Source organism: Allobosea sp. GW821-FHT12C12 (assembly GCF_058807355.1).
The window spans coordinates 1-54,604 of record NZ_JBXAQP010000002.1 but is presented as its reverse complement, the minus strand read 5'-3'; the positions used below and the strand labels follow the sequence as shown (position 1 = coordinate 54,604).

Genomic DNA, 54,604 nt, shown 5'->3' with positions numbered 1-54,604 from the left:
TTCAGGCTCGCCGGCAAGGACGGGCCGCGCCTGAAGAACCTCGCCAACGGCATCGACGCGCGCCGTGTCACGCCCGAGCGCGAGACCAAGAGCGTCTCCAGCGAAACGACGCTCGACGTCGATCTGTCCAGCTTCGAGGCGCTGGAGCCGGTGCTGTGGCGACTCTGTGAGAAGACCTCGAAACGCCTGAAAGCCCAGCGGCTTGCGGGCCGGACCATCACCCTGAAACTGAAGACGGCGGAGTTCCATTCGATCACCCGCGCCGCGCGCCTGCCGGAGCCGACGCAGCTCGCCGCCAGGCTGTTCGCGGCCGGGCGGGACCTGCTGAGGCGAGAATGCACCGGCACGCGCTACCGGCTGATCGGAATCGGCGCGAGCGACTTCAGTCCGCCGGAGGACGCCGACCATGGCGACCTCGCCGATGTCGCCACGCCGCGCCTCAAGGCGATGGAAGGCGCTCTCGACAAGCTCCGCGCCCGCTTCGGCGACGACGCGATCGGCAAGGGCCTGAGCCTGCGCCAGCCGGAGCGGCGCGGCGGTTCGACGCCTACTTCGCGCAATCCTGAGCGGGAAGAAGATCGAGACGGGTGAGCGTGCCGCGCAGCGCGAAGGCGCCGTAATCGAGCTTCACCGCGCCGGTGACCCCGTTCTCGTAGAGCTCGAACGAGATCGTGTAGGTCGGCGTCGATTCGCCGGAACCGACCTTGAAATAGGAGATCGTCACCGGCCAGCGCGCGATCGTCTCGAACTCCGGCCGCTGCAGCGGCGTCTCGCTCGGCTTCGCCTCGATCCGCTTCCCGATGACGGAAAGCGTGTCGTAGACCTCCTTGCCGCTGTTGGCGCCGTCATAGAGCCTGACGTTCAGCGTGGTCTGTCCGGCCCGGGCGGCGGCGATCACCGCCTTCATCTGGGCGTTGGGAAAGAGCGCGTCGGCGGTTTCGCGATACGTCTCGGGCTTGGGCGCGCGCAGCTTGACCTCGTAGCCGCCATTGCCCTTCTCGGCCGTGCCGTCGACCACTTCGGCCGGTCCCTCTCCGCTGGAACTCTCGGTCTTGAAGCGGTAGCTCGCGCCGTCGCCGGCCTCGAAGCTGGTGGTGCGGGCGTCGATGACGCGCGGCCCGCTCTCGCTGGTGAGCTGCGTTACCTGCCGGAAGGACAGCGCATAGCCCTCGCAGGCGTCGCCGGTGAAATCGAAAGCGATGCGTCCCCTCGCCGCCTCGATGCTTTTGGACGGCTTGCTGGTGTCGAGCACGAGATCGTAGACCGCCTTGTGCGGCGTCAGCTTGACCGGGCCGCCGGACGAGGGCGCCTGCGCCGAAGCGGAAGAGGCGACGGTGAGGACCGCCAGGCTCCAGCTCGCGGCGAAGGCCGATGCGATTGATTTCATGTGCCGGCTGCTCCGCTGCGGGACTGATCGAATCTAGGTGCATCGCGGCAATGGCGCAAACATGGCGGCGCGACGGCCAGCCCGCGCGAAGGACGCAGGGCGCTCCTGCCGCGCGCGCCTTGCCGCCGCCCCGGCCATCGGCCATGAAAGCGGCAATCCTCTCGCCGCGGAGCTCAAGACCATGAACGCGATCGACACCAGACTTGCCGAACTCGGCATCGCCCTGCCCGCGCCCGCCGCCCCGATCGCGAACTACGTGCCCTATGTGATCACCGGCAACCTGCTGGTGATCTCGGGCCAGATCTGCTTCGGGCCCGACGGCAAGCTCTCCGACAGCCACAAGGGCAAGCTCGGGGGCGAAATCTTCAACGAGGCCGGGCTGGAGGCGGCCAGGCTCTGCGCGATCAACGTGCTGGCGCAGGCCAAGGCCGCGCTCGGCGGCGATCTTGGCCGGATCACGCGCTGCGTCAGGCTTGGCGGCTTCATCAACGCGACGCCGCATTTCGCCGCCCTGCCGGCGATCATGAACGGCGCGTCCGACCTGATGGTGCAGGTGCTCGGCGACAAGGGCCGCCATGCCCGCTCGACAGTCGGCGTCGCGGAGCTTCCGGCGGACGCCGCCGTCGAGGTCGAAGCGATCTTCGAGATCGCCTGATGGCGCACGAGGCGAAACCCGATCTCGGCTGGCTCGTCGCCCGCCCGATCGCCCATCGCGGCCTGCACGATCCGGCGGCTGGCGTCATCGAGAACAGCATGGCGGCGGCCGGGGCCGCGATCGCCGGCGGTTTCGGCATCGAATGCGACCTCCAGCTCAGCGCCGACGGCGAGGCGATGGTGTTTCACGACTTCGTGCTCGACCGGCTGACGGGCGAGACCGGCGCGGTCGCCGAGCGCAAGGCGCTGGCGCTGGCGGCGATTCCGCTCAAGGGCTGCAGCGACACGATCCCGACGCTGGAAACCTTTCTCGACCGGATCGCCGGGCGCGTGCCGCTGGTGATCGAGATCAAGAGCCGCTTCGACGGCGATCTGGCGCTGACGCGGCGCGCCGCCGAGATCGTCTTGCGCCGTCCCGGCCAGCCGATCGTGTTCAAGTCGTTCGATCCCGCGATCGTGACGGCGCTGCGCGAGATCGCGCCCGCGATCCCGCGCGGCGTCGTCGCGATGCTGGCCTATGATTACGGCGATTACGTCCATCTCGACGCCGGCCGGAAGCACGCGCTGGCGAACCTCCTGCATTTCGGCGAGAGCCGTCCGGATTTTCTGTCCTGGAAGGTCGCCGACCTGCCGTCCGCCGCGCCCTATCTCTGCCGCGAGGCGCTGGGCATGCCGGTGATGAGCTGGACGGTCCGGACGCCCGAGGATCGGAAGAAGGCGGACAGGCATGCCGACCAGATGGTCTTCGAGGGTTTCGTTCCTTGAGCGCTGAGCGGGACGGCGACCTCAGGGTGCGCGTCTCGACCTCGCTCAAGGCGATCCCCGCCGCCGACTGGAACGCCTGCGCCAATCCGCGCGCGCTTCGCGCCGCGACCTTGGCCGTCGCCGCGCCCGAGGCGGCGATCCCCGACGATCCGCTCTCGGCGCGCGACGAGGACAACCCCTTCGTCAGCCATGAATTCCTCGCCGCGCTCGAAGACAGCGGCTGCACCGGCGGGCGCAGCGGCTGGTCGCCGGCCTATCTCATGGTCGAGGATGCGGGCGGCCGGCTGCTCGCCTGCGCGCCGAGCTTCCTGAAGAGCCACAGCCAGGGCGAATACGTCTTCGACCATTCCTGGGCCGACGCATACCAGCGCGCCGGCGGGCGCTACTATCCAAAACTCCAGGTCGCCGCGCCGTTCACGCCGGCGACCGGCCCGCGCGTTCTGGTCGCGGAAGGCCCGCGCGAGGCGGAGGCGCGCGCGGCGCTGATCGCCGGGCTGGAGGCGCTCCGCGGCCAGACGCAGGCCTCCTCCGTCCATGTCACTTTCGCGCAGGAGCCGGATCTCGCGGCCCTGCTCGAAGCGGGATACCTCGAACGCAACGACCTGCAGTTCCATTGGCGCAACGACGGCTTCGCCAGCTATGACGACTTCCTGGCAATGCTCGCCTCGCGCAAGCGCAAGGCGCTGAAGCGCGAGCGGCGCGAGGCGCTGTCGGCCGGGATCACGGTCGAGGTGCTCAGCGGCTCCGACCTCACGGAGAGCGTCTGGGACGCCTTCCATTCCTTCTACGAGGACACTGGCTCACGGAAATGGGGCCGGCCCTATCTCAACCGCGCCTTCTTCTCGAAGGTTGGCGCGGCCATGGCCGAGCGCATCGTGCTGGTGATGGCCAAACGCGGGGGGCGCCATATCGCCGGCGCGATCAATTTTCGCGGCGCGAACACGCTCTATGGCCGCAACTGGGGTTGCGTCGAGGACCACCCCTTCCTGCATTTCGAGCTCTGCTACCATCGGGCGATCGACTATGCGATCGCGCACGGGCTTTCCCGCGTCGAGGCCGGCGCGCAGGGCGAGCACAAGCTCGCGCGCGGCTATCGCCCCGTGATCACCCGCTCGGCGCATCACCTCGCCGACCCCGGGCTCAGGCGCGCTGTCGCGGCCTATCTCGGGCAGGAACGGCGGGAGATTGCGCATGCTCAGGCCGCGCTCGCGGCCGAGAGCCCGTTCCGCAAGCGCGGCGGCGACCATGCCTGACGCCTTGGAGGCGCCTGTCTTCTGCGACGATGCGATGCTGGGCTACCGGCGCAGCCGCACCGCGTTCGAGCCCGGCGCGGCGCTTTCGCTCGACGAGACCTACCGGCTGGCGCATCTGCCGCTGGTCGCACCGGACCATCCGGGCGTGATTGCGAGACGCGAGGGCAAGGGTTACGAGTTCGGCCGGCACGCACGCATCTTCTCGCTCGTTTTGCCGGTCGACGATGCGGCCCTGCGCGGCGCGCCAACGTTCCGGATGCTGGAAGACGAACTCCGGGCCTCACCCTTCGCCCACAAGATCGCCTGGGACCTGCTGCCGCGTCGCGCCGACCGGCTGCACGCGACGATCTGCGGCTCGCTCGGCATCGGCGAAGCCCCTGCGATCACGGCGGAGCAGCGCCGGGCGCTGGCGGCGATCGGGCCCGTCGCGGTACAATTGCGCGGCCTGTTCTCGGGCAACATCAATCGCGGCCGGCTTTATTTGCGCGCCTATCCGCAGTTGCGCGACAGACAGAACCTGTTCCATGCGATCCAGGCGGCGATGGGCCGGCCGACGACCGATCTCTATCTCGTCGGGCTCTACAACCTGATCGACGATCTCAATGCGGCGGAGACAGCGGCGCTGGCGGAGTTGATCGAGCGGCACTGGGATACGCCGCTGCTTACCTGCGAGGCAGACGCGCTCCGGCTGCTGGGCTCCTGCGACGATCTCGTGCTCGATGCCGCTGTCGCCGGGACGCTGCCGTTGCATGCCGGGAGCGCCGGCCGCCCCTCCGAAAGCCAGCTTGACGACAGCGGCCGCCGCGCCACAGGCTGACGCCGCGCTTTGCCAAGCCACCGGATGACCCATGACAGCCCAGGCGCCCGCCTACGATTCCGCCAATGTCTTTGCGAAAATCCTGCGCGGCGAACTGCCGTCGCAGACCGTCTACGAGGATGACGAGACGCTGGCGATCATGGACATCATGCCGCGCGCGGACGGGCACGTGCTGGTGATCCCCAAGGCCGCCTGCCGCAACGTGCTCGACGCGCCGCCGGACGCGCTGAAGGCGGTCGCGCTGACGAGTCAGCGGCTGGCGCGGGCGGTGACGGCCGCTTTCAACGCAGACGGCGTCACCATCCAGCAGTTCAACGAGGCGGCGGGCGGGCAGGTCGTGTTCCACCTGCACGTCCATGTCATGCCGCGTCATGACGGCGTCAGCCTGCGGCCCCATACCGGCGCGATGGAGACGCCCGAGGTCCTTGCCGCCAACGCGACGAAGATCAGGATGGCGCTGGCCGGCGGCTGAGCGCTCAGTTCAGCAGCCAGATGCCGCCCATCAGCGCAGCCTCGCCGGCCAGCACGGCGAGCACGATGCGCCGCCGCCAGATCAGGATGGTCGTCAGCGTCACGCCAAGCGCGCCGACCCGCAGCCAGAGCGGCGCGACGGACAGCACGCCCGGCGGCGCGATGATCAGCTTGGCGACCACGCCGGCGAGCAGCGCCGTCGCGACCGCCCTGACCCAGTCGAGAACGGCTGAATCCGGGTCGATCCGGCGCGACAGCGCGACCGCGAGCCAGCGCCAGATCTCGGTCGGCAGGAAGGCGAACAGGATCAGGGCGGGATAGGGCCAGAGCGGGCCGTCGAGCCAGGCGATCGGCTGCGTCATGGCTGCACCATCAGGCTCGCACCGTCCGCCGCCGGCCGATCGCGAAGGCGATGCTGCCGCCGACGAGACCCGAGACGATCAGGTCGAAGCCGCCGCCGATGAAACGGTCCGCCACTGGCGCGAAGGCGAGGCCGAGCGCGATCGCGACGCCGTCGCGGCGATCGCGGCTGCCCGCGACCAGCGAGGTCAGGAAGAAGATCGGCGTCAGACACAAAAGCCCGGCGGCGAGCGCGACCGGCAGCGCCCCCAGCAGGTAATAGCCCGCGAAGGTGCCGATCGCGCTGACCGTCATGCAGGTCTGGCAGAAGGCGATGAAATAGACCACGCGCTGCGCCGGCGGCACATGCGGCAGCCGGCGCAGGCCCTCGGCCCAGCTGGTCACCGCGACGTAATGGGCCAGCACCAGTTGCATGCCGATGCCCTGCCCCGGCTGGCGCAGCAGCGGCAGGAGCGCGACGGTCATCGGCAGGAAGCGCAGCGAGGCGAAGGCGATGCCGATCGCGATCGCGCTCCAGGCCGCGCCGGCCGCGATGGAGGCGAAGAAGATCACCTGCGACGGGCCGGCCCAGACCAGGATGGTGGAGAGCACGGCGACATCGACGGGATAGCCCACGTCGCGCGCCAGCGAGCCGATGCCGACGAGGCCGAAGCCAACCATCCAGGCGGGAAAGGACAGCGCGTCGCGCATGCCGGCCAGCGCCACGCGCTGCCAGCCCCAATCCGCCCGCACCGTCATGAAGGATCTTGCATGCCTGTCAGCTCGCCAGCGAAAGCGGCCACGCGCGTCATGCGCCCGGCCACCCTGCTTCTAGCAAGCCAGTGGGCCTGAGCCGAGACGCGCGGCCGCTCGGGAGCCCTGCGCCGGCCGCAGGCACGAGCGCAGCCTAGCGGCCACCCTTCAGCACGATGCCGACGATCTCGGTGCCGAAATCGACGATCTCCTTGGGCACGCCGCCGACGGCCTTGATCCCGAGATAGACCAGATAGAGCAGCGCCGGCACGAAAATCCAGCCGAGGATCTCCTCGAACAGCTTGCGCCGGCGGCGGCGGCGGTCGCGCTTCTCCAACCAGCTCAGCCTGGTCTTGGGCGCGGGAGCGGCCGTTTCCGGCTGCGGCGCCTGCGACCACTGGGCCCGGGCTTTTCGTTTGAACCACACGGTCGATCAGGCTTTCGTCAGCGGAACCTTCGGGACCGACCGCAGCGACTTCGGCGGCTCGGCCGGTCCGCTCGCGACGGGCCTGCCGTCGCTGGTCGCGCCGCGCCGCGGCGGTCCCTTGGCCGCCTTCGCGCCCTCGGCGGCCCTGGCGCGGGGCTTGCGCTTCGCAGCCGCGGCGACGACGTCCTTCTCCGGCCTGGGCCGGACCGGCCCGTCGGGGAATTCGAGGCCGAGCACCTTGATGCCGGTCTCGCTCTGCACGACCACGACCTTGACCGTGCCGCCGCTCTTGAGCCGGCCGAACAGCACCTCGTCGGCGAGCGGCGTCTTGATCGTCTGCTGGATCAGGCGCGACATCGGCCTTGCGCCCATCGCCTCGTCATAGCCGTTCTCGACCAGCCATTCTCGGGCCTCGTCGGAGAGCTCGATCGTGACGTTGCGGTCGGCGAGCTGGGCTTCGAGCTGGAGCACGAACTTGTCGACGACGCGGGCCACCACCGTCCTGGGCAGATGGCCGAACGAGACCACCGCGTCGAGCCGGTTGCGGAATTCCGGCGCGAACAGCTTGTTGATCGCCTCGGTGTCGTCGCCCTCGCGCTTCTGGCGCGTGAAGCCATAGGCATTGCGGGCCATGTCGGCCGCGCCGGCATTGGTCGTCATGATCAGGATCGTGTTCCTGAAATCGACCTGCTTGCCGTTGTTGTCGGTCAGCTTGCCGTGGTCCATGACCTGCAGCAGGATGTTGAACAGGTCGGGATGGGCCTTCTCGATCTCGTCGAGGAGCAGCACCGAATGGGGGTGCTGGTCGACCTTGTCGGTCAAAAGCCCGCCCTGGTCGAAGCCGACATAGCCCGGAGGCGCGCCGATCAGCCGGGAGACGGTGTGGCGCTCCATGTATTCCGACATGTCGAAGCGGATCAGCTCGACGCCGAGCGACGAGGCGAGCTGGCGCGCGACCTCGGTCTTGCCGACGCCGGTCGGGCCGGCGAAGAGATAGCAGCCGATCGGCTTCTCGCCGTCGCGCAGGCCGGCGCGCGCCAGCTTGATCGAGGAGGACAGCGCCTCGATCGCCTTCTCCTGGCCGTAGACGCTGCGCTTCAGCGTGGTCTCGAGATTGCGCAGGACCTCGGCGTCGTCCTTGGAGACGGTCTTGGCCGGAATCCGCGCCATCGTCGCGATCGCGGCCTCGATCTCCTTGACGCCGATCGTCTTCTTGCGCCTGGCCTCGACCACCAGCATCTGCGAGGCGCCGGTCTCGTCGATCACGTCGATCGCCTTGTCGGGCAGCTTGCGGTCGTGGATGTAGCGCGCCGAGAGCTCGACCGCCGCCTTGATCGCGTCGTTGGTGTAGCGGAGCTTGTGGAATTCCTCGAAATAGGGCTTCAGCCCTTTCAGGATCTCGATCGTGTCGGGGATCGAGGGCTCGTTGACGTCGATCTTCTGGAAGCGCCGGACCAGCGCCCGGTCCTTCTCGAAATACTGCCGGTATTCCTTGTAGGTGGTCGAGCCGATGCAGCGCAGCCCGCCCGAGGCGAGCGCGGGCTTGAGCAGGTTCGAGGCGTCCATCGCGCCGCCCGAGGTCGCGCCCGCGCCGATCACCGTGTGGATCTCGTCGATGAACATGATCGCCTTGGGGTGGGCCTCGATCTCCTTCATCACCTGCTTCAGGCGTTCCTCGAAATCGCCGCGATAGCGCGTGCCGGCCAGCAGCGTGCCCATGTCGAGCGAGAAGACGGTCGCGTCCTCCAGCACCTCGGGCACCTCGCCGCGGATGATCTTCAGCGCCAGCCCCTCGGCGATCGCGGTCTTGCCGACGCCGGGATCGCCGACCAGCAGCGGGTTGTTCTTCTGGCGGCGGCAGAGGATCTGGATCGTGCGCTGGACCTCTGCCTCGCGGCCGATCAGCGGGTCGATGCGTCCGTCGCGGGCCTTGCGGTTGAGATTGACGCAATAAGCGTCGAGCGCGCTTTCCTTCTTCTTCTTGTCCTTGTCGGCGTCGTTGCCGCCCTGGTCGGCGGCGCGCTGGTCCCGGCTCTGCTCGGGCTCCTCCTCCTGCCCGCGCACGGGCCGCGATTCGCCCGCGCCCGGGCGCTTGGCGATGCCGTGGCTGATGTAGTTGACCGCGTCGTAGCGGGTCATGTCCTGCTCCTGCAGGAAGTAGGCGGCGTGGCTCTCGCGCTCGGCGAACATCGCGACGAGCACGTTGGCCCCCGTCACCTCCTCGCGGCCCGACGACTGGACATGGATCACGGCGCGCTGGATCACGCGCTGGAAACCGGCGGTGGGCTTGGAATCGCCGTGGCCGTCGGTGACGAGGTTGGTCAGCTCTGCGTCGATATAGTCGACGAGGTTGCGCCGGAGCGTGTCGAGATCGACGCTGCAGGCGCGCATCACGGCGGCGGCGTCCTGATCGTCGACCAGCGCCAGCAGCAGATGCTCCAGCGTGGCGTATTCGTGGTGGCGTTCGTTGGCGAGGGCGAGAGCCCGGTGAAGCGCCTGTTCGAGACTGCGCGAGAAACTCGGCACTGATTGCGCTCCTATAGTTCCTGAGAGGCCGTTCCAGCGGCCGAATCCGGGATCGTGATCCGCGACGCTACTTCTTTTCCATCACGCATTGCAGCGGATGCATGTGCTTGCGCGCAAGATCCATGACGAGCGTCACCTTGGTCTCGGCGACCTCGTAGGTGAAGACTCCGCACTCGCCGACGCCGTTCTGATGCACATGCATCATGATCTCGGTCGCTTGCGCGCGGTCCTTGTTGAAGAAGCGTTCCAGCACGTGAACGACGAACTCCATCGGGGTATAATCGTCGTTCAGCAGCAGGACGCGGTAGAGGTTGGGCTTGCGGGTCCGGGTGCGGGTCAGGACGGCGGTGCCCGCGCCCGCCCCGCCGTCGCCGGGTCGCTTGGGGCGATCGGCCATGCCGGTCGCGGGCCGGCGCGACAGCCGGTTCCGGCCGTGTGCGCCGGGTCCCGTCCGGTCCGTCGTCGCTGCTGAAGGTCTCAAGCTGAAGTCCCTGTCCGAACGACCGAGATAATGCGCCGCCGACGAATTTACAGACCTCTCGCCCGCTTCGCCAGTGCGTTTGACGGGTGATGCGACGCAAAGGCGGCCACATTCGGGCCAGCGTGCTTGACCCTGACCGTCCCCCGGACTTAAGCCCGACGGCCCCGTCCCCCGGACCCGAGCTCATGACCGCCATCGCCATCGTCACCATCGGCGCCGACCTCGCAAGACCCGTGCGCTTCGGCAACGGCCTGCCGCTGTCGCTCATCGCCGGGCCCTGCCAGATGGAAAGCCGCGACCATGCGCTCGAGATCGCGCTGTCGCTCCGCGAGACGGCCGACCGGCTCGGCATCGGGCTCGTCTTCAAGGCCTCCTTCGACAAGGCCAACCGGACCAGCGCCAAGGGCCAGCGCGGCATGGGGCTATCGGCCGCCCTGCCCGTCTTCGCCGAGATCCGCGAGCGCGCCGGACTGCCGGTGCTGACCGACGTGCACGACGCGGCCCAATGCGCGCCGGTGGCGGAAGTGGTCGACGTGCTGCAGATCCCGGCCTTTCTCTGCCGCCAGACCGACCTGCTCGTCGCGGCCGCGAAGACCGGCCGCGTCGTCAACGTCAAGAAGGGCCAGTTCCTGGCGCCATGGGACATGGTCAACGTCGCCGCCAAGGTCATCGAAAGCGGCAACCCCAACCTCATGCTGACCGAGCGCGGCGTCTCCTTCGGCTACAACACGCTGGTGTCCGACATGCGGGCGCTGCCGATCATGGCGGAGATCGGCGCGCCGGTGATCTTCGACGCCACCCATTCGGTGCAGCAGCCCGGCGGCAAGGGCGCGTCGACCGGCGGACAGCGCGAATTCGTCGCGGTGCTGGCGCGCGCCGCGGTCGCGGTCGGCGTCGCCGGCGTCTTCGTCGAGACCCATCCCGACCCTGACAACGCGCCCTCCGACGGCCCCAACATGGTGCCGCTGCGAGACCTCCCCGCGCTGATCGCGGAACTGCAAGGCTTCGATCGGCTTGCCAAGGCGCGCCCCGCGCCTACGCTGGCCTATGTCTGAGAGCCCGCCGGCAATCGTCCTGTCCGAGCCGCCGCCGCCGAAATCGCTTCGCCCGCTGATCCTGGTGCTCGGGGCCTGCGGCTTCGCCTCGACCTTCACCATGCGCATCGTCGACCCGCTGGTGCCGACGCTGGCGGCCGAGTTCGGCCGCACGATCGCTCAGGTCGCGGCGATGGCGACGGCCTTCTCCTTCGCCTACGCCATCGGCCAACCCTTTCTCGGGCCGATCGCCGATTCGGTCGGCAAGATCAGGACGATCGCGGCGAGCCTCACTTTGCTCGCCCTGCTTTCGGTCGCCGCCGCCTTCTCGGCGGGCTTCGACATGCTGACCGCGATCCGCGCCGCGACCGGGATCGTCGCCGGCGGCGTCATCCCCGTCGCCATGGCCGCGATCGGCGACCGCGCGCCGATGGCCGAGCGCCAGATCCTGCTCGGACGCTTCCTCGTGCTGATGATCGTCGGCCAGATGGCGGGCGCGGCCTGCTCAGGGCTGATCGCCGAGAATTTCGGCTGGCGCGGCGTCTTCGCGGCGGCCGGCGCGCTCTCGGGCTTTGCGGCGCTGCTGGTCATGCTGGTGCTCAAGCCGCGCCGGATCGCGGCGCGCGCGCCGCTCAGCTTCGGAGGGGCGCTGGCGAGCTATGCCGCCGTCTTCGCCAACCCGAGGACGAAGGTCCTTTACGCTTTGGTGATCGCCGAAGGCAGCCTGATCTTCGGCATGCCGCCTTATGTCGCGGCGATCCTGCGGGAGCGCGCCGGCATCGGGCCGTCCCTCGCCGGTCTCGTCATCGCCGGCAGCGGTCTCGGCGGCATCGTCTACGGCGTGCTGACGCGCATCCTGGTCGAGCGGATCGGGCCGTCGCGGATGACGGTCGGCGGCGGACTGCTGATGGCGTTCGGCTACGTGCTGTTCGCCCTGCCCTTCCTGCCCTGGTGGAGCGCGATCGGGCTCTTCGTCATGAACGGCTTCGGCTTCTTCCTGATGCACGGCACCTTCCAGGCGCAGGCGACGGAGCTCGCGCCCGGCGCGCGCGGCTCGGCGGTGGCGCTGTTCGCCTGCGCGCTCTTCGCCGGTCACGCCATCGGCCCGGTCGTGATGGGGCTGGCGCTGCATCTGCTCGGCACGACCGGCGCGATCCTGCTGTTCGGCGCAGGGATCGGCCTGCTCGGAGTGATGACGCCGCGCATCCTGCCGCTGGCGGGCTCGCGCACCTGAGGGCTCAGCGTCCGCGATAGGGCGCGACGCCCTGATCGGGCAGCCACAGACCCTTCGGCGGCTCCCCCGTCTGCCAGAAGACGTCGATCGGGATGCCGCCGCGCGGGTACCAGTAGCCGCCGATGCGGAGCCATTCCGGCTCAAGCAGTTCGACCAGCTTTTTGCCGATGCCGACGGTGCACTCCTCGTGGAAGGCGCCATGGTTGCGGAACGCGCCGAGATAGAGCTTCAGCGACTTGGACTCGACCAGCCATTCGCCCGGCAGATAGTCGATCACCAGGATGCCGAAATCGGGCTGGCCGGTGACCGGGCAGATCGAGGTGAACTCCGGACAGGTGAAGCGCGCGAGATAATGCGTGCCGGCATGAGGATTGGGCACGCGGTCGAGGCGCGCCTCCTCGGGCGAGGCGGGAAGCACGGTGGCGTGTCCGAGCTGAAGGGTCGAGGCGTCGAGGGTCATGGCGGAGGGTTCCAGCGCACCGCCCTCGCCCTGGGGAGCGGGCTCTTGCCCGCGTCTCGAAGGATGCTCCACAGCACGCTGGAACATCCTTCGAGACGCCGCTTTCGCGGCTCCTCGGGATGAGGGCTCAGGATGTTTGCGCGCCCCTTAGCGCTTTGGCCCTCCAAACGCCACCCGCCCCTTCCGTTGCGGGCCGCGCTTGGCTAGAAGCGCGCCATCCCTCCCGCCGTCCTCGCTCCGGAGCCTTCCATGACCGCGATCATCGACATCATCGGCCGCCAGATTCTCGATTCGCGCGGCAATCCGACCGTCGAGGTCGACGTGGTGCTCGAGGACGGCTCGATGGGCCGCGCGGCCGTGCCGTCTGGGGCCTCGACCGGCGCGCACGAGGCCGTCGAGCTGCGCGACGGCGACAGGAGCCGCTATCTCGGCAAGGGCGTGCTCAAGGCGGTCGAGGCCGTCAACGTCGCCATCGCCGAGGCGCTGGTCGCGATGGACGCCGAGGACCAGCCGGCGATCGACGCGGCGATGATCGCGCTCGACGGCACGCCCAACAAGAGCAGGCTCGGCGCCAACGCGATCCTCGGCGTCTCGCTCGCGGTCGCCAAGGCCGCCGCCGACGCGTCCGGCCTGCCGCTCTACCGCTATGTCGGCGGCGCCTCGGCCCGCGTGCTGCCGGTGCCGATGATGAACATCGTCAACGGCGGCGCGCATGCCGACAACCCGATCGACTTCCAGGAGTTCATGGTGATGCCGATCGGCGCGGACTCCTTCGCCGAGGGGCTGCGCATGGGCTCGGAGATCTTCCACACGCTGAAGAAGAAGCTGCACGACGCCGGCCACAACACCAATGTCGGGGACGAGGGCGGCTTCGCGCCCAACATCAAGTCGGCGGAAGCGGCGCTCGACTTCGTCATGCAGGCGATCGAGGCGGCCGGCTATCGGCCGGGCGAGGACATCGCGCTGGCGCTCGACTGCGCCGCGACCGAGTTCTTCAGGGACGGCGCCTATGTCTATGAGGGCGAACGCAAGAGCCGCGATCCCAAGGCGCAGGCGAAGTATCTCGCCAGGCTCGTCGGCAACTACCCGATCGTCTCGATCGAGGACGGCATGTCGGAGGACGACTGGGAGGGCTGGAAGGCGCTGACCGACCTCGTCGGCGGCAAATGCCAGCTCGTCGGCGACGATCTCTTCGTCACCAACGTCACGCGCCTGTCGCGCGGCATCAAGGAGAAGACGGCGAACTCGATCCTGGTCAAGGTCAACCAGATCGGCACGCTGACCGAGACGCTCGCCGCCGTCGAGATGGCGCAGCGCGCCGGCTACACCGCCGTGATGTCGCACCGTTCCGGCGAGACCGAGGACTCCACCATCGCGGACCTTTCGGTCGCGACGAATTGCGGGCAGATCAAGACCGGCTCGCTCGCCCGCTCCGACCGCACGGCCAAATACAACCAGTTGCTCCGCATCGAGGAGGAACTGGCCACCCAGGCCGTCTATGCCGGACGCGCCGCGCTGAAGGCCCTGGCCTGAGGCTTCACCAGCGCGGCAGCAGGCTCGTCGCCTGCGCCGCCGTCCAGGAGCCGGCCGCGCCGACAGCGCTCGCGGCTTCCGTGGCCAGACCGGCGGCGCGCGCCGCCGGCTCCGAGAGGACGCGACCGATCAGGCCCGGCGGTCGGGGCGCTTCGGGCGGCATGGCCGCCGCGGCCTCGGCGATGACGAGCGGCAAGCTGGCCGATCCGGTCCTCGCCCTGCCCTCGGCCCCGACCTTCTCGACGATCATCGTCCGGCGGGCCGGCGGCGGATCGGGCTGGACGACGCGCGCCGAGGGCCGCGGGTTGGCGGCCGCGGCAAGGATCCGCGGTTCGACGGGCGATGTCGTCCAGGCGATCGCGAGCGGCATGGCGAGGGCGGCAGGGGTCGCTGGTCCCGACGACGTGTCGAGCCGGGTCGGCTCCGGATGAACATCGAGTCGGGTCGCGAACTTCCCGTCGGCCGTCAGCGGGACCGACCATGAGGCCGCCGCGGCGGCGGCGGCGGAGGGCGTAGGCGCCGGCAGGATCGCATCCGGCAGGGCGAAGAAAGCCGCGGCGACCGCGGACGCGGCGATCGAGATCGCGACCCGGCCGCTGAAATCCCCGAGCATGCGGGTCGGCCTGGCGAAGGGGTGGGCGGCGGACATCGACGATCTTTCTCCTGTGATCGGCGCAGATGGTCCGCCGTGTCCGGCACGGACGAGGCGTGAAGACGGAGCAATTGTGGCGGTTGCCGCAGAATTGTTTCCGGGAGCCCGCGCTGCTTTTTCGCAAGTCCGCGTCCAGAGCATAACGGGCGCGTGATGCAGCGCAGCGGACGCGCGGGGGGCATGCGGCCCCACCTCTAACGAGCACGCCACGGCCGGCGCTATGCAATCTCATGCACTCCATCGCGCCTCTGTCCGACTCGGCCGCCGCGCGCGAGCGGCTGCGCTGGCGGCTGGCTTTCGGCGGCATGCTGTTCGCGATGCTGATCTTTGGCGCGAACTTCGTGGTCAGTCGCCATGCGGTGCTCAACGGCCTGACCTCGCATGATCTGCTGGCGCTGCGCTTCGCCACGGCCGGGCTGATCCTGCTGCCGAGCTTTTTGGCGGCGGGCGGTTTCAGGGATTGCGGCGGCGTCGGCTGGGGGCGCGGGCTGACGCTCGCCGTGATGAGCGGCCTGCCGATGAGCTGGCTGCTGCTGACCGGGCTGACCTACGCGCCGGCGGCGCATGGCGCGGTGATCGGACCCGGCACGGTGACGGTGATCGGCATCATCGGCGGCGTGGTGCTGTTCGGCGCCGCTCTCACCCGACAGCTCCTGCTCGGAATTGGCGCGGTGCTGGTCGGGCTGGTCTGCCTCGGCATCGCCGGCACGACGCACACCAATCCGACGATCCTGCTCGGCGATCTCTACTTCCTCGGCGTCGGGCTGATCTGGGGAGGCTACCCGCTGTTGATCCAGCTCTGGGGCGTCGACGCGCTGAAGGCGACCACGGTCGTCTCGGTGCTGTCGATGATCTACCTGCCGCTCTACGCGGTGTTCTTCTTTCGCGGTTTCGACATCGCGCCCTGGTGGGTTATCCTGGCGCATGCGATCAACCAGGGCGTCCTCAACGTCATCGTGGGCCTGTGGATCTGGAGCTGGGCGACGCGGGTGCTGGGGCCCGCCGCGGTCGGGCGCTTCCCGCCGACCATTCCCGTCGTCGGCACGCTGCTCGCGATCCCCGTGCTGGGCGAAATCCCGACCGGCCTGCAGATCGCCGGCATCGCGCTGATCATCGGCGGCCTGTTCGTCGCCTCCTGGCGGCGCTCAGCGCGCGCGGCGATTGAGCCGCATCAAGGTGAGGTTCCAGCCGATACAGATGGCGAGGCCGAGCCCGAGCGCCGCGCCTGAGCCGAGCGCCACGGCGCCGGCATGGACGAAGCCGAGCGCCAGCCCGAAACCCATCAGCCCGAGCGCGCCATTGGCGATGATCGCCGCCGTCGCCGGGCCGCCGATGCGCGGCTGCAGCATCGCGATCAGGCTCGACAGCACGATCGGGAAGGCCGCGAGCACGCCCGACCAGCCGGCCCCGACATGGCCGCTGATCGTTGTGACCGTACCGGCGAGAAGCGCGACGCAAGCCGCCCGCAGCGGGATCGCATACCAGGGCCGCCCCGGCGGATTGAGCGGCCGGGTCGCGAGGTAGGGCCGGAACAGCCGGTGCAGGAGCGCGTAGACGAGGATCGTCGCAGCCAGCATGACGACGAAAGGCGGCTCGACCGCGCGCAGTCCCGTGACGATGGCGAACCAGACCGCGAGCGCGCATCCGAGGCTCGCGATCGTGCCGAGACGCTGCGCCAGCAGCACATAGACGAGCGACAGCCCGGCATTGGCGAGATTGGAGCCCATGCTGCCAAGCGCACCCGCGGCGATGAAGCCCGGATCATGCTCCAGCGCGAGGAAGACGTAGACCGGCCCCGCCGAGATCGGCAGCGTCGCGATCATCGCCGCCAGCATCGGCCCGCCGCGCTCGGCCAGCAGCGAGCAGCTGACGACGACGCCGGCCGCCACCGCCATCTTGAGCAGGAGCAGCCAGAGCCAGGGGTCGCTCACGCGGCTTCGCCGGCTGTCTCACCTCTGGCCCAGGCCTCTTTCGTCTCGGCGACGAAACCGGCCATCCGGCCGGCGGCGATGGCGGCGCGCAGGCCCGCCATCAGCTCCTGGTAATAGGCGAGGTTGACCCAGGTCAGCAGCATCTTGCCGAGCATCTCGTCGGCCTTGACCAGATGGTGCAGATAGGCGCGGGCATAGCCGTTCGCCGCCGGGCAGGACGAGCGCTCGTCGATCGGGCGCGGATCGTCGGCGTGCCTGGCGTTCTTCAGGTTCATCCGGCCGAAGCGGGTGAAAATCTGGCCGTGGCGGCCGGCCCGCGTCGGCATCACGCAGTCGAACATGTCGATGCCGCGCGAGACCGCCTCGACGAGGTCCTCCGGCGTGCCGACGCCCATCAGGTAGCGCGGCTTTCCCTCCGGCAGCTCGGGCGCGACGATGTCGATCATCGCCAGCATCACGTCCTGCGGCTCGCCGACCGCCAGGCCGCCGATGGCGTAGCCCTTGAGGTCCATGGCGACGAGCGCGCGCGCGCTCTCGATCCGGAGCGCCGGCACGCTGCCGCCCTGCACGATGCCGAACAGCGCCCGCCCCGGCTGCGCGCCGAAGGCCGTCTTGCAGCGCTCCGCCCAGCGCAGCGACAGCCGCATCGCCTTCTCGGCGACGGCGTCCTCGCAGGGCAGCGAGACGCATTCGTCGAGCTGCATGACGATGTCGGAGCCGAGCAGGTTCTGGATCTCGACCGAGCGCTCGGGGCTGAGCATGTGCCGCGAGCCGTCGATATGTGACCGGAAGGTGACGCCCTCCTCGGTCAGCTTGCGCAGATTGGCCAGCGACATCACCTGGAAGCCGCCTGAGTCGGTCAGGATCGGATGCGGCCAGTTCATGAATCCGTGAAGGCCGCCGAGCCCCGCGATCCGCTCCGCTCCCGGCCGCAGCATCAGGTGGTAGGTGTTGCCGAGCACGACATCGGCGCCGAGCGCCTTGACCTGCTCGGGATACATGCCCTTGACGGTCGCGGCCGTCCCCACCGGCATGAAGGCCGGCGTCCGGATGACGCCGCGCGGCATCCTGATCTCGCCGGCGCGGGCGGCCCCGTCGCGGCCGAGCAGATGAAAGCTGAATTCGGTGGTCATGCTGGCGAGGTAGCGCACCGGACGCGCGCGCGAAAGAGCGGCCGGCGCGGTGGCGCCCATGCCGGCGCCGCAGGCAGGGCTTCAGCCGGCGAAGGCGGCCGCATAAAGCTCCGGCTTGAAGCCGACCAGCCGGCGCTTGCCGAGATCGAGCACCGGGCGCTTGATCAGCGAGGGCTGCGCCAGCATCAGAGCGATCGCCTTGTCGGCGTCGAGGCCGGCCTTGTCGGCGTCCGGCAGCGCGCGGAAGGTCGTGCCGGCCCGGTTCAGAACCGTTTCCCAGCCATGCTCGGCGACCCAGCCGGCGAGCGTCGCGCGGTCGATGCCGGAGGCCTTGTAGTCGTGGAAGACGTAGGCGACGCCCTGCCCGTCGAGCCAGAGGCGGGCCTTCTTCATCGTGTCGCAGGTCTTGATGCCGTGGATCGTGATCGTCATAGGGACTGCATCCGGAAGGTGGCGGGCCTCGTCTCAGCTTCGCATGACGACCGGCACGCCGATCAGCAGCGGGTGCAGCCAGAGCACGGTGGCGGCATAGACGGCAAGCCCCGCCACGATCGCGACAACGTCGCGCCGGCCGAAGGCGGGCCTGCCCATCGCCGCGAGCCTGGCGATCTCCTCGGGCCGGCGCTTGGCCGAAATCCGCGCCAGCACGGCCCAGGCGAGAAACCCGCCGAACAGCAGCATGCCGCCGAGATCGCCATTGGCCAGCAGATGCGCGCTCGCCCACAGCTTCACCGCCAGCAGCATCGGATGCTTGGTGACGCCGAGAAGCCAGCTCGGCCTTCCGCCGACAGCGAGAAGGATGAAGACCGGCAGGTTGATGAGCAGCGCGAGATGGCGCGTCCAGGCGGGCGGATTCCAGACATTGATCCAGCCGCCCGCGCGATAGACGCCGAAGCCGTAGGCGATCAGGACGAGCCCGATCAGCGCGACCGCCGAATGGACGCCCTTGTAGCCGCCCTCGCCCAGCCGAGCGATCAACGCCGCGCGCGGCCGGCGCATGATCGTGAAGACGTGAGCGCCGAGGAAGAGCGCGAGGCCGAGGATGAGGAGCGTCATGGCTGGTCTCGCCGCGGCGTCTGGGCCGTGGCCTGTTCTTAGAGGAAAGACAAGGTCGCCGCAGGAAAATCGGCTCGGCAGCATTTCGATCGCTTATTCCGCATCGTCGCGTGCGGACGGGTCTCCCGATCGATCATGGAGATTTGCCATGGCCCGTTTTCAGTCGGCGAGCCGCCAGCGTCCGATCTCTTCGTGCCGGGACTGACCGATGAAACCGCGGATCGGAACGAAACCGCGGACCTGCGAGATGGATCATCGCGTCATTCTAGAACAAAACAAAAGCATTATAACCGACTTCGCGCTGCGGATCGCCGCTGCCGCCGTGGCGCTCCCATGGTGAACCTGGACCATAGCGCATCCTTCCAGCCCGCGCGAAAAGTCTGCACCATCAAAGCCCGGGATCATGCATCTAGACGCGCTTCTTTTCGCTTTTGATCGATTTGGAAATTCATTGGCGGATCAAATGCGGCCGTTAGTTTTGAGCGCTGTCACTGGCCATTTGCACTTTCATGTAGGCGCGCTCGCCTGCACATAGCTTCCAGGCGGGAGAAGCTACTTCAACTTTTCCCAGCTTCGTCCGCCAGCCAGGTGTGAAGCACCCGTATGCGCGGGAACTGCGCCCGCTCGCGCGGATAGGTCAGAAAATACGCTGTCTCGGTTTCGATCACGAGATCATTGGCGACGACGAGGCGGCCGGACCGGAGATCCTCGGTAATGAAGGCCAACTGCGCGATGGCGAAGCCCAAGCCGTCGATCGCACCCTGATAGGTCAGGCCAGAGTTCTCGAAGATCAGCAGGCGCTCCAACTTGACGCCGGGCAGGCCCGCCGCAGCGAACCAACGCCCCCAGTCGTCGGGGCGGCGGAACGAGTGCAGCAGGGGCTGCTCCGCCAGACGCGCAGCCGGAATCGACCCTTTGCCGTCACTTGCCTCGGCTGACAGTTTGGGGCTGCAAACCGTTACAAGCCGTTCTCCGAACAGGCGCTGGCCCTCAAGGCCGCGCCGGATCGATTCGCCCCAATAAATCGCCGCGTCGATCTGGTCACGCTCGAAATCGACCGGATCGTGGGAGGTGGTGACCTGTACGGAATAGGTCGGATTGCGGGCATGGAAGCTGCCAAGTCGTGGGACGAACCATCTGATGGCGCAGGTCGGCGGCAGCTTGATGCGCAGCACCTTGTCATTGGCTCCGGCCGAAACCGTCTCCGCCGCATAGGCGATGCGCTCCAAAGCTGGCCCGATCTCGCGCAGGAAGAATTCGCCGGAACTCGTCAGCTCGACCTTGCGATGCAGCCGGTCGAACAGCTTGACGCCGAGAACCTCCTCCAGCGTGACGATATGTCGGCTGATGGCCCCGGGCGTGACGTTGAGCTCATCGCTCGCAGCCGTGAAGCTTAAACAGCGAGCCGCCGCATCGAAAGCGCGGATGGCATTGAGCGGCGGCAGGCGCCTAGCGTGACCCATGATTGAGTTTCCCTCAAGCTAGACGCAATTTAATCGTTTGTGCCCGCCGGCCGGCAAGGCGAAGCTCTGATGCCGTCTGGAAACGGACCCCAAACCACAGAAGCGCATAAAGCGCGGGGCTTGGCGAGAGCGGCAGGAAACGGCTTGGACGGAAATGGCTCCACCACGTACGCTTTTTGCGAAGATTTGGGATGCGCATCGCATTCGCGCTCTCGATGAGTCGCGCGATCTGATCTTCGTCGATCGGCATATTCTTCAGGAGACCACGAGCACTGCCGCCTTCGACGGGCTGTCCGCCGCGGGACGCAAGGTCCGGCATCCGGAGCTCACGGTCGCCACGCAGGATCACATTGTTTCAACTAAGCCAGGACGCGACGAGGGCACGAACCCCGGGGGCGCCGAATTGATGCGCCTGATGAGGGTCAATGCGACGACCAATCGGATCGCCCATTTTGGGTTGGAAGACCCCCGTCAGGGCATCGTGCATGTCATCGGCCCGGAACTCGGCCTCGTCCTGCCCGGCGCCGTGGTCGCCTGCGGCGACAGCCATACCTCGACGGCCGGAGGGCTCGGGGCGCTCGGCATCGGGGTGGGCACCAGCGAGGTCGAGCACATCCTCGCCACCCAGACGCTTGCGCTGCCGCGCCCGAAGACGCTGCGCATGACCTTCGAGGGCAAGCCGGGCGTGGGCGTGACCGCCAAGGATCTCGTGCTCCATGCGCTCGGCCGTTTCGGGATCGCCGTCGGCGCGGGACACGCCATCGAATATGCCGGTCCCGCAATCCGTGCACTTTCTGTGGAAGCGCGGCTGACCGTCTGCAACATGTCGATCGAATTCGGCGGACGGCTTGGCCTCATCGCCCCCGACGACGCGTCGTTCGCCTATATCGCCGGCAGAGCCTTCGCGCCGAAGGGAACGGAATGGGACGCCGCGCTGGCGGTCTGGCGGACGCTCTACAGCGATGATGGCGCCGTGTTCGATCGCGAACTCAGCGTCGATGCCGTGAGAGCAGCGCCGCAAGTCACCTGGGGCACGACGCAGGAGGACGTGGTCGGCATCGATGAAAGCGTTCCCGACCCGCTCGGCATCGCCGATCCCGACCGGCGTCGCCGCGTCGAGGGGGCTCTGGCCTATATGGGGATAGAGCCCGGTCGCCCCATCGAGGGACTGCCGATCGACGTCGCCTTCATAGGCTCCTGCACGAATGGCAGGCTGTCGGACCTCGAGGCCGCCGCCGAGGTCGTCCGCGGAAAACGCGTCGCCTCGCATGTCCGGGCGCTTGTCGTGCCCGGCTCGTCCTCAGTGAAGCGCGAGGCCGAGGCCAAGGGGCTCGACAGGATCTTCTCCGAGGCCGGGTTCGAGTGGCGCAGCGCCGGCTGCTCGATGTGCGTCAGCATCAACGAGGATATCGTGCCGCCCGGCGCGCGATCGATCGCGACGTCCAACCGGAATTTCGAGAACCGTCAGGGCGCGAGAGCCCGCACGCATCTCGCAAGCCCCGCCATGGCCGCCGCAGCCGCGATCGCCGGCGCCATCGCCGATGTCCGGAAGATGGGCTGATGGGCACGCCCTTCCTCAACTTCTCGGGCATCGCCGCGCCCCTCCCGCTTGAGAACGTCAATACCGACGCGATCATTCCCGCCCCCTATCTGCGCACGACGACCGCGGACCTCGCCGAAGGCCTTTTTGCGCGCTGGCGCTATGACGAGGCGGGGGCCGAGAACCCTGACTTCGTGCTCAACCGCCCGCCATTCAGAACGGCGACATTGATCTTCGCGGGGCCAAATTTCGGCTGTGGCAGCTCGCGCGAGGCGGCGGCCTGGGCGCTGGTGCGCTTCGGCATCCGATGCGTCGCGGCGCCCAGCTTCGCCGACATCTTCTACGAGAACGCGTTCCGAAACGGATTGCTGCCGGCCATCGTCTCGCAGGACGATCTTGCGGTGGCGCTCGGACTGGCCGGTGCACTCGGCGGGGCGAGCTTCGCCGTCGATCTGCCCGCCGGAACGATCAGCGGGCCGGCGGGGCACGTCATGGACTTCCGTATCCCACCCTTCAGGCGCGAGGCGCTGCTGCGCGGCGAGGACGAGATCGAGACGACCTTGCGTCTCGATGCCGACATCGCCCGCTTCACGGCCGCAGACCGCATCGCGCGGCCGTGGATTCATTCGATCGGAGCCTCGCCATGACGCGGATGGCCTTTCGACGGGCGCTCGAGGCTGAAACGCCGCTGGTCCTTCCCCTGGCGCACGACGCGCTCTCGGCGAGGCTGATCCAGCAGGCCGGCTTTCGCGCTTTCACCGTCGGCGGTTCGGCGCTGCTCGCGGCTCGCCACGCCCTGCCCGATATCGGGCTGATCGGCCTGCGCGACATGGTCGAGGGGCTGCGCGATCTGGCGGCGGCGAGCGATCTGCCGTTCCTGGCGGATGCGGATGATGGCTATGGCGACGTCAAATCGGTCGCGAGGCTGGTCAAGGCCTATGAGGAGGTCGGCGTCGGCGGCTTCCTGATCGAGGACCAGGACCGGGACCGCAAGCAGCAGCGCGCCGACCATGGCGGTGCCGTCGTCGATCGCGAGGTGGTCGAGGCAAAGCTGGCGACCGCGCTGTCGGTACGCTCGGATCCAGAGACCTTCGTCATCGGCCGGACCGACGCCTACGGAGCGCTAGGCCTGGACGAGGCGCTATTGCGCGCGGACCGGTTTCTCAATCTTGGTTGCGACGGCATTTTTATCGCCGGCCTGAACAAGCCCGAGGATTTCGAGCGTGTCGGCCGGACGCTGAAGGGCGCGATGCTGTCGGCCGCCATGTTCGAAAGCGGCGGCACGCCCTGGTTCACCCCGGCCGAACTCGCGGCCATGGGTTTCCGCATGATCTCCTATCCGGCGAGCCTGATCTTCCGGGTCACGCGGACGATGGCGGATGCGCTGTCCGCACTCCGATCGACGAGCCTCGGCCAAGGCGTCTTCGAGCCGATGGACGCGCCGGAAGAGGCCAGGAAAATCCTCGACGAAGCGGTCGATCTGCTGCGCTGGCGCGGGATCGAAGCCACCGCGAAACATCCAACCTCCAAGGACAACGCGTGAGCCAGATGAAGCCGGCCCAGCCGACCACCGAGAACAGCAAGCAGTTCGGCAGCGATCCGATCGCGTTGCTCCTGCGCGAGCTGGGATACCCCTATATCGCGCTGACACCCGGCGCGAGCTTCCGTGGCCTGCACGACAGCCTGGTCAATTTCCTCGGCAATACCCGCCCGGAACTGCTGCTCTGCATCCATGAAGAGTGTGCCGTGGCGCTGGCCCATGGCTGGACGCGGGTGACCGGCAAGCCCCTCCCCGTGGCGCTGCACTCCAATGTCGGGCTGATGCACGCGACCATGTCGATCTTCAACGCGTGGTGCGACCGTATTCCGATGGTGCTGATCGGCGCGCAAGGCCCCCTCGACGCGATGTCGCGCCGTCCCTGGGTCGACTGGATCCACACCTCGACCGATCTCGGCGCGCTCATTCGCGGCTACACGAAATGGGACAACCAGCCGGGTTCCGTGCCGGCGGCGCTGGAAGCCATCGTCCGTGCCCACCAGATCGCCACCACCGCGCCCGACGGCCCGACCTATGTCTGTCTCGACGCCGCGCTGCAGGAGGAATTGCTCGACGCACCGGCGGAACTGCCTCCGCTGGCGCGCTACGCAGCGCCTGCTTCGGCCGACCCATCGGAGGACGCGCTGCGGCAGGCGGTGTCCCTGCTCGCCGGTGCCAGGCGCCCGCTTCTGATGATCGGTCGGGTCTCGGCGACGCGCGCCTGCTGGGACCAGCGCGTCGCGCTTGCCGAGAAGCTCGGCGCCCATGTCCTGACCGACATCAAGACGGCGGCGAGCTTTCCGACCGACCATCCGCTCCAGCCGTTCCCGCCGACACTTTATGTGACACCCGAGGCCGGCGGGTTGATCCGCGACGCCGACGTGATCCTGTGCCTCGACTGGATCGATCCGGCCGGCACGATGCGGCAGGCCTCCCAAGGTGCGATGCCGGGCGCCAGGATCATCCAGTGCTCGCTCGACCAATACAGCCACAACGGCTGGAGCATGGACTACCAGGCGCTGCCGCCTGCCGACGTCAACATGCTCGCATCGCCCGACCGGCTGGTCGAATGCCTGCTGCGCGAACTCGGCCCAGCACCGTCGAAGACGCCTGTTTCCGTCGTCGCCGCGCCGTCCGATCCGGGCCCGGACATGATCGAGGGACGCATCTCGGTCGAGGCCATGGCGCGGACCGTCACCGACACGCTCGCGCAGGAAAATCCATCCTATATCCGGCTTCCCCTGGGCTGGCCCGGCTCCTGCTGCCGCTTCAAGGACCCGCTCGACTATGTCGGGTTCGACGGCGGCGGCGGCATCGGCTCGGGGCCGGGCATGGCGGTCGGTGCCGCGCTGGCGCTGCGAGACATAAACAGCGACCGGCTGCCGGTCGCCGTACTCGGCGACGGCGACTATCTGATGGGACTGACGGCGCTATGGACGGCGGTCCACTACCGCGTGCCGCTGCTCGTCCTGGTGGCCAACAACAAGTCCTTCTTTAACGACGAGCTGCACCAGGAACGGATGGCGCGGATGCGGGGACGCCCGGTCGAGAACCGCTCCATCGGCCTGCGCATGGACGATCCTCCGCTCGACCTGGCGAAACTCGCGGAGGGACAAGGAGCCGTGGGCCATGGCCCGGCGGCGACGCCGGACGCCCTCGCCGCGATGATCCGTCAGGCGGTCGCGGATGTCCGCGCCGGCAAGGTCGCCGTGATCGACGTCTCGGTCGCGCCCGAATACGCTCGCGCGACATCGAACGCGATGCTTCGCCAGTCCAGTCCCGGTTCCTGAGAAGCAGCGACGATCATGCCCAGTTCGACAGACAAGACACTTCCCGCACATCGCAGCCTCTTCTATGGCGGCGCTTGGCACGAACCCGTCGCCGGCGGCCGGTTCGAAGTCTGGAACCCTTCGACGGGCGAGTCTCTCGGCCATGCCGCCGAGGGCGGCGCGGCCGACGCGGACCTCGCTGTGCAGGCGGCACGCGCCGCATTTCCCGGATGGCGCGATACGCCGACCAAGGAGCGCGCCCGGATCGTCCGCGAGGCCGCGGCGATCCTGCGCGCCAATGCCGATGAACTCGCCACGCTGGACGCGCTGGACGGCGGCAATCCCTGGCGGGCGATGTATCACGACGTCGACATCAGCGCCGAGTACATGGAGTACTACGCCGGCCTGGTCGTCGAGATGAAGGGTGTGACCATCCCGCTCAAGCCCGGCGTGCTCAACTATACGATGCGCGAGCCGCTGGGCGTGGTGGCGCGGATCGGAGCGTTCAACCATCCGCTGCTCTTCGTCGCCGGCAAATGCGGCGCTCCACTGGCCGCCGGCAACACGATCGTCATCAAGCCGGCCGACCAGACGCCGCTCTCGGCGCTTCGCATCGCCGAGCTCTGGCAGGATGTGTTCCCGCCCGGTGTATTCAACATCGTCACCGGCGGCCGCGACGCGGGCGCGGCGCTCGCCTCCCATCCCGGTGTCGCCAAGATCGGCTTCATCGGCTCGGTTGCCGGCGGGCGCGCGGTCATGCAGGCCGCAAGCGCGACGCTAAAGCAGCTCACGCTGGAGCTCGGCGGCAAGAACGCGCTGATCGCCTGCCCCGATACCGCTCCGGAGGTGATCGGGCGCGCCGTCGTGCGCGGCATGAACTTTCGCTATGTCACCGGCCAGTCCTGCAATTCGACGAGCCGCATCTTCCTGCACGAGGACATCTACGACGCTTGCCTGCCTCACATCGTCGAGGAGGTCTCGAAGATCAGGATCGGCCTGCCGATGGATCGCGCCACCGAAATGGGCTGCCTTTCCAGCAAGCCGCAATTCGACAAGACGATGAGCTATATCGAGCTCGGAAAGCAGGAAGGCGCGCGGCTGCTCTACGGCGGCAAGCGCGTCGCCGACCCGGCGCTGGCCAAGGGATACTTCGTCGAACCGACCGTCTTCGCCGATGTCACGGACGAGATGCGGATCGCGCGAGAGGAAATCTTCGGCCCGGTCGTCTCGCTGCTGAAATGGAGCGACGAGGCCGACATGATCCGGCGCGTCAATCAGCTCGATCTCGGACTGACCGCTTCCATCTGGACGCGCGATCTCGATCGGGCGCATCGTCTCGCCGGAAAGGTGCAGTCCGGCTACGTCTGGGTCAACGACGCCGCCACCCACTACGTCGGCGTCCCGTTCGGCGGCTACAAGCAGTCGGGCATGGGAAGGGAGGAATCGATCGACGAACTTCTGGCCTGCACGCAGATCAAGAATGTCAACGTGACCTTCCGGCACGAGCCCTGACGTCGAGGGCGATACGGCGACCATAAACAAAAAGCCGCTGGCAAGGGCGGCGCTTCAGGGAGATGAGACATGAGGCTTTACCGTCTATCGAGATCGTTTTCGGCCCTGGCCGCCATCGCATTGGCGGTCGGGCTGTCGGCGAATGCATCGGCCCAGCAGATCGCCGTCGGCAATTTCGGCGTGTCGGCGAACGGCATGCCCTTCGCCGTCGCCATGGATAAGGGCTTCTTCAAGGACGAGGGCATCACCGTCACCGGCATCATCACCTCGGCCGGAGGCGGCACCTCGCTGCGCAACATGCTCGCCGGTGGCGTGCCCTATGGCGAGGTCAACCCTGGTGTCGTCGCCGCCGCGATCCAGCAGGGTGCCGATCTGCGCATCATCTCCGACAATGTCCTGACCGTCGCCGAGTTCGTCTGGGCGGTTCGGCTGGATTCGCCGATCAAGTCGCTCGCCGACATCAAGGGCAAGAAGATCGGCTATACCAATCCGCGCTCCACCAGTCAGGCGCTGGCGCAGATGGTCGCCCAGAAGGCGGGCCTGCAGCCGACCGACGTCGAATATGTGCGCACAGGCGGCTTCGGCGAAGGCTATGCGGCGCTCGGCTCCGGCATGATCGACATCGCGCCGATTCCCGAGCCGCTCTGGGCCCAGTACAAGGATAAGCTCCGCGCGATCGCGACCGCCAGCGATATCCTGCCGCCATTGTCCAACGTCGTCGGCGTCACCACGGCCAACATGGCCGCCGAGAAGGGCGACTTCATCAAGGCGGTCATCCGCGCGCGCCGCAAGGCCGTGGCGTTCATGGTCGAGAAACCCGACGAGGCCGGCGACATCGTCGCCAAGCATTACAACCTGACTCCGGACGTCGCCCGGTCGGCGGTCCGCAACCTCGTCGGATCGCGCACCGAAGGTATCGAGTACTGGGGCACCGGCCAGTTCAACATGTCGGGATTGCAGCGGATGCTCGACCTGCAGCGTTCGCTCGGCGCGCTGACGAAGGATGTCGACGCGAAAGACATCGTCGACATGCAGTTCCTCCCGGAAGACATCCGCAAGCCGCGATGAAAATGGACAACAACATCGCGGTGCATGTCAGCCTGCGCGGCGTGACGAAGGTCTTTCGTCGCGCCGGCGCCGAGGACGTCCATGCGCTCGGCCCCATTGATCTCGACCTGCGGCGCGGCGAGTTCTTCGCCGTCGTCGGCCCGTCTGGTTGTGGCAAGTCCACGCTGCTTGAAGTCCTTGCCGGCCTCGCGCCGGTGACGCAGGGCAGCGTCGAGTTCGAGGGCGCCTCTATCAGCGGCCGGATCGCCGACGGTGTCGGCGTCGTCTTCCAGGAGGATGCCAGCTTCCCCTGGCTCAATGTGTACGACAACATCGCCTTCGGGTTGAAACGCACGGGCACGCCGGCCGTCGAGATCGAGACCCGCGTCAGGCGAGCGCTCGACATGATGGGTCTGGCGCGGTTCGCCGACAGCTACCCCGCGCAGCTTTCCGGCGGCATGCGGCAGCGCGTCTGCATCGCCCGGACCCTCGTGCTCCAGCCGCGCCTGATCCTGCTCGACGAACCCTTCGGCGCCCTCGACCAGCAGACGCGCCTCCTGATGGGCGAGGAGTTGCTGCGGCTGTGGCGCGAGACCGGCGCGACGATCTTCCTGATCACGCATGCGCTCGACGAGGCCGCGATGCTGGCCGACCGCATCGGCGTGATGTCTGCACGTCCCGGCCGGCTCCTCGAAATCGTCGAGACCGGCTGGCCGGCCGACCGCGACAGCCGGATCGTCGAGATGCCCGAGTTCGGGCACGTCACGGCCCGGCTCTGGCAGTGGCTGCGGGCTGAATCGATGAAGTCTCTCGGATCGGGCGCGAGATGAAGCCGGTCGTCATCCTGCGACTGGGCGTCATCCTCGCGCTGATCGCGCTGATCGAACTGCTGTGCCGCACCGGCGTGATCGACAACTTCACCATGCCGCCGCCCAGCCGCATCGCCAGCGATCTGGCCACCATCCTCGTCAGCGGAAAATTCAACGGCGCGATCATGCGCACGCTCTCCAATGCGGCGATCGCTTTCGCGCTGGCCGTATCCGTCGGCATCGCGGTGGCCGTCGCCATCCACGCCATGCGGCCGCTGCGCGAAGCCCTCGATCCACTGTTTGCGACCTATTACGCGATCCCCGTGCTGGCGTTCTATCCCTTGCTGATCCTCGTCTTCGGGCTCGGGGACATCCCCAAGATCCTCATCGCCTTCATGCTCGGCGTCATCGCCGTGATCGTGAACACGCTGAACGGCCTCGACAAGGTTCCCCGCGTCCTCTTGAAGACGGCGCGGATCTCCGGACTTCGGCGCTTCGAGACAGCGGTGCGGATCACGCTGCCCTCGGCGGCCCCTTTCGTGCTGACCGGGGTCAAGTTCGCCGTCGCCTATGCGCTGATCGGGATCATCGGTTCCGAGTTCATCATGTCGACCGACGGGATGGGGTTCGAGATCGCCTTCGCCTACAGCAATTTCGACAACGCGACGATGTACCCGCTCATCGTCCTGGTGGTTCTCGTGTCCATCACAGTCAACATGGCCCTGGGCGCCTGGGAGCGGCGGATCCTGATGCGGAGAGGCCTGCGATGACCGGCGACACACCCAGGCTGCGTAGCGCGATCCTGCTGGTCGCGGCACTCCTCGTCGCGTGGCAGCTCGCCTATTGGATCGTCGGCGATCTCGCCTTGCGCCCGCCGCTTGCCACATTCAAGTTCGCCGGCGAACTGATCATGCGCCCGACCTTCTGGCCGCATTTTCTGGAGACCGCCCAGGCCTTCGGCGTGGCGTTGGCGATCGCCGTCGCGTCGGGCCTCTGCATCGGCTTCCTGCTCGGGATGAGCAAGGTCGCCGGGGAGGTGCTGGAGCCGATGCTGGTCGCGCTCTATTCGATTCCGAAGGTCACGCTCTATCCGATCCTCCTCCTCGCCTTCGGCCTCGGCATGCCGGCCAAGATCGCGTTTGGCGCCTTGCACGGCTTCATTCCGATCGCGCTCTTCACGATCAACGCGGTGCGCAACGTCCGACCCATCCTCGTCAAGACGGGACGCGTGATGAAATTCGGCCGCTTCGAGATGATCAGCAGGATCGTCTTTCCAGCGGCGCTGCCGGAGATCTTCACGGGCCTGCGGATCGGCTTCTCGCTGACGATGATCGGAACGGTGTTGGGAGAGATGTTCGCCTCACAACGCGGGCTAGGCTACATAATGATGAACGCCATCGGCCTGCACAACGTCGACGTTATCATGGCGATTACGCTGCTCCTCGTAGTTTTTGCGGCTGTGGTCAGCAGCATACTACTGATGGTCGACAGGCGTCTCCACAGGCGCTTCTAGCGCTCGTGTTCCTCCGAACCTTTGCCGCGAGGCGGTGTAGGCCGAGCCTCAATTAAAATCCGGCGGCTTTACGCCACCGATGATCGAAAAGGCGCGGATATCAGAACTGGAGCTCCACCTCAAACCACACGCTTGTCTTGAGTCTCGCTTCTACAACCAACGACCTCAGCCGGTATGGCGTGATGCGCCACAAGCCGACGTTGGAACGCGGCCGGAAAGCGGACTATGATGGTAGATGGCGATCGTCGCGGCAGGAGCACGGCGGGCGACCTAGCTGCGACCACTCCTGTACACGCCGACATCCCAGCCGCACCCGTCAACCAGCCTCTTATCGGGCAGGCGACGGGTCCCAGCTCATGCACTGCGCATCAACACCTCGCGCAAGCCCAGCAGCGTCTCACACACGGCTTCCAGTTCGCGGACGTCGAACCCATCCCGCAGCTCCGGGATGTGGCTGGCGATAGCGCCGCCGAGAATTCCAGTGAAGGTCGCCCTGCCCTCCGGCGAGACGACGAGGCCATTGGCCTCCTCGAAGGAGGCGTTCCAGGCGATGGCCTCCTCGCGCGGCAATGCCGGCGGCAAGTCGAGTTCGAGCCTGCTGCCGACCAGCTTGACCGGATAGCCGCCGGGCAGGCCGTCCGGGCCGGGCACATGACCCTGCCAGGGTTTGCCTGCCGCCATGGCGAGCAGCATCGGCACGCCGCTCGCGCCCGATATCTCGATCACCGGTTCGGGCGTAAGTTGGATATCGGCGAAGTGGGCGTAGACATCGGCCACTTCGCCATCCAGCCAGACGCGCGGGGCGCGCCCGCCGCGCTCCTCCGGGCGGCGGCGCCAGGCGGCGAGGTTCTGATAATGCGCGAGAACCTTGACCTCGGCGCCGGCAGGCGTCGCGGCCGAGCCGGCGAAGACGTTGGACAGGATCGCGACATTGCCCATGCCGCAGGAGACGTCATGGCCCATCGCACGGATCATGCCGTTGACCACATCGGGGAAGCTGCAATTGACCAGCGTCACCGGCTTGCCGGAGCGCGTGATGGCGGCGGCGACGCGTGCGCTGATCAGCGCCTGAAAGACGGCGGTCGCGCTCAAGCCGCGTTCTGCAACGAGGCGCGTCCAGGCGTTCCCACTCTGGGCGATGACCTGCGAGGTCTGGATCGAGGCGGCCTGCGCGACGATGCGTGGGTCCGCTACCGCGAGCAGCGCGTCCGAGGCGTCCGGCGCGAGCAGGTCGATGGCGTGGGTGGTGAAACGCGCCTTGGCTCCGAAGAGCACGGCGCGGGCATTGGCGGCGGTGCGCAGCCAGTTCAGCCGTTCGAGATTGCGCCCGGCGATGATCACCTCGACCGGCTCGCGGGCGGTCGCGGCGATGTCGAAGGCGATGCGGGCGGCGAAGCCGCCGGTGCCGGAGATCAGGATATCGCAACTCGCCATGTCAGCGCCCCGTTGCGGCCCTGTCCCAGCAATCGTCGAGCCGGGGTGAGAGCTTGTGCTTCATGATGCGCTGGCTCGCCGTGCGCACGAACTCGTCGACGAGCGCGATGTAGCGCGGGTTCTGGTAGGGCGCGAGGCGCTGGCCGAGCCAGCCGGACAGGGCCTGCGGATCGATGATCGCGCCGCGGCGCGGCTTGACGAAGAGCTTGATGTCCTGCTCCCCGATATCGGCGGCCACGCCGATCATCGCGCAATCCTCGATCGCGTCATGCCCAGCCGCGACATGCTCGACCTCCCAGGCCGAAACGTTCTCGCCGCGACAGCGCACGCTGTCGGTCATGCGGCCATGGAAATAGAGGTTACCATCGGCATCGAAGGAGCCGAGATCGCCGGTATGGAGGGCGCCGTTCCGCAAAGCCTTCGCGGTCGCCTCGGCGTTGTCCAGATAGCCGGGGAAGATCGCGCCGGGGATGCTGGTCTCGACGACGATCTCGCCGCGCTCGCCTGCCTCCACCGGAATCCCCTCGCCGTCGAGCAGGCTGACGGTGAACCAGGGCATCGGCTGCCCGACCGAGCCGACCACGCCGCTTGTATTGCAGGTCGTCAGGCTGGAGGCTTCGGTCATGCCATAGCATTCGCGGATATCGACGCCGAACCGATCGCTGAACTGCGGCCAGATGTCGGCCGGGCAACCGCCGCCCCAGGCGATGCGGACGCCATGCTCGCGATCGAACGTGGAAGGCGGCTGCTTCAGCAGGATCTGCAGGATGCCGCCGAGATAGTGGATATGGGTGGCGCCCTCCTCGCGGACCTGCGCCCAGAAGCGGCTGGCGCTGAAGCGCTCGACCATGGCGAGCGTCACGTCGCGGATCATCGGCAGCGGCAAAAGCTGGGCGCCGCCGATATGGTAGAGCGGCTCCCAGACGAAGAAGACCTCGCCGGGCTTCGCATCCGACAGGTAGAGCACGCTTTCGGCCGCCAGCCGCAGCATGCGGTGCGAGACGATCACGCCCTTCGGCCGCCCGGTCGTGCCGGAGGTGTACATGATGGCGAAGACGGCATCCGCAGCCGGTGCCGGCTCGTCGAAGCGCGTGGTTCCGGCGAGCACCGCATCGAGGTCGCCACCGGGCGCATGCAGCAGCACCGGCAAGGCCGAGTCCAGCCCCATCGCCTCGGAGATCTGGGGGGCGAGTTCGGCATCGGCGACGACGAGGCGCGGGCTCGAATGGCTCAGGAGATAGTTCAGCCCCTCGCCGCGCTGCTGGGCATTGACTGGCACCCAGGCGATGCCAGCCCGCGCGAGGCCGAAGACCACGGCGATGGTGGCGATGGAATTGCGCATCATCACCGCGACGCGATCACCCGCGACGATGCCGCGTCCCTGCAAATACGCGGCGAAGGCGGCCGAGCGCCGCTCGATCTCGCCATAGCTCACCGGCTCGCCGCCGAAGCGGGCATAGACGCGGTCCGGCTCAGCGGCGGCGCGCGCGGTCAGAAGGCCAACAAAGCCGTCTTTGTCAGGAGAGGTCATGGTTGCGCTTCGGTCGTCGATGTCAGGAAGAAGAGGAGGAGCGGAAGCGTTCGGCCAGCAGCAGCACCGCCGTCACCACCACGAAGACGACAACCGAAACCGCGGCCAGCGTCGGGTTAAGCTGCAGGATCATGTCGTCCCACATTTGCTTCGGCAGGGTCGTCTTGACGCCGCCCGAGACGAAGATCGCGATGGTGAGTTCGTCGAAGGAGGTGATGAAGGCGAAGAGGAAGGCCGCGACGAGGCCGCCCTTGACCAGCGGGATCGTCACGCCCGTCAGGGTACGGACGCGGTTGGCGCCGAGCGTCGCCGCCGCCTGGTCGAGCCGCTGGTCATAGGTCTTGAGCACGGCGGCGATGGTGACCAGCGTGAACGGGATCGCCAGCACGGTATGGCCGATGATCAGGCCGAGATCGGTCGCGATCAGGCCCATCCGCGCGAAGAGGTAGAACAGGCCCACCGCGATAACGATGCGCGGCACGATCATCGGCGCGAGGAAGAAGGCGAAGATCAGCCCGCCCCAGCGCGTGCGGCTATGGGCCAGCGCCAGCGCCGCGAAGGCGCCGATCGCGGTCGCGGCCAGCGCTGTGACGAAGGCGACGCCAAAGGAGCGCAACGTCGCCTGCAGCCAGAGCGGCGATTCGAAATAGGTGCGGAACCAGCCGATCCCATAGCCCGGCGGTGGGAATTCGAGAAACTGCGAGGAGGTGAAGGCGAGCGGGATCACCAGCAGCGTCGGCAGCACCAGGAAGCCGATGACGAGCCAGCAGAAGCCCGGCAGCAGCGCAGCGCGGATGCGCTTGCCCAGCACGCGCTGCGCAACAGCCGCCATGCGCCCGGCGATATCGGCGACGATGCCGAGAATGGCGAGGCCGAGATCGCGGATGCGTCCGCCCCCGACCTGCGCCGAGCCGCCGGCGATGATCGAGATCCCGAAGAGCCGGTCATAGATCCAGCAGGAGACCAGCGCGGCCGCCAGCATCATCGCGGCAAGCGCCCCGGCGAAGGACCAGTTCAGCAACTCCTGCACCTGGGTGATGATGAGCTGGGCGAGCATCGTCTCCTGCCGCCCGCCGAGGAAGGCCGGCACGATGAAGAAGCCGAGCGAGGAGATGAAGACAAGTAGCCCCGCTGCGGCGACGCCCGGCAGGGAGAGCTTGAAATAGACCAACCAGAAGGCCCGCGCCGGAGCGGCTCCCAGCGTCTGCGCGGCCTGCACCAAGCGGCGGTCGATGCCGGTCATCACCGGCAGCATGGTCATCACCGCGAGCGGCACCATGGCATGGACCATGCCGACCATGACGCCGAACATGTTGTGCAGCAGCGGCAAGGGCTGGTCGACGAGACCGGAGCCCGTCGCCAGCGAATTGATGATGCCGCTGCGGCCAAGCACGATCATCCAGGCGAAGGTCTTGACGAGATAGCTCGTCCAGAACGGCACCATGACGAAGAGCAGCATGCGGCCGCGGAACATGGCGGGCAGGCGCGCCAGCCAATAGGCCAGCGGATAGCCGATCAGGAGCGACCAGAACGCCGTCCAGCCGGCGATGCGGAAGGTGATGCCGAGCACCCGCAGATAGACGTCGGTCGCGGCGATGCGCTGATAGGCCCCGGCCGAGAAGCCGCCGGTCTCGGGATCGACGAGGCTGAGGCCGAGCAGTTGCGCCACCGGCCAGGCGAAGAAGACCGCGAGGAACGCAAGGCCGGGCACCGCCAGCCAGAGCGGACCGAACCTGAGCTTTCTCCGCGCCGGAGCCATGTCTGCCGCGACCGCGCTCATGCGACCAGCACCGCCTTGTCGCGGGCCCAGCCGGCGACGATGGCCTGGTCGATGGCGGGCACCGGATCGTCCGGCCCCAGCCGCAGCACGAGCGGGCTGCCGTCGCCGAGCGCCGCGATCACGCGCGTCTCCGAACCGGCATAGACGATCTCGCTGACCCGGCCGCGGACGGTATTGCCGTCCCGCTCGCCGAGATGCAGGTTTTCGGGCCGGATGACGAGGGCCGCGTCCTTGCTCTGGCAGCTCGCGCCGCTCGGCAGGGTGAAGCGGCCATGCGGCGTATCGAGCGCGCCGTTGCCGTCCCATTTGCCGCGGAGGATGTTGGAGATGCCGATGAAATCGGCGGCGAAGGCGGTGCGCGGGCGCTCGTAGATCTCGCGCGGCGTGCCGAGCTGCTCGATCCTGGCGTGGTTCATCAGGCAGATGCGATCGGACATCGCGAGCGCCTCCTCCTGATCGTGGGTGACGTAGACGATCGTGGCGCCGCTCTCGCGGTGCAGCCGCTTGATCTCGATCTGCATGTGCTCGCGCAGCTTCCTGTCGAGGGCGCCGAGCGGCTCGTCCATCAGAATGATCGAGGGCTGGTAGACGAAGCAGCGCGCCAGCGCGACGCGCTGCTGCTGGCCGCCGGAGAGTTCGCGCGGGAAGCGCCCGGCGAGATGGCCGAGATGGACCATGTCGAGCGTGGACGCGACCCGGCCTGCGATCTCGGCAGAGGGACGCCCGCGCATCTTGAGCGGAAAAGCGATGTTCTCCGCCACGGTTAGGTGCGGGAAGAGCGCGTAATGCTGAAAGACGAGGCCGATATCGCGCTGGTGGACCGGCATGTTCGACTGGTCGCGCCCGTCGATCACCACCCTGCCCTCGCTGGCCTCGACCAGGCCGCAGATCAACTGAAGCAGCGTCGTCTTGCCGGAGCCCGAAGGCCCCAGCAAGGTGAGGAACTCGCCCTCGGCGACGCTGAGCGAGCTCGGCTCGAGCGCCGTGGTCGCGCCATAGCGCTTGCCAAGTCCTTCGATGACGAGCTTGCCCTCGGCGACGAGCTTGGCCGATTTCGGCTGGTTCGCGGTCATTCCGGGCCCGTCCCCATCGCCGTCAGGTCAGGAGCCAGGCGTTGAAGCGCTCGGTCACCTTCGAGCGGTTGGCGCTCCACCAGTCCTCGTTGGCGATCGCCATCTGATTCAGGTTCTCCGGCGAGGTCGGCAGCACCTTCGCACGCTCGGCGGGGATGGTCTGATAGGCGTCGAGATTGGTCGGGCCATAAGCCAACGCCTCGGTGAAGACGGCCTGCGCCTTCGGATCGGAGCAGAAACGGATGAACTGACGGGCGACGTCCGCCTTCGGCCCGCCCTTGGGCAGGCCCCAGCCTTCGATCGAATAGAGGCCCTGGTTCCAGACAATCTTCGCTGGCGTGCCGCCGTCGATCGCGGCCTGCAAACGGGCGTTCCAGCCCGGCAGCATGTCGACCTCGCCGCTCTGCAGGAGCTGCGTCGACTGGGCGCCGCCCGTCCACCAAACCGCGACATGCGGCTTGATCTTGTCGAGCACCTTGAAGGCACGATCGACATCGAGCGGATAGAGCTTGTCGAGCGGCACGCCGTCGGCGAGCAGCGCCTGTTCGATCGTGTCGATCGGGTTCTTGCGGAGCGCGCGACGGCCGGGGAACTTCTCGACATTGAAGAAGTCGGTCCAGCTCGCCGGCGCGTTCTTCACGCGATCGGTGCGATAGGCGAGGACGGTCGAATAGACATCCGTTCCCATGAATTCGGGTGAGATCGCCTGCGGCATCAGCTTCGGGACATCGGCATGCGCGAAGCCGATCGGATCGAGCAGGCCCTGGCCTTTCAGGATGTCGCGGGCCGATAGCGTGAGCGTGCAGACGTCCCAGATATAGGACTTGGTCTCGACCATCGCTTTGAACTGGGCGGTCGGCTCGGCCTCGCGGGCGACGTTGACGACCTTGTTGCCGGTCGCCTTCTCGAAGGGATCATAGAAGGCCTTGCGGAAAGCCGGCCCGAACGGGCCGCCGGGGTCGGCGACCGTGATCTGGGTCGCGGCGCGCGCCGTACCCGTCAGGTAGGGCGCTGCCACCGTGCCGGCAGCGACGCCGCCAGCGAGTTGCAGCAGGGTGCGCCGGGTCGGTTTCGTGGTCAGGTTCGTCATCGTCTTCTCCCCTTTCAAGCGGTTTTCCGCGTTTCCCCGTGGGTGATCGGATGGTCGGGCGTTGTGATCAGGCCGTCTTTCGCGCCGCGCGCTTGGCGAGGAACGCCTCCATCATCCGCGCCGGCTCGCCGGTGGCGTAAGCTGCGCGCTGGTTGCGGATGCCGGCGGCGAGGCATTCGCGGAAGCTCTCCTCGGTGACCTCGCGGAAGCGGGCCTTGTTGAGGCGCATGGCGACCGGCGGCTTGCCGGCGAGCTCCTCGGCCAGCGCGAGCGAGGCCTGCATCACCTGCTCCTTCGGCACGATCCGGTTGATCAGGCCGATGCGGAAGCATTCGTCGGCATCCATCATCCGGCCGGTCAGGGTCAGGTCGATGGTGCGGGCGATCCCGATCATCTCCTTCATGATCCAGGGGCCGGTGACCGAGGCGATGCCGGAATTGATCTCGGGCTGGCCCATGGTGACGCCGGCATGGCCGACGCGCAGGTCGCAGAGCAGCGCGACCTGGAAGGCGGAGCCGGCAGCAACGCCGTTCAGCGCTGCGATCAGCGGCTTCGAGAGCGAGCGCATGCGGTCATAGAGGCGCTCCCATTCGCCCATCCACAATTCGGCGCGATCCGGATCGAAGGTCTTGGTCTCGTTGAGGTCTTGGCCGGCGCCGAAAGCGCGCTCGCCCGCACCCGTAAGGATGATGGCGCGAACGGCCTCGTTGGCCTCCATCTCGTCGAAGCATGCGACCAGCCGCTCGCGCATCGGCGCGTTCCAGGCATTCAGGATTTCGGGGCGGTTGAGGGTGATGATGCCGACCGCGCCGCGCAGCTCGACCAGAACAGAGTCCTTCATAGCGCCTCCGATGAGTTTTTATTACAATGCAATAATTTCTATTGCTTATTCTGCGCGAAAGGCCCAGCTTGTCAAGATCGTTAGCCGCAGCCATTGATCGCGCCCAGGAGAGCAGGCCCGATGACGATGCCCGAAGAGAGACAGACCGGCCGCAAGCGCGCGGCGCAGCCTGGCGATCAGGCCGGCCGCAAGGACGACGCGCTGATGGTCAATTCGGTGGAGAAGGCGTTCCGCGTGCTCTCGGCCTTCGGCCGCCAGCACCAGACGCTGAACCTGTCGCAGGTCGCCTCCGAGACCGGGATGGATGTCAGCGCCGCCCAGCGCTTCACCCATACGCTCGCCAAGCTCGGCTATCTCCATAAGGACGCGCAGACCAAGCGCTTCGAGCTGACGGCGAAGACGCTCGATCTCGGCTACCATTTCGTCCGCGGCAGCCGCCTGCTCGACCGGGCGATGCCCTATCTCATGCATCTCAGCAAGGAGACCGAGGAGACGGTGAACCTCACCGTGCGCGAGGAGACCGAGATCATCTTCGTCTCGCGCTTCCTCAGCCGGCACGTCCTCAATACCGACGTCATCATCGGCACGCGGATGCCGGCCTATGCCACGGCCCCGGGCATCGCCATGCTGTCGCGCCTGGCCGAGGACGAGGCGATGGCGATCATCGACGCTTCCGACCGCCGCGCCTATACGCTCTCGACAACCTGGCAGCGTGAGGCGCTGCGCGAGAAGCTGCGCCAGTCGGCAGCGCAGGGCTACGCCACAGCCTTCGAGGAGGTCTATATCGGCGACGCTTCAATTGCTGCCGTGATCGTCGATCATCACGGTCGCCCGGAAGCCGCCGTCAACATCGCGACCTCGACCTCGCGCTACAGCCACGAGGAGGTCGTCTCGCGGTTCTCCTCGCTGGTGATCGCCGCCGCTCACGCGATCTCGCGCGTCTGACGAAACAGGGCGAATGCCCTTGACAGGCCGGATTCTAATTTATCAAAATACGAAAATTTATATCGCATTACAATAGAATAGAGATGGCATGGAACGCTCGCAGGCGCAGTTCCGCCGGGTGGCTCGCCGCCACGGAGCAGCAGTGACCCTCAGCTTCGATGGCGTGCCCATCCGGGCGACCGCCGGTGACAGCGTTCTCGCCGCGCTTCTGGAGAACGGCGCCCTCGTCCGCCGGCTGGAATTCGGGGCTGAGCCGCGTGCCGGCTTCTGCCTGATGGGCGCCTGCCAGGATTGCTGGGTCTGGAGTACCGCGGGCGGCCGGATCAGGGCGTGCACCACACCTGTCAGCGATGACATGGAACTCTTCGCCGATCCGCAGGGCATGGCCGGCGCCCATGACTGAAATCGTCATCATCGGAGCCGGTCCCGCGGGTATCAGCGCCGCTGAACTTCTCGTCGCATGCGGGCTGAAACCAATCCTGATCGATGAAGGCGCCCGTGCCGGCGGGCAAGGCTATCGCCGGCCGGCCGACGATCTCGCCCTCGACATGACCAAGCTGATGGGTTCGGAGGCCGGGCGATACGCGAGCTTGCATGCACGCTTCGCCGCCCTGCGCGCCAGGATCGACTATCGCCCCCAGACTCTGGTCTGGACGGTCGACGGACAGCGCCTGCACCTGCTGCGCGACGGCCGCGCCGAGACGCTCGACTGCGACAAGCTGCTGATCGCCAGCGGCGCGATGGACCGGATCGCGCCCTTGCCGGGCTGGACGACGCCCGGAGTCTTTACCCTCGGCGGGGCGCAGGTCGCGCTCAAGGACCAGGGCTGCCTGATCGGCAGCCGCGTCGCATTCCTGGGCTCGTCGCCATTACTGACGCTTGCCGCGAAGCAGTATCGCACGATGGGCGCCGAGATCGCGGTGATCGCCGATACGACACCATTCTCCGCCAAGCTCGCCGCGACGCCCGCCCTGCTCGGCGCGCCACGCACATTGCTGCGCGGGCTCTGGTACATGGCGGCGGCTTTGCGCGCGGGCATCCCGATGCTGCACGGGGTGACGCCGGTCGCCATCGAAGGAGACGGCCATGTCGAGGCTCTCATCCTGCGCGACAGCGGCGGGCGGGAACGGCGCTTTGCCTGCGATGCGATAGCGTTGGGCTACGGCCTCAAGCCCGAGACGCAGCTTGCCGATCTCGCCGGGGCAGAATTCGCCTATGATCCGGATTTCCGGCTGTTCCTGCCGAAGATCGACGGCTTCGGCCGGGCGCGGCCCGGCCTCTATCTGGCCGGCGACGGGGTGCGGATCGGCGGCGCCGATGCCGCCGAGGCCAGCGGGGCGCTCGCGGCCCATGCCATCCTTTCGGATCTCGGCCGCGCACAGGATATCGCAATGATCAGGCCGCTGGCGCGGCAGGTCGCGCGGCTGCGCGATTTCCAGCGCGGGCTGGCGCGGGCCTTCGCCTGGCCGAGGGAGCAGATCGCTGCCCTGCCCGACCCGGCTACGCTCTGCCGCTGCGAAAACGTAACGGTCGGCGAAGTCCGCGCCGCCATGGCGAAGGCGCTCGGGCCAGTCGAGGTCAACCGGGTGAAGGCGATGACCCGTTGCGGGATGGGGCGCTGCCAGGGGCGCGTCTGCGGGCCAGCGTTGCAGGAGATCGTCGCGGCCGGCGCCGGGCAAGGCGGGGAAGCGGCCGGCCGGTTGCGCGGGCAAGCGCCGGTGAAGCCGATCGCGCTCGCGGCGGCGGAAGAGCCGGCATGAGCAAACATACGACCGATGTCGCGATCGTCGGCGGCGGGCTGATCGGGGCCTGGACAGCCTTCTTCCTCGCAAGGCGCGGACAGCGCGTGACGCTGGTCGAAAAGGGCGTCGTCGGAGAGCGATCGAGCGGCGTCAACTTCGGGAACCTGCGCCTGCAGGGGCGCTTTCCCGGCCAGTATCCGCTGTCGCTGCGCTCGCAGGCGCTATGGGAGGATTTCGACGCGCTGATCGGCGAGGACTGCGAATTTGAGCAGACCGGGCATCTCTACCTCGCCTATGACGAAGATGAGCAGGCGAAGCTCGAGGGCTATGCCAAGGTCTCGGAATCCTACGGGCTAGCGATCGAGCGGATCGGCCCCGCCGATCTGCGCCGGCGCTGGCCCTGGCTGGGCGAACGTGCTGTGGCTGCGACCTTCTCCGCCCGCGATGCCACCGCCAATCCGCGACTTGCGACGCCGGCAGTGGCGCGGGCTGCCGCAAGACAGGGCGCCGCCATCCTGGAGAACACGCGCGTTACTGCGGTGAACCGCGAAGGTTGCGGCTTTGAACTGATGCTGTCGAACGGCAACCACTTGAGCTGCGGCGCGCTGGTCAACTGTTCCGGGGCATGGGCGCTGGAGATCGCCGAGCATTTCGGCGAGACCGCTCCGATCTTCCCGGCCGGGCCGCCGCAATTCGTGACCGAGCCGTTCCCGTACCGGATCGAGCCATCGGTGCAGACGATCGACGGCTCGGTGATCTTCCGGCAGATCCCGCGCGGCAACGTCATCCTCGCCGGTTATCCGCGCACGGCGGCCGATCCGCAGGCGAACCGCGCACCCGTGCCCCCGGCCAAGACGCTGGCCGCGATGCGGGCGCTGGCCCGTGTCGCGCCGATGCTGGCGCAATGCCATGTCATCCGGGTCTGGTCCGGCATCGAGGCCTATCTGCCGGACATGGTCCCGGTGATCGGGCGCAGCGGAACGACGCCCGGCCTGTTCCACGCGTTCGGCTTCTGCGGCCACGGCTTCCAGATCGGCCCCGGCGTCGGACTGTGCCTGAGCGAGATGATTCTCGATGGCGAAACGCCTACGCCGCTCGACCCCTTCTCCATCACGCGCTTCCGCAAGGCCGCGACCATCAGTGAGAAATTCCGCAAGGAATTCGACTGACGGGCTAATTGCATATTCCTCTCCGTTCGTCGGCGCTGCACTCCAAATGCGCCACGGGACTAACCCGCTCTCGCGGGAGGGCGCTAAGGCGTGGTCATCGCTGAGATTTCGCCGGTGAGGCGCTGCATCCGAGGGTTTCGGGGTCGTTTCCCCTGATCCTCGGAGGCCTCCATGACCGATCCCGTCACCGTCACTCCGCTGCGCCAGCGCATGATCGAGGACATGACCATCCGCCGGTTTGGCGAGCACACGCAGCGCGACTATGTCCGGCAGGTCCGTGAATTCACGGCCTTCCTCGGCTTGCCGCCGGACCGGGCCGAGCCGGAGGATCTGCGGCGCTATCAGCTTCACCTGGCTTCGCTCGGCGCCAGCTACGCCCGGATGAACCTGGCCTGCACGATCTCGCGCATCTGGCCGAAGCCGAGGCCTTCGCCGCCATGCTGGCGCCGCTGCGTCGGACCGACTGGACTTGCCTCGCCTTTGTGGAGAGCGTTTTTCGTTTTACGCGGCTTGGCCTTCGAACTGAAGCGGGCTGATGAAGTCGAGCGCCGAATGGCGCCGGACGGGATTGCAGAAGCCGTCGATGTATCGCGCGATCGCGGTGGTCGCCTCGGCCCGGCCGTGGAAGACGGTGCGCCAGACGAGTTCGGTCTTCGGCGTCATGAAGAATGTCTCGACCATGGCGTTATCAAAGCAGTTTCCCTTGCCCGACATTGAGATCCGGATGCCGTGTCGGCGCAACTCGGCCTGATAGTCCAGGGAGCAGTGCTGGCTGCCGCGGTCGGCGTGGTGGATCAGCCCCGCCGGCGGACGCCGCACGGCGATGGCTCGGCGTAGCGCCGACAGGGCCAGTTCCTTGTGCAGGCGGTCACTGGTGGCCCAGCCGACGACGCGCCGGGCGAAGAGGTCGATGACGACGGCCAGACACAGCCAGCAGGAGGCAGCGCAACCATGCTTGAACCAGACCGTATCGTCCGCCTGAAAACCGTTCTCGCCCGCACCGGCCTGTCCCGGTCCACCATCTACCGCAAGATCGCGGAAGGCACGTTCCCGCCCCAACTCAGGATCAGCGTCAACGGCGCGGGATGGCATGAATCCCACATCGACCGCTGGATCGCCGATCCCGCCGGCTGGCGGCCACCAATAACAACGACTGACAGAATGGACGCGGGCCGCATGTAGTTCAGAGATCGTCGTCCAGTTCATCGTCGTGGACCTCGGCGACACGTCTCTTCGCGTCGGCGATCAACTCTTTCGCGGATTCGCCCTTCACCCAAGCGTCGAGCATATCAACCCAGCACTGGAGCATGATCTTCCGCTCGGCGAGGTAGCGGTTCACGTTGTAGATGGCCGCGATCCGGTTCCGAGGCGCGTGGGCCAAACTCATCTCGATCCAGCGATCATCGAACTTGGCACGGTTCAGGCCGGTCGAGAACGTGCGGCGCAGGTCGTGAACACCGAAGCTCTGAAAGTCAGGATCAGTCTCCCGGATGCGCTCCACGACCATGTCGATCACGCGGTTGAGCGTGGCGTTGCTGATCGGCGTATCGCCATCGTACCGGCCGGGATGCAGGTATCGTCTGGCACCAAGCGACGGCCGGCCCGCGCTTCTCCTTAACCTCGTCACACAGACGTTTGAGGCGCTGCGGCGTGACCTCCCCCAGCTTGAGCTTCGACAACTCTCCCGCGATGGCGCGATCATAGACGGATCGGCGCATCGCCAAGGTGCTGTCAGCCAGTTTCTCGGCCCCCGACTTGGGATCGGCTTGTGCTTGAAACAGGCTTCCGCCCACCCGCCGAACGTAAACGCCTCGGCTGACGCAGTGCGCTTCTCTACCTTGGCTTTCGACGGCGACTCGCCGCGCTCGACCTGACGCCGCGCCCGCGCCAGCAGCGTCCTCGCCTCCGCAAGCGACACCTCCATTCCGTATTCCAGCGCGTCGGGCGCGCGTGTCAGCCTGCGCGCCGCCTCGGCGCTATACCGGCCGATGGTCAAGACCTCCTGCCGTCCGTTCACCCGGTACTGATACCGGAACGAGATGACCCCGGTCGGGGTGACGGCCGCGTGCATCCCTTCGCGGTCCGTCACCTTGTAGAGCTTGGCGCTCGGTTTCAGATTTTTCAGTTTTTTATCAGTGAGATCGCCCATGAATCCGCATCCGGTCTGGGGGCAAACGGATACCAACAAAGGGGTTGTTGGTAGCGAAAGCCCGTTTCTCGACCATCCTGCGCCATACCAACATCGCTATCAACAAAGTGGCTGGGTTGGGGTGACATGCAGCGATACGGGGTAAGAAAATTATCCTTACTATTCAACGAGGTCGTGCGATTTTCGGCACGGAGCGAGATGGTCTGAAACGACCACAATTCATTCCCACTCTACTATTTTTCTTAGTCTAAATATTTGAATTCATTAGGGAAAATTTTTATTTGCGCGCCAAGTACCGCGAGCGAAGCCGTCAAAAAGCTAGCCTATTGATTTTACTAAGTTTTTAGCAACGGTCGGCCAGAAAAAATTCTGTGGACTATCGGCATCTATCGGCCATTTCGGGCTCGCCGTAAGCGTCGAAGATCGAAGCCAGCCTTCCGACAAAGTACCGTCATAACGACTAAATCAATACCTATTGTCGAGGTCGCTCCGGCCGGTCGACGATCAGCTTGCCGGCCGACTGCCCGAGAAGGAGCCGCAGTAGGGCCGAAGCCTGCTGTCCCGGCAAGGCCTTGGCGAAGGGGATGGGATGCTCTGGCTGCCCGCGACATGGCATCACGATCCTGTCGCGGGGCGTCGCCGCGAAGACCTGGGCCAGCGTCTGATCCGTCAGGTTGGCGTAGATCTTTCCCGACATCACGCGCCGCTACCGTCGAAACGCCCTGGTGAACCGTTCCCACAGATAGTCCGCAGCCTGCTCCTGCGTCAGCCTCTTCATGTCCGTCTGCCGCTCGAAGTCCGAGTAGCCCATCGCCATCGTCGCCGAAAGCGACAGCTCGTCGCCGCCGGTGGCCGGCATCAGGATCTCGTTGCAGCCGTCGCCTGACATCCTGCCTTCCGCGAAGCAGATGTTGTTGTCGCCCATCATCCCGCCCAGCCAGATCCGGCAGGTCCCCTTGCTGGAGCCGTCCAGGAAGAGCTCGGCCCTGAAGTCGGTCGCCGTCGAATCCGTGATGTCGAAGTCCAGGCGGCCGTCGCCCTTCACGGCCTGCTCCAGGTTCGTGCCGAAGGTGGCCCTGATCGTCGCGAACGCCGATTTCGCGAAGCGTCGCCGATCGGCGTCGGTCAGCGGCACCTTGAGCTTCGGGAGCACGGACCGGCTCGGCTGGCTCGACGCGGTGTCCGGGCCTGGGAAGGCCTTATAGTCGGTGGCCGAGGCCGAGCCTGGAAACGCGCGGCGTGTAGAAGGCTTGGCGCGGGTTCTCCGGGCGCCGGCGAGGACGGCATCGCGGGCGGTAGCCTCGTCCATGCCCATGATGCGAACCTGGACGACGGCCTTGAGCAGTCCCTGAGGCTGGCAGGCTCGGACCATGATGGGAAGCAGCTTTTGCTCCAACCCTTGCGGGTCCTGAACGAAGGCACTCGCCCATTCGGGAGCCGCCATCTCCGACCGGAGGTAGTCGTCCGACAGCACCATGACGGTCCTGTCGGCGGTCGACGCCGCATGCTGCATCGCCAGCACGAAGTTGCTACCGGGCCGGAAGTCCCATGCCTGCACGACCGTGGTGAAGCCCTCCTCCTCCAGGATGAAGGCGATCCATTCGGCCCAGCGCTTGTCGACGCCGGTGTAGCTGATGAAGAAGTCAGTCATTCCGATCCCGGGGCTCCAATCGATGGGATGGGCCTGGGAGTGGACAGGGACCCGAAGGGGAACTCATATGCCAAGCCTCGGCGGCCCTTGCCAGGGTTTTGCACGCGGCTCGGCTACGGCAGGCGCGGATGGCTGTACCGACGGGGGGAATGGGCTGTCGAAGGCGGAGTCGGTGCTTGGTGTCCCCGCACCTGAAGAGACCAAGACCGATCACCGGAGTTCCTTCTCCCCATCCGTCCAGCGCACTCCCTCCACCCGACGAGGCTAGGTCAGCGCCTCGGCAACCTGAAGTCGGAAGGGGCTGCGCCTTTCGCCCCAAGGCTGCGCCCTATGCCGCCTGCCAGACCTGGTTCAGGATCTTCGCCGCCAGCGCGGCCTTGTCCTGCGGAAGGAAGCGACCGTAGTGGTTCTGCACCATCTCCGGGGTGTCTTGGATCGCGTAACTCGCCTGCTCGTACGAACCGGTCTGCTTCAGGATGTGGGTCGCCAGCACGTCCCGGACGTTGTGCGGCCCGTGCGGCAGCAGGCCTTGGATCGCTCCCCGCCCGGTGAAGGGGTTATAGATCCCGTAGCGCTGAATCGTCAGCCGCCACGCTTCGTAGAAGGTCGTCTGGTCGTAGGCGGGGTCGGTGCTCGTCTGCTTCACCGTCTTGACGAAGAAGGTGCCGGGATCCTCTGTGCCGGACAGCAGCATCCGACGGTGCCGGACGATGTAAGTCTCAATGTGGTCGTAGAGGCCGCCGAGATCCGGGAGCACCAGCCGGAACGGCTTGCTGCCGAAATACGACGAGTTGGCGTTCTTGAAGGCCACGGACGGGATCAGGACCTCCCAGCCACCGTCCCGGTCGCTCCAACGCAGCTCGCCGCGCTTCATGTCCTCCAGTTGGCGCTCGGAGCGTGGAAACTGGTCCCGAGGGCAGACCATCAGCTGCCGGAGGTTCTTCTGCCGAAGCCCGAGATGCAGGCCGAGCCGCAGCAACAGGAACGAACGGACCGCCTCCGCGGCGCCACGCGGATAGCGCGTGGGATCCGGCATCCGCTTCAGAATCTCCTCGGTGATCTTGCGGTATTCTCCGACCGGGCTCGGCGCCTCCAGGACGGGCATGATCGGCTCGAACGGGTCGCGGTGGACGCGGGCGACGCGCTGGATCTCCTTCACGCGACCTGTGGCGTGCTTGAAGAATGTGTCGCAGGCGCCGTCCCAATCGGCCTTCGCCCGCTCAATCTCCTCCGGCGAGACCAACCCCGGAATCGGACGGACGCGATGGACGAGCTGCCCGTGCTGTCGAAGCCAGCCCGTCTCCTGTCGCGTGATGGCGAGAGCGATGCGGAGCATGTCGATCTCCCAGGCGGTGTAGAAGCCGCGACGGCGTTCGCGCCACTGGACGTACCAATCCCAGACGCCGGGGAAGACGAGCAGCCCCAACGTCAGGTGCTGGAGCGGAACGCCGTAACCCCGCACGGCTCCTCTCGGCGAGGCCGCCAGCGCACCCAGCATCAGGCCAAGGTGCTCGATCTTCTGCGAGGTGGTCTCTTCACCCCAGACGCCGTTCCGCTGAAGGCCGGCGGCAGTCAGCGTCGACGTCTTGAAGCGGACCAGCCCTGCCATCTCCATGGTGAGCTGCGGCGGCGCGTCGACGACGCCCGAGAGTAGGTCGGGATCGGTCTCCGGCATACCCTGGTCGGATGCGTCGTCGTTCCTACCGGAGCCATGTGCGGGCTCCGATCGTCCGTAGGCCACGCCCGGGAACCGGATGGCATAGCGTTGCTTGAGCGCGGCGGCCTGGAAGCGGCGATAGTCGGTTGCGCCGCTGACGATGACGCGCCGGACCCACTCGACGATCCTTTCTCGCTCCGTCGGCGGCAGGAAGTTGAAGTTGTCCGGCAGATGCCACGCCAGCCGTCGCCGCTCCGAGGCGTCGATGCCTTCCAGTTCATGGCCCCTCGCCGCTCGACCTTGGTGAGGCAGCTTGGCGTGGAAATACCCTTCCGGCAGCCGATAGCGGCGCTCGATCCGGCGCAGGATTTCCATGCTCGCGACGCTGACCGGCGCCTTCGCCCCCTGAATCCAGCTTCGGATGGTCTGGAGGTCGAATGTCTCGTCGGCGCGGACGACCGCCCGATGAAGATGCCAATAGCTTTCTCCGTGACGCTGCATGTGCAGCGCCAGCGCCTCGCGGAAAGTCGGCGGGTCTTCCCAATCGCCATTCGCGGGCTGCGGGAATTCCTCCACCGGCTTGGGCTTCACGCCGCGCTTCCGCTCCTGGCGAGGCGAGGATTGCCGGGTGTCGGCCGACGCCGGCGCCCCGAACAGGTCCGGCTGAAGCCGGGCGATGGCGGTCGCCTTCTCGCCTCTCGCCCGTTGGGACATCGGGCGGGCATCACCGCTCCCCACCTTGGCGCGCGCCCGCGGCTCGAACTCCCTTCGCACGGCGGCGTCGAGCGCCCGGACGATCGCGTCCAGGGCTGGCCGGACCTCCTCCTTGACCTGAACCAGAAGTGGATGGGCGATGCCGCAGCTCTCGGCGATGGCTCTCCAGTCGACGCCGCGGCCCCTCGCCGGCGGGTATTCGCGATGGGCGATCAGGCCGAGCAGATAGGATTTCATCCGATCCGTGTCGGCATTTAGTAGAGGTGTCAGGCGCTTGTGGCAGAAGCCTGCGATTTTAGTGGAGAGAAGCTGAGCATTCCATTCGATAGACATAGGCGGTAGGCGGTCGTCACGGGTTGCGGGAGGTAGCGCGCAATGGCTCGATTCTCTCGCGCCGTCATCCTCCTGTCGATGAAGGGACTTCCATTGCCGTTTTCGTGACAACGCTTGTCAGTGGAATGGCTTGCGGTGCCGGTCGATCGCGTTTCCGGCCTTGATCCAAAATGCAAGGCCGCCAACTTGCGATCCAGGCGACACGACCGTCGCAATCTGGTTGAGACTACCTCGTGCTCACCGCTGGAATGGGCAAGCGCCCTAGCCTTGGCGGTTGAGGAACATGAGGCTGACCAGGTCTCTCCGGTTGGCTGATACAAAACCGCGGTTTAGGCCGCCAGGATTCGAGGATTTGTATCAAGACGAAGGAGCACCAGGTTTGCCTTAAGCGAATTTTGCCAACCTATTGGACGCTTATCAGCATATCTTCAAACTGGCCTTTGGTTTGAATATCGGCTAAAAAGCTCACCATGGGTGAGCAAAGAGCAGGAAAGCTAAAGCAGCTCGAGCGCCTCCTCCCGGAGGGCTTGCTCGTCGATTCCGCTTGGCTTTCCGCCCGCGGCTACTCCACTTCCCTGCGCGCCAAATATGTCGCCTCAGGCTGGCTCGAACAGCCGGCACGCCGGGTCTATCGACGCCCCCGCGGGCAACTGAGCTGGCAGCAGGTCGTCATCTCGCTCCAGACGCTCCTCGACCATCGCCTTGCCGTCGGTGGCCGAACAGCCCTCGAACTGCAGGGTTATGCCCACTACCTCTCGCAAAGCGGTTCTGAGGCCCATCTCCACGGGCCGACGAAGCCGCCGAGCTGGCTCGCTACGCTGCCACTCAAGGAGCAATTCGTCTACCGCAACAGCACACCGCTCTTTGGGAGCGACCTGGACGAGGTTGACTTCCCTCCCCTCGTCCCGGGGGCTGGCAAGCAAGGCGATCAGTCTCTCCAGGATGCGGGGCTGCGCTCGCTTGCCTGGGGACAATGGGAGTGGCCGCTAACGGTTTCAGCACCCGAACGCGCGATCCTCGAGCTTCTCGACGAGCTGCCCGATCATGAAAGCTTCCATCAGGTCGACATGCTGATGGAGGGGTTGAGCGACCTTGCTCCGCGGCGGCTGCAGACGCTGCTTGTCCGCTGCCGAAGCGTGAAGGTGAAGCGCCTCTTCTTCTTCTTTGCCGATCGACATCGCCACGCATGGCTCAAGCACGTCGAGCGTACAGCGGTCGATCTCGGCTCGGGCAAACGCATGTTGGTCAAGGAGGGACGGTTCGATCCCGCCTACCAGATCACCGTGCCGAAAGAACTGGACGAGGCGCGCTGATGGCGTTCGCCGACGCTTACCGAAACCAGGTCGCGCTCCTGATCCGCACTCTGCCTTCCGTCGCAGCGGAAGAGTGTTTCGCGATGAAAGGCGGTACCGCCATCAATCTCTTCATCCGCGACCTGCCTCGGCTCTCGGTCGATATCGACCTCACCTATCTGCCCGTTCAGGATCGTGCGATCTCGCTGGCCGCAATCGATGCGGCAATGACTCGTATCGCGGAGCGCATCACTGAGGCCGTTCGCGGCGCCCGCGTTGCACCTTCGCGCTCGCGCGAAAATGTCGTCACCAAGCTCGTCGTTCGCAGCGATAGTGCGCAGATCAAGATCGAAGTCACGCCGGTCCTGCGGGGCTGCGTGTTCGAGCCTAAGGCGCGTCCTGTCTCAGCCAACGTCGAAGACGAGTTCGGCTTTGCGGAAATGCGGATCGTCTCACTCCCCGATCTGTTTGCCGGAAAGATCGTCGCCGCGCTGGACCGACAGCATCCGCGTGACCTGTTCGACGTGCGCGATCTGCTGGCCAATGAAGGCATCGACGAAGCACTGCGCCGGGCCTTCCTCGTCTACCTCATCAGCCACGACCGCCCCATGGCCGAGGTGCTGGCGGTCCGGCGCAAAGACATCGCAGCTGAATTCGAGCGTGGCTTCGTCGGCATGACGCGGCAACCGGTCGAGCTCGACGACCTTCTGGCAGCTCGTGAAGCGCTGATCAGCGAAATCGTTGGCTCCATGCCTGATGCTCACCGCCAATTCCTGTTGGCGTTCGAGCGAGGCGAGCCCGACTGGTCAACAATCGGCTTGGGGGCAGCCGCTGATCTGCCGGCCGTGCGATGGCGCCAACAGAATCTCGACAGCCTGAGTGCCGAGAAGCGGCGTACGCTGGTGAAACAGCTTGAAGAGGTTCTGGCTAGATAGCCAAAAAGCCGGCGCTCATGCGCGATGGCCATCATGCGGTCGCGCTGGGCTGCATCATCCTGCCGCACGAACTGGCGATCTACGCTCCATTGACCCGCCGACGCATCTGGAGCCGACTAGCAGCGAAACGCCCGACCCTGCCGGCACGCCATTCCATGTAGAAGCATCTCAAACTATAGAAGCGTCATGCATTTGGAATGCGAAGAAGGGGCGACGCATGCCTTCGTTGGACTACGAGAACGAGAAGATCGTCTTCAGGGACTTCTACGACACCTCCCGCGACACGATGGCCTCCGCCAAGGCCACGATGGAGACGCTTCTCCGCTCGCTTCTTGCCACCGATCCGGCCATCGCTGCGGCCAAGGTGGAGGGGCGCGTGAAGGATCGCGAGGAGTGCCTCAGCAAGTTCCGTCGGAAATACCAAACGGCGCTGGAAAGCTCCAAGACTCCCTATTCGATCCGAGACCACATCACCGACCTTCTAGGGCTGCGGATTGTTTGTTTCTATGAGGACGACGTCGAGCGGGTCCGCGATCTCGTCTCCAGCGAGTTCGAGGTTATCGAAATCACCGACAAGACAGCTCAGATGCAGGGAACGGACAACGCCTTCGGCTACAAAGGCCTGCACATGGACCTCAGGCTCACCGAGGGCAGACGCGGCATGAAGGAGTATGCGGCCTATGCCGACTATCCCTTCGAGCTACAGATCCGCACGGTGGTTCAGGATTCCTGGAGTGTGCTGGATCATAAGATCAAGTACAAGAAATCCATCCCCCTCGACCTGAAGCGGCGCATCAACACTCTGGCCGCCCTCTTCGAACTCGCGGATCGCGAGTTCCGCGCAATCCGCGAAGGAACAACCGAGGCGTTGGATCGCACCGAGGAGTACGGCACGATCGAGGCAGAAAGCGCGAACCCCGAACCTGAGCCCGTCTCGACGCCGACTGGAAAGAGACCGGGCGGCTACACTCCTCTCGACGCGTTCAGCTTGCTCCGCATCGCAAGGCACTTTTTCAAAGACGAGGAATTCGAGCCCCACAAGATCGATGGCTTCACACAGGAAATCACGAAGCTCGCTCCTGGGATTTCGCGGGGCAAGTTCAACTTCTACATGAAGGAGACGATCGGCGACGTCCGGCGATACAAGACTGACTTCGAAGCGAGAGCGGACGGCGGCGCGATGAACCCGTTCACGGTCATGAGGCACTGTCTCTACGCAGCCGATTCTGCCAAGTTCGGCTCCATGCTGACCGACCGCGCGCGAGCGACATTCGACGAATGGCAAGCCGCAGAAGTCCGGGAACATGAATGACTACCCTCGCGCGAGCGCGAACCGCACTAGCGGGACATCGAACGCGCGGCCATCCTTATAGGTGATATTGAGCAGACGGCCTCGTCAGTGCTTTAGCCATTCGAGGTAAGTGCCCCGAGATATCGGCCATCCCGCAGCGCCAGCGGCCCGGCAGCGCCAAGGGCGTGCTCTTGTTACCCTGGAGGATGAGACCGGCATCGCCAATCTCGTGGTCTGGGCAAAGACCTTTGAGAAATTCCGGCGCACTGTGCTGGCGAGCCGCATGCTCGGCGTCTACGGTGGCATCCAGCGCAAGGGTGATATCGTCCGACTTGTCGCGCATCGCCTGCCCGATCTCTCCGACACGCCGGCCAGCGTCGGAAAATCGCGAGACGTTCCCCCTGCCCCATAGCCACAGCGATCAGCTTCGCAACGGCGATGCGATCCGCGCGAGCGACCGGCTCGGGCCATGCGCCCGCCGATCTCAGCAACAACTACGGCCATACCGACGAGCTTCGCCGAAATCACGCAATTTCCGCTAGCCCTGCGCTCCCAGCTCTCGCGGGCCCTGTCCGAAGATGATCGGCGCCTCCTGGAAGTGATCTGTAACGAGGATCGCCGGAAGCTTCTCGATTGTCACATGGCTGTCCGAGTAACCCTTCGATCTCGTCCCGCTCTTGATGTTCGGATACTCCTTGAAGAGCGTCCCATTATATTCCGGCTTGAAGAGATTGATCAGCTTCGCCTCGACCTCATTGGTGAGCTCATGCGCGCCTGGCAACAGTTGCGGATTGTAGAATTTCTCAAAGCTTTCATTATCGTCTTCAAAGTCAAACTCGTGGACAATGGGCTCGACGCCATCCAGCTCGGGAAAGCCGGAATACGGAAAGATGGGATTATCGCCCATCCCGATGATCGACAGCATAAGGATCGAGATCTCCAAAGCAGGACGGGTCGTTAGCGCGCTTAACGGCTCTTCCAGCGTGAGTATCTTCTGCAGCTTCTCGTGCCCGGTATGACGCTGCCAAACGCGTTGCGAGAATGCCTGGCCAATGTAATGCACGCGATATTCGAGGAATGGAGCAACATCGCCTTCAATCGACACAGGCAACCCGTTGGCGATCGCTTCATAGAGAATCTTCTGCGGAGTTTCCCAAGCCACGAACGTTTCGTCGTTTTTAAGTATCTGAAACGCCGCAACGTCTCTGAACGGAGGCTCCTTGCTCGCAGGCTCTCGGTAATATTGGGCCTTCAGCAGCCCCTCTTCGTCCTTGGGAAACCCGAGAGCGGATAGCCCCACCTTGCAGTGCAATGGTTGATTTACCCCGTCCACGATATCGAAAGTGAGTTCGCCATCATCGGCAACGAGATTGTCGAAGAACATGAGCGGTCGCTGGAGGATGAAATAGATCGTGGCATTCTTTAGAAATTTCCGAACCACCTCCTCGCCCTTCAGAAACTCGTACTCATACGCCGAAACGATCGGATACGTAGTTGTTGCAACAATATCGATGAGCTTGATGCCCTTTAGCGTTTCACTCACTCTCACCCCCACAGGCCGATATCAATCTTCTCAATATTCTGATCGAGTATCTCGAATCGTCTCCTGACGTAGACACCCTCATCCATTGCCACGACCAATATAAGAAGTGCCCCGTTCGGAAATTTTTATCCCATGCTTTGTGAACTTGCTCACTCCTTCCCTCCGCGCGTCGCTGAACTACTTGAGCGTGATCGCAGCCTCACACGCAACTTTCGTGAAGAGTCGATTACCGACGTCCTCATGGCCAGCTTGGTCGGCCTCGAGCCGTTCGGAATTCGGGTAGACTTTCCGGACGAGCCGACGACCGGCGGCGATATGGAGTGGATCTTCGCCGCACCGCTGGAGCTCAACGGCGGCTCCTATCTGCGCCTCGTCCTTCAGGCAAAACGGGCGCACTTCACCAAACTGAAAGCCGGCGGCTACTGGTACTATCACCATCTCGACTACGGCACCCCGAAGGGCGACCAAGCGCAAACGCTCGTCAATGCGGCCGGAACAGCGTTCCCGATCTATATCTTCTATAATCCCACCTCGGCGCTCGCCGCTAAAACCGCAACCTTGCCGGCCGTCGAAGGCATCAATCTCGTCTTCGCCCATCACGTCGCATTGGTGGTGAAGGGCGGCTGCGACAAGAAGGCAAAGAAGATCGACGCCTGGCGCAAGCATTTCATGCCACTATCCGACATCCTCTGCTGGCCGACAACATTTGTGGCGGCAGCGCCCAACGTGCCACCCGATGACGCGACGCTATTTGCCATCAACGGCGATGCCTTCACCTTGCCGAGGATGACGGGCGCATTCCACCCGGACATCATCGCGGAGCGTCTCAATCGCAAGCTCGATATTGCGCCTGTTCAAGATAGTAGCGGCGTGGATCGCGTAGAAGCACGGCCAACAAATCAAATCCCGCTCGGTATCCGGCGCGCCATAGCCGGAAAAGTGAGCGCAAAAGATCGCAGGGAATTGCGACGTCCCCGCGTCATCCTCTCAACCCAGATGAAGCGCAGCGACCCGGATTTTGCGCAGATTCAGGAACTGAGCCGACGCTAACCTTCAGGTGCAATCAAACCTGCTCGTGTCCAAGAAAGTCTGCATCCCGCGTCACCCGATTGTAGTCGGCCACCCAAACCGTGACCAGCATGCCGCCCTTCAGGACGGAGCGGTCCCGACGCGCTGAGATCGACAGGCGATAGAGCAGCCGTTCGAGCGCGAACCGCACCAGCCGGTGCCGCGGGCGTTGAGCCAGGCGGCAAGGAAGCCGTCGCGGCCGTGTTCGGCGACGAGGTTCGTGATCAGCGTCTGGTCGATTTTTGAGGAAGCGGCGCAGAGCGCGAGGCC

At 66.3% G+C, this 54,604-nt stretch carries 56 protein-coding genes and 2 pseudogenes (1 of these 58 cut by a window edge); 30 read left to right on the top strand and 28 right to left on the bottom strand.

What is annotated here, in order from left to right:
- Positions 1-591, top strand: the end of a protein-coding gene (locus AC1RRW_RS03190; protein WP_492899086.1) for a DNA polymerase IV. The gene continues 780 nt to the left of window position 1, outside the view; 591 of the gene's 1,371 nt are visible here — the last part of the coding sequence; the start codon falls outside the window, past its left edge; its stop codon occupies positions 589-591.
- Here the strand turns inward: AC1RRW_RS03190 and AC1RRW_RS03185 are convergent.
- A complete protein-coding gene (locus AC1RRW_RS03185) occupies positions 548-1,387 on the bottom strand; it encodes a cell envelope integrity EipB family protein (RefSeq protein WP_492899085.1) in 840 nt (279 codons plus the stop codon). The two genes, AC1RRW_RS03190 and AC1RRW_RS03185, sit on opposite strands and share 44 nt — an antisense overlap.
- Before the next feature lie 181 nt (positions 1,388-1,568).
- On the opposite strand from AC1RRW_RS03185, the gene AC1RRW_RS03180 reads away from it, so the two are divergent.
- From AC1RRW_RS03180 to AC1RRW_RS03160, 5 genes are read left to right on the top strand one after another with little or no spacing between them, the layout of a single operon-like run.
- A complete protein-coding gene (locus AC1RRW_RS03180; protein ID WP_492899084.1) occupies positions 1,569-2,042 on the top strand; it encodes a RidA family protein in 474 nt (157 codons plus the stop codon).
- Complete coding sequence (locus tag AC1RRW_RS03175) at positions 2,042-2,806, top strand: glycerophosphodiester phosphodiesterase family protein (RefSeq protein ID WP_492899083.1); 765 nt, start codon at positions 2,042-2,044, stop codon at positions 2,804-2,806. The genes AC1RRW_RS03180 and AC1RRW_RS03175 overlap by 1 nt, the downstream gene beginning before the upstream one ends.
- Positions 2,803-4,059 (top strand): GNAT family N-acetyltransferase, encoded by a 1,257-nt coding sequence (locus AC1RRW_RS03170; protein ID WP_492899082.1) that lies wholly within the window; start codon positions 2,803-2,805, stop codon positions 4,057-4,059. The genes AC1RRW_RS03175 and AC1RRW_RS03170 overlap by 4 nt, the downstream gene beginning before the upstream one ends.
- Positions 4,052-4,876: a hypothetical protein gene (locus tag AC1RRW_RS03165; RefSeq protein WP_492899081.1), complete on the top strand. Its 825-nt coding sequence runs from the start codon at positions 4,052-4,054 to the stop codon at positions 4,874-4,876. Before AC1RRW_RS03170 ends, AC1RRW_RS03165 begins: the two co-directional genes overlap by 8 nt.
- Before the next feature lie 31 nt (positions 4,877-4,907).
- The gene (locus tag AC1RRW_RS03160; protein WP_492899080.1) at positions 4,908-5,348 is read left to right on the top strand and encodes an HIT family protein; all 441 of its coding nucleotides are present in this window, start codon (positions 4,908-4,910) and stop codon (positions 5,346-5,348) included.
- A gap of 4 nt (positions 5,349-5,352) precedes the next feature.
- On the opposite strand, the gene AC1RRW_RS03155 is transcribed toward AC1RRW_RS03160, so the two are convergent.
- From AC1RRW_RS03155 to clpS, 5 genes are all read right to left on the bottom strand, one after another.
- Positions 5,353-5,709, bottom strand: a complete 357-nt coding sequence (locus AC1RRW_RS03155; protein WP_492899079.1) for an AzlD domain-containing protein — start codon at positions 5,707-5,709, stop codon at positions 5,353-5,355.
- A 10-nt stretch (positions 5,710-5,719) separates the two neighbouring features.
- Complete coding sequence (locus AC1RRW_RS03150; protein WP_492899078.1) at positions 5,720-6,445, bottom strand: AzlC family ABC transporter permease; 726 nt, start codon at positions 6,443-6,445, stop codon at positions 5,720-5,722.
- A gap of 148 nt (positions 6,446-6,593) precedes the next feature.
- Entirely contained in the window at positions 6,594-6,866 is a 273-nt protein-coding gene (locus AC1RRW_RS03145) for a hypothetical protein (RefSeq protein WP_492899077.1), read from the bottom strand.
- Positions 6,867-6,872: 6 nt separating this feature from the next.
- Positions 6,873-9,392, bottom strand: a complete 2,520-nt coding sequence (gene clpA, locus AC1RRW_RS03140; RefSeq protein WP_492899076.1) for an ATP-dependent Clp protease ATP-binding subunit ClpA — start codon at positions 9,390-9,392, stop codon at positions 6,873-6,875.
- A gap of 67 nt (positions 9,393-9,459) precedes the next feature.
- Positions 9,460-9,789 (bottom strand): ATP-dependent Clp protease adapter ClpS, encoded by a 330-nt coding sequence (gene clpS, locus AC1RRW_RS03135; protein ID WP_492899075.1) that lies wholly within the window; start codon positions 9,787-9,789, stop codon positions 9,460-9,462.
- Between the two features lie 269 nt (positions 9,790-10,058).
- On the opposite strand from clpS, the gene kdsA reads away from it, so the two are divergent.
- Complete coding sequence (gene kdsA / locus AC1RRW_RS03130; protein WP_492899074.1) at positions 10,059-10,928, top strand: 3-deoxy-8-phosphooctulonate synthase; 870 nt, start codon at positions 10,059-10,061, stop codon at positions 10,926-10,928.
- The gene (locus tag AC1RRW_RS03125) at positions 10,921-12,141 is read left to right on the top strand and encodes an MFS transporter (RefSeq protein ID WP_492899073.1); all 1,221 of its coding nucleotides are present in this window, start codon (positions 10,921-10,923) and stop codon (positions 12,139-12,141) included. The genes kdsA and AC1RRW_RS03125 overlap by 8 nt, the downstream gene beginning before the upstream one ends.
- A 4-nt stretch (positions 12,142-12,145) precedes the next feature.
- On the opposite strand, the gene queF is transcribed toward AC1RRW_RS03125, so the two are convergent.
- Positions 12,146-12,601, bottom strand: coding sequence for a preQ(1) synthase (queF, locus tag AC1RRW_RS03120; protein WP_492899072.1), 456 nt, complete (start codon positions 12,599-12,601; stop codon positions 12,146-12,148).
- Positions 12,602-12,850: 249 nt separating this feature from the next.
- Here queF and eno point away from each other — a divergent pair, with 249 nt between their 5' ends.
- A complete protein-coding gene (eno, locus tag AC1RRW_RS03115) occupies positions 12,851-14,134 on the top strand; it encodes a phosphopyruvate hydratase (RefSeq protein ID WP_492899071.1) in 1,284 nt (427 codons plus the stop codon).
- Between the two features lie 4 nt (positions 14,135-14,138).
- On the opposite strand, the gene AC1RRW_RS03110 is transcribed toward eno, so the two are convergent.
- Entirely contained in the window at positions 14,139-14,783 is a 645-nt protein-coding gene (locus AC1RRW_RS03110) for a hypothetical protein (protein WP_492899070.1), read from the bottom strand.
- Positions 14,784-15,016: 233 nt separating this feature from the next.
- On the opposite strand from AC1RRW_RS03110, the gene AC1RRW_RS03105 reads away from it, so the two are divergent.
- The gene (locus tag AC1RRW_RS03105) at positions 15,017-16,015 is read left to right on the top strand and encodes a DMT family transporter (RefSeq protein ID WP_492899069.1); all 999 of its coding nucleotides are present in this window, start codon (positions 15,017-15,019) and stop codon (positions 16,013-16,015) included.
- Here the strand turns inward: AC1RRW_RS03105 and AC1RRW_RS03100 are convergent.
- From AC1RRW_RS03100 to AC1RRW_RS03075, 6 genes are all read right to left on the bottom strand, one after another.
- Positions 15,932-16,717, bottom strand: a complete 786-nt coding sequence (locus tag AC1RRW_RS03100) for a hypothetical protein (RefSeq protein ID WP_492899068.1) — start codon at positions 16,715-16,717, stop codon at positions 15,932-15,934. The genes AC1RRW_RS03105 and AC1RRW_RS03100 overlap by 84 nt on opposite strands.
- Positions 16,714-17,850 (bottom strand): tRNA guanosine(34) transglycosylase Tgt, encoded by a 1,137-nt coding sequence (gene tgt / locus AC1RRW_RS03095; RefSeq protein ID WP_492899392.1) that lies wholly within the window; start codon positions 17,848-17,850, stop codon positions 16,714-16,716. Before tgt ends, AC1RRW_RS03100 begins: the two co-directional genes overlap by 4 nt.
- An 81-nt stretch (positions 17,851-17,931) precedes the next feature.
- The gene (locus tag AC1RRW_RS03090; RefSeq protein WP_492899067.1) at positions 17,932-18,282 is read right to left on the bottom strand and encodes an ArsC family reductase; all 351 of its coding nucleotides are present in this window, start codon (positions 18,280-18,282) and stop codon (positions 17,932-17,934) included.
- 33 nt (positions 18,283-18,315) lie between these two features.
- The gene (locus AC1RRW_RS03085) at positions 18,316-18,906 is read right to left on the bottom strand and encodes an NnrU family protein (RefSeq protein WP_492899066.1); all 591 of its coding nucleotides are present in this window, start codon (positions 18,904-18,906) and stop codon (positions 18,316-18,318) included.
- Positions 18,907-19,463: 557 nt separating this feature from the next.
- Complete coding sequence (locus AC1RRW_RS03080) at positions 19,464-20,369, bottom strand: LysR substrate-binding domain-containing protein (protein ID WP_492899065.1); 906 nt, start codon at positions 20,367-20,369, stop codon at positions 19,464-19,466.
- A 13-nt stretch (positions 20,370-20,382) separates the two neighbouring features.
- On the bottom strand, positions 20,383-20,688 hold the full coding sequence (locus AC1RRW_RS03075; RefSeq protein ID WP_492899403.1) for a hypothetical protein: 306 nt from the start codon (positions 20,686-20,688) through the stop codon (positions 20,383-20,385).
- On the opposite strand from AC1RRW_RS03075, the gene leuC reads away from it, so the two are divergent.
- The 9 genes from leuC to AC1RRW_RS03030 all read left to right on the top strand — a co-directional run bounded on the left by leuC (position 20,572) and on the right by AC1RRW_RS03030 (position 30,096).
- Positions 20,572-21,930 carry a 3-isopropylmalate dehydratase large subunit gene (gene leuC / locus AC1RRW_RS03070; RefSeq protein WP_492899391.1) on the top strand — a complete coding sequence of 453 codons (1,359 nt, stop codon included), beginning with the start codon at positions 20,572-20,574 and terminating at the stop codon, positions 21,928-21,930. The two genes, AC1RRW_RS03075 and leuC, sit on opposite strands and share 117 nt — an antisense overlap.
- A complete protein-coding gene (leuD, locus tag AC1RRW_RS03065; protein ID WP_492899064.1) occupies positions 21,930-22,556 on the top strand; it encodes a 3-isopropylmalate dehydratase small subunit in 627 nt (208 codons plus the stop codon). The genes leuC and leuD overlap by 1 nt, the downstream gene beginning before the upstream one ends.
- On the top strand, positions 22,553-23,452 hold the full coding sequence (locus AC1RRW_RS03060; RefSeq protein WP_492899063.1) for an isocitrate lyase/PEP mutase family protein: 900 nt from the start codon (positions 22,553-22,555) through the stop codon (positions 23,450-23,452). Before leuD ends, AC1RRW_RS03060 begins: the two co-directional genes overlap by 4 nt.
- Positions 23,453-23,457: 5 nt before the next feature.
- On the top strand, positions 23,458-25,236 hold the full coding sequence (locus tag AC1RRW_RS03055) for a thiamine pyrophosphate-binding protein (protein WP_492899390.1): 1,779 nt from the start codon (positions 23,458-23,460) through the stop codon (positions 25,234-25,236).
- Between the two features lie 15 nt (positions 25,237-25,251).
- Entirely contained in the window at positions 25,252-26,727 is a 1,476-nt protein-coding gene (locus tag AC1RRW_RS03050; RefSeq protein WP_492899062.1) for an aldehyde dehydrogenase family protein, read from the top strand.
- A gap of 69 nt (positions 26,728-26,796) precedes the next feature.
- On the top strand, positions 26,797-27,795 hold the full coding sequence (locus tag AC1RRW_RS03045) for an ABC transporter substrate-binding protein (RefSeq protein WP_492899061.1): 999 nt from the start codon (positions 26,797-26,799) through the stop codon (positions 27,793-27,795).
- A complete protein-coding gene (locus tag AC1RRW_RS03040; RefSeq protein WP_492899060.1) occupies positions 27,792-28,604 on the top strand; it encodes an ABC transporter ATP-binding protein in 813 nt (270 codons plus the stop codon). Before AC1RRW_RS03045 ends, AC1RRW_RS03040 begins: the two co-directional genes overlap by 4 nt.
- The gene (locus tag AC1RRW_RS03035) at positions 28,601-29,353 is read left to right on the top strand and encodes an ABC transporter permease (protein WP_492899059.1); all 753 of its coding nucleotides are present in this window, start codon (positions 28,601-28,603) and stop codon (positions 29,351-29,353) included. Before AC1RRW_RS03040 ends, AC1RRW_RS03035 begins: the two co-directional genes overlap by 4 nt.
- Positions 29,350-30,096: an ABC transporter permease gene (locus AC1RRW_RS03030; RefSeq protein ID WP_492899058.1), complete on the top strand. Its 747-nt coding sequence runs from the start codon at positions 29,350-29,352 to the stop codon at positions 30,094-30,096. Before AC1RRW_RS03035 ends, AC1RRW_RS03030 begins: the two co-directional genes overlap by 4 nt.
- Before the next feature lie 354 nt (positions 30,097-30,450).
- On the opposite strand, the gene AC1RRW_RS03025 is transcribed toward AC1RRW_RS03030, so the two are convergent.
- The 6 genes from AC1RRW_RS03025 to AC1RRW_RS03000 all read right to left on the bottom strand — a co-directional run bounded on the left by AC1RRW_RS03025 (position 30,451) and on the right by AC1RRW_RS03000 (position 37,845).
- On the bottom strand, positions 30,451-31,530 hold the full coding sequence (locus AC1RRW_RS03025) for a hypothetical protein (protein ID WP_492899057.1): 1,080 nt from the start codon (positions 31,528-31,530) through the stop codon (positions 30,451-30,453).
- Between the two features lies 1 nt (position 31,531).
- Positions 31,532-33,061 (bottom strand): class I adenylate-forming enzyme family protein, encoded by a 1,530-nt coding sequence (locus AC1RRW_RS03020; RefSeq protein WP_492899056.1) that lies wholly within the window; start codon positions 33,059-33,061, stop codon positions 31,532-31,534.
- Between the two features lie 22 nt (positions 33,062-33,083).
- Positions 33,084-34,841, bottom strand: coding sequence for an ABC transporter permease subunit (locus tag AC1RRW_RS03015; protein ID WP_492899055.1), 1,758 nt, complete (start codon positions 34,839-34,841; stop codon positions 33,084-33,086).
- On the bottom strand, positions 34,838-35,914 hold the full coding sequence (locus tag AC1RRW_RS03010) for an ABC transporter ATP-binding protein (RefSeq protein WP_492899054.1): 1,077 nt from the start codon (positions 35,912-35,914) through the stop codon (positions 34,838-34,840). Before AC1RRW_RS03010 ends, AC1RRW_RS03015 begins: the two co-directional genes overlap by 4 nt.
- A 22-nt stretch (positions 35,915-35,936) precedes the next feature.
- Positions 35,937-37,004 (bottom strand): ABC transporter substrate-binding protein, encoded by a 1,068-nt coding sequence (locus AC1RRW_RS03005; RefSeq protein ID WP_492899053.1) that lies wholly within the window; start codon positions 37,002-37,004, stop codon positions 35,937-35,939.
- 67 nt (positions 37,005-37,071) lie between these two features.
- Positions 37,072-37,845, bottom strand: coding sequence for an enoyl-CoA hydratase/isomerase family protein (locus AC1RRW_RS03000; protein ID WP_492899052.1), 774 nt, complete (start codon positions 37,843-37,845; stop codon positions 37,072-37,074).
- Between the two features lie 120 nt (positions 37,846-37,965).
- Here AC1RRW_RS03000 and AC1RRW_RS02995 point away from each other — a divergent pair, with 120 nt between their 5' ends.
- The 5 genes and pseudogenes from AC1RRW_RS02995 to AC1RRW_RS02975 form a co-directional block, all read left to right on the top strand.
- Complete coding sequence (locus AC1RRW_RS02995) at positions 37,966-38,790, top strand: IclR family transcriptional regulator (RefSeq protein ID WP_492899051.1); 825 nt, start codon at positions 37,966-37,968, stop codon at positions 38,788-38,790.
- Between the two features lie 88 nt (positions 38,791-38,878).
- Positions 38,879-39,193: a (2Fe-2S)-binding protein gene (locus tag AC1RRW_RS02990; protein ID WP_492899050.1), complete on the top strand. Its 315-nt coding sequence runs from the start codon at positions 38,879-38,881 to the stop codon at positions 39,191-39,193.
- Positions 39,186-40,550: an FAD/NAD(P)-dependent oxidoreductase gene (locus AC1RRW_RS02985; protein ID WP_492899049.1), complete on the top strand. Its 1,365-nt coding sequence runs from the start codon at positions 39,186-39,188 to the stop codon at positions 40,548-40,550. Before AC1RRW_RS02990 ends, AC1RRW_RS02985 begins: the two co-directional genes overlap by 8 nt.
- Positions 40,547-41,701 (top strand): NAD(P)/FAD-dependent oxidoreductase, encoded by a 1,155-nt coding sequence (locus AC1RRW_RS02980; protein WP_492899048.1) that lies wholly within the window; start codon positions 40,547-40,549, stop codon positions 41,699-41,701. Before AC1RRW_RS02985 ends, AC1RRW_RS02980 begins: the two co-directional genes overlap by 4 nt.
- A 171-nt stretch (positions 41,702-41,872) precedes the next feature.
- A pseudogene (locus tag AC1RRW_RS02975) lies at positions 41,873-42,034 on the top strand (integrase); the annotation flags it as partial.
- 168 nt (positions 42,035-42,202) lie between these two features.
- Here the strand turns inward: AC1RRW_RS02975 and AC1RRW_RS02970 are convergent.
- Positions 42,203-42,634: pseudogene (locus AC1RRW_RS02970) on the bottom strand (DDE-type integrase/transposase/recombinase); the annotation flags it as partial.
- Between the two features lie 18 nt (positions 42,635-42,652).
- On the opposite strand from AC1RRW_RS02970, the gene AC1RRW_RS02965 reads away from it, so the two are divergent.
- Positions 42,653-42,883, top strand: coding sequence for a helix-turn-helix transcriptional regulator (locus AC1RRW_RS02965; RefSeq protein WP_492899047.1), 231 nt, complete (start codon positions 42,653-42,655; stop codon positions 42,881-42,883).
- A 1-nt stretch (position 42,884) separates the two neighbouring features.
- Here AC1RRW_RS02965 and AC1RRW_RS02960 read toward each other — a convergent pair whose 3' ends face one another.
- The 4 genes from AC1RRW_RS02960 to AC1RRW_RS02945 form a co-directional block, all read right to left on the bottom strand.
- Positions 42,885-43,850, bottom strand: coding sequence for an integrase arm-type DNA-binding domain-containing protein (locus AC1RRW_RS02960; protein ID WP_492899046.1), 966 nt, complete (start codon positions 43,848-43,850; stop codon positions 42,885-42,887).
- Between the two features lie 472 nt (positions 43,851-44,322).
- A complete protein-coding gene (locus AC1RRW_RS02955) occupies positions 44,323-44,547 on the bottom strand; it encodes a hypothetical protein (RefSeq protein WP_492899402.1) in 225 nt (74 codons plus the stop codon).
- A gap of 9 nt (positions 44,548-44,556) precedes the next feature.
- On the bottom strand, positions 44,557-45,501 hold the full coding sequence (locus AC1RRW_RS02950; RefSeq protein ID WP_492899045.1) for a toll/interleukin-1 receptor domain-containing protein: 945 nt from the start codon (positions 45,499-45,501) through the stop codon (positions 44,557-44,559).
- Between the two features lie 328 nt (positions 45,502-45,829).
- A complete protein-coding gene (locus AC1RRW_RS02945; protein ID WP_492899044.1) occupies positions 45,830-48,109 on the bottom strand; it encodes a hypothetical protein in 2,280 nt (759 codons plus the stop codon).
- 566 nt (positions 48,110-48,675) lie between these two features.
- On the opposite strand from AC1RRW_RS02945, the gene AC1RRW_RS02940 reads away from it, so the two are divergent.
- The 4 genes from AC1RRW_RS02940 to AC1RRW_RS02925 all read left to right on the top strand — a co-directional run bounded on the left by AC1RRW_RS02940 (position 48,676) and on the right by AC1RRW_RS02925 (position 52,135).
- The gene (locus AC1RRW_RS02940) at positions 48,676-49,518 is read left to right on the top strand and encodes a type IV toxin-antitoxin system AbiEi family antitoxin domain-containing protein (protein WP_492899043.1); all 843 of its coding nucleotides are present in this window, start codon (positions 48,676-48,678) and stop codon (positions 49,516-49,518) included.
- Positions 49,518-50,432, top strand: coding sequence for a nucleotidyl transferase AbiEii/AbiGii toxin family protein (locus AC1RRW_RS02935; protein ID WP_492899042.1), 915 nt, complete (start codon positions 49,518-49,520; stop codon positions 50,430-50,432). Before AC1RRW_RS02940 ends, AC1RRW_RS02935 begins: the two co-directional genes overlap by 1 nt.
- A gap of 217 nt (positions 50,433-50,649) precedes the next feature.
- Complete coding sequence (locus tag AC1RRW_RS02930) at positions 50,650-51,744, top strand: GTP pyrophosphokinase (protein WP_492899041.1); 1,095 nt, start codon at positions 50,650-50,652, stop codon at positions 51,742-51,744.
- Between the two features lie 109 nt (positions 51,745-51,853).
- Positions 51,854-52,135, top strand: coding sequence for an OB-fold nucleic acid binding domain-containing protein (locus AC1RRW_RS02925; RefSeq protein WP_492899040.1), 282 nt, complete (start codon positions 51,854-51,856; stop codon positions 52,133-52,135).
- Between the two features lie 126 nt (positions 52,136-52,261).
- On the opposite strand, the gene AC1RRW_RS02920 is transcribed toward AC1RRW_RS02925, so the two are convergent.
- Positions 52,262-53,266: a hypothetical protein gene (locus AC1RRW_RS02920; protein ID WP_492899039.1), complete on the bottom strand. Its 1,005-nt coding sequence runs from the start codon at positions 53,264-53,266 to the stop codon at positions 52,262-52,264.
- A 132-nt stretch (positions 53,267-53,398) separates the two neighbouring features.
- On the opposite strand from AC1RRW_RS02920, the gene AC1RRW_RS02915 reads away from it, so the two are divergent.
- Positions 53,399-54,316, top strand: a complete 918-nt coding sequence (locus AC1RRW_RS02915; RefSeq protein ID WP_492899038.1) for a DUF6615 family protein — start codon at positions 53,399-53,401, stop codon at positions 54,314-54,316.
- A gap of 13 nt (positions 54,317-54,329) precedes the next feature.
- On the opposite strand, the gene AC1RRW_RS02910 is transcribed toward AC1RRW_RS02915, so the two are convergent.
- Together AC1RRW_RS02910 and AC1RRW_RS02905 are read right to left on the bottom strand one after the other, a co-directional pair.
- Positions 54,330-54,485: a nucleotidyl transferase AbiEii/AbiGii toxin family protein gene (locus tag AC1RRW_RS02910; protein ID WP_492899037.1), complete on the bottom strand. Its 156-nt coding sequence runs from the start codon at positions 54,483-54,485 to the stop codon at positions 54,330-54,332.
- Positions 54,416-54,604 (bottom strand): hypothetical protein (locus AC1RRW_RS02905; protein ID WP_492899036.1); only part of this gene is annotated, 189 nt, incomplete at its 5' end. The genes AC1RRW_RS02905 and AC1RRW_RS02910, both read right to left, overlap by 70 nt.

What these genes read in the sequence shown, in the direction of transcription:
- AC1RRW_RS02960 (WP_492899046.1), bottom strand. Translation starts at nt 43,850, where the DNA reads ATGGGCGATCTCACTGATAAAAAACTGAAAAATCTGAAACCGAGCGCC.
- AC1RRW_RS02915 (WP_492899038.1), top strand. Translation starts at nt 53,399, where the DNA reads ATGCTTTGTGAACTTGCTCACTCCTTCCCTCCGCGCGTCGCTGAACTA.
- AC1RRW_RS03030 (WP_492899058.1), top strand. Translation starts at nt 29,350, where the DNA reads ATGACCGGCGACACACCCAGGCTGCGTAGCGCGATCCTGCTGGTCGCG.
- AC1RRW_RS03015 (WP_492899055.1), bottom strand. Translation starts at nt 34,841, where the DNA reads ATGAGCGCGGTCGCGGCAGACATGGCTCCGGCGCGGAGAAAGCTCAGG.
- AC1RRW_RS02990 (WP_492899050.1), top strand. Translation starts at nt 38,879, where the DNA reads ATGGAACGCTCGCAGGCGCAGTTCCGCCGGGTGGCTCGCCGCCACGGA.
- AC1RRW_RS03010 (WP_492899054.1), bottom strand. Translation starts at nt 35,914, where the DNA reads ATGACCGCGAACCAGCCGAAATCGGCCAAGCTCGTCGCCGAGGGCAAG.
- AC1RRW_RS03050 (WP_492899062.1), top strand. Translation starts at nt 25,252, where the DNA reads ATGCCCAGTTCGACAGACAAGACACTTCCCGCACATCGCAGCCTCTTC.
- AC1RRW_RS02985 (WP_492899049.1), top strand. Translation starts at nt 39,186, where the DNA reads ATGACTGAAATCGTCATCATCGGAGCCGGTCCCGCGGGTATCAGCGCC.
- kdsA (WP_492899074.1), top strand. Translation starts at nt 10,059, where the DNA reads ATGACCGCCATCGCCATCGTCACCATCGGCGCCGACCTCGCAAGACCC.
- clpS (WP_492899075.1), bottom strand. Translation starts at nt 9,789, where the DNA reads ATGGCCGATCGCCCCAAGCGACCCGGCGACGGCGGGGCGGGCGCGGGC.
- AC1RRW_RS03180 (WP_492899084.1), top strand. Translation starts at nt 1,569, where the DNA reads ATGAACGCGATCGACACCAGACTTGCCGAACTCGGCATCGCCCTGCCC.
- eno (WP_492899071.1), top strand. Translation starts at nt 12,851, where the DNA reads ATGACCGCGATCATCGACATCATCGGCCGCCAGATTCTCGATTCGCGC.
- AC1RRW_RS03155 (WP_492899079.1), bottom strand. Translation starts at nt 5,709, where the DNA reads ATGACGCAGCCGATCGCCTGGCTCGACGGCCCGCTCTGGCCCTATCCC.
- AC1RRW_RS02930 (WP_492899041.1), top strand. Translation starts at nt 50,650, where the DNA reads ATGCCTTCGTTGGACTACGAGAACGAGAAGATCGTCTTCAGGGACTTC.
- AC1RRW_RS03165 (WP_492899081.1), top strand. Translation starts at nt 4,052, where the DNA reads ATGCCTGACGCCTTGGAGGCGCCTGTCTTCTGCGACGATGCGATGCTG.
- AC1RRW_RS03060 (WP_492899063.1), top strand. Translation starts at nt 22,553, where the DNA reads ATGACGCGGATGGCCTTTCGACGGGCGCTCGAGGCTGAAACGCCGCTG.
- AC1RRW_RS03185 (WP_492899085.1), bottom strand. Translation starts at nt 1,387, where the DNA reads ATGAAATCAATCGCATCGGCCTTCGCCGCGAGCTGGAGCCTGGCGGTC.
- AC1RRW_RS03025 (WP_492899057.1), bottom strand. Translation starts at nt 31,530, where the DNA reads ATGGCGAGTTGCGATATCCTGATCTCCGGCACCGGCGGCTTCGCCGCC.
- AC1RRW_RS03020 (WP_492899056.1), bottom strand. Translation starts at nt 33,061, where the DNA reads ATGACCTCTCCTGACAAAGACGGCTTTGTTGGCCTTCTGACCGCGCGC.
- queF (WP_492899072.1), bottom strand. Translation starts at nt 12,601, where the DNA reads ATGACCCTCGACGCCTCGACCCTTCAGCTCGGACACGCCACCGTGCTT.
- AC1RRW_RS03125 (WP_492899073.1), top strand. Translation starts at nt 10,921, where the DNA reads ATGTCTGAGAGCCCGCCGGCAATCGTCCTGTCCGAGCCGCCGCCGCCG.
- AC1RRW_RS02950 (WP_492899045.1), bottom strand. Translation starts at nt 45,501, where the DNA reads ATGACTGACTTCTTCATCAGCTACACCGGCGTCGACAAGCGCTGGGCC.
- AC1RRW_RS03045 (WP_492899061.1), top strand. Translation starts at nt 26,797, where the DNA reads ATGAGGCTTTACCGTCTATCGAGATCGTTTTCGGCCCTGGCCGCCATC.
- AC1RRW_RS03105 (WP_492899069.1), top strand. Translation starts at nt 15,017, where the DNA reads ATGCACTCCATCGCGCCTCTGTCCGACTCGGCCGCCGCGCGCGAGCGG.
- AC1RRW_RS03085 (WP_492899066.1), bottom strand. Translation starts at nt 18,906, where the DNA reads ATGACGCTCCTCATCCTCGGCCTCGCGCTCTTCCTCGGCGCTCACGTC.
- AC1RRW_RS03035 (WP_492899059.1), top strand. Translation starts at nt 28,601, where the DNA reads ATGAAGCCGGTCGTCATCCTGCGACTGGGCGTCATCCTCGCGCTGATC.
- AC1RRW_RS02995 (WP_492899051.1), top strand. Translation starts at nt 37,966, where the DNA reads ATGACGATGCCCGAAGAGAGACAGACCGGCCGCAAGCGCGCGGCGCAG.
- AC1RRW_RS03005 (WP_492899053.1), bottom strand. Translation starts at nt 37,004, where the DNA reads ATGACGAACCTGACCACGAAACCGACCCGGCGCACCCTGCTGCAACTC.
- AC1RRW_RS03090 (WP_492899067.1), bottom strand. Translation starts at nt 18,282, where the DNA reads ATGACGATCACGATCCACGGCATCAAGACCTGCGACACGATGAAGAAG.
- AC1RRW_RS03175 (WP_492899083.1), top strand. Translation starts at nt 2,042, where the DNA reads ATGGCGCACGAGGCGAAACCCGATCTCGGCTGGCTCGTCGCCCGCCCG.
- AC1RRW_RS03055 (WP_492899390.1), top strand. Translation starts at nt 23,458, where the DNA reads ATGAAGCCGGCCCAGCCGACCACCGAGAACAGCAAGCAGTTCGGCAGC.
- AC1RRW_RS03160 (WP_492899080.1), top strand. Translation starts at nt 4,908, where the DNA reads ATGACAGCCCAGGCGCCCGCCTACGATTCCGCCAATGTCTTTGCGAAA.
- AC1RRW_RS03075 (WP_492899403.1), bottom strand. Translation starts at nt 20,688, where the DNA reads ATGCCGGACCTTGCGTCCCGCGGCGGACAGCCCGTCGAAGGCGGCAGT.
- AC1RRW_RS02980 (WP_492899048.1), top strand. Translation starts at nt 40,547, where the DNA reads ATGAGCAAACATACGACCGATGTCGCGATCGTCGGCGGCGGGCTGATC.
- AC1RRW_RS03110 (WP_492899070.1), bottom strand. Translation starts at nt 14,783, where the DNA reads ATGTCCGCCGCCCACCCCTTCGCCAGGCCGACCCGCATGCTCGGGGAT.
- AC1RRW_RS03040 (WP_492899060.1), top strand. Translation starts at nt 27,792, where the DNA reads ATGAAAATGGACAACAACATCGCGGTGCATGTCAGCCTGCGCGGCGTG.
- AC1RRW_RS02945 (WP_492899044.1), bottom strand. Translation starts at nt 48,109, where the DNA reads ATGAAATCCTATCTGCTCGGCCTGATCGCCCATCGCGAATACCCGCCG.
- AC1RRW_RS03000 (WP_492899052.1), bottom strand. Translation starts at nt 37,845, where the DNA reads ATGAAGGACTCTGTTCTGGTCGAGCTGCGCGGCGCGGTCGGCATCATC.
- AC1RRW_RS02955 (WP_492899402.1), bottom strand. Translation starts at nt 44,547, where the DNA reads ATGTCGGGAAAGATCTACGCCAACCTGACGGATCAGACGCTGGCCCAG.
- AC1RRW_RS03080 (WP_492899065.1), bottom strand. Translation starts at nt 20,369, where the DNA reads ATGGGTCACGCTAGGCGCCTGCCGCCGCTCAATGCCATCCGCGCTTTC.
- tgt (WP_492899392.1), bottom strand. Translation starts at nt 17,850, where the DNA reads ATGACCACCGAATTCAGCTTTCATCTGCTCGGCCGCGACGGGGCCGCC.
- leuD (WP_492899064.1), top strand. Translation starts at nt 21,930, where the DNA reads ATGGGCACGCCCTTCCTCAACTTCTCGGGCATCGCCGCGCCCCTCCCG.
- AC1RRW_RS02940 (WP_492899043.1), top strand. Translation starts at nt 48,676, where the DNA reads ATGGGTGAGCAAAGAGCAGGAAAGCTAAAGCAGCTCGAGCGCCTCCTC.
- AC1RRW_RS03150 (WP_492899078.1), bottom strand. Translation starts at nt 6,445, where the DNA reads ATGACGGTGCGGGCGGATTGGGGCTGGCAGCGCGTGGCGCTGGCCGGC.
- AC1RRW_RS02935 (WP_492899042.1), top strand. Translation starts at nt 49,518, where the DNA reads ATGGCGTTCGCCGACGCTTACCGAAACCAGGTCGCGCTCCTGATCCGC.
- AC1RRW_RS02965 (WP_492899047.1), top strand. Translation starts at nt 42,653, where the DNA reads ATGCTTGAACCAGACCGTATCGTCCGCCTGAAAACCGTTCTCGCCCGC.